The sequence below is a fragment of the Cupriavidus sp. FW305-3-2-15-C-LB2 genome (assembly GCF_058787575.1).
The window spans coordinates 1-57,234 of record NZ_JBYSZW010000002.1; the positions used below are offsets into that span (position 1 = coordinate 1).

Genomic DNA, 57,234 nt, shown 5'->3' on the forward strand with positions numbered 1-57,234 from the left:
GGCTATCGCCGCTACGCGGCCAGCAAGCGCGATCCGGCATTGTTGAGCGCACGGGCGAAGCGTGATGCGGCGCTGGTGCCCCACATCGAACGCGTTTGGCAAGCCAACATGCAGGTCTACGGCGCCGACAAGGTCTGGCGTCAGCTCCAGCGCGAGGAAGTCCCGGTGGCCCGCTGCACCGTGGAGCGCCTGATGCGCCGCCATGGCCTGCGAGGCGTGGTGCGTGGCAAAGTAGTGCGCACCACGGTCAGCGATGCCAAGGCGCTGTGTCCACTGGACCTCGTCAACAGGCAGTTCAGCGCGCAGCGGCCGAATCAACTCTGGGTCTCGGACTTTACGTATGTTTCGACCTGGCAGGGCTGGTTGTACGTAGCCTTCGTGATTGACGTGTTCGCCCGGCGCATCGTGGGCTGGCGGGTGAGCAGTTCGATGCGAACGGACTTCGTGCTCGATGCCCTGGAGCAGGCCCTGTACGCCAGGCAGCCCGGGCGTGAGGATGCCCTCGTGTGCCATTCGGACCGCGGCTCGCAGTACGTCAGCATTCGCTACACTGAACGCTTGGCCGAGGCCGGCATCGAGCCCTCGGTGGGCAGCAAGGGCGACTCCTACGACAATGCCCTGGCCGAGACGATCAACGGGCTATACAAGGCTGAGTTGATCCATCGCCGCGCACCTTGGAAGACCAAGGAGTCCGTGGAACTGGCAACGCTCGAATGGGTGTCCTGGTTCAACCATCATCGATTGATGGCACCGCTGGGATACGTGCCGCCGGCCGAGCACGAGGCCAACTACTATTGCCAACTTGAGCAGCAGGCCATGTCGGCCTGACTCAAGCCAAGGGGCCTCCACGAAAACCGGGGCGGTTCAGTTGTCCGTGAAGCGCTGCTGATTTCGGAGTCAAGTTACTCCATTAAGTACGTTGAGAAGTTCTATTTGGAGCAGCGGACCGGCGACGTCACGAACGCCGGTGCTAGCATCATCTACTACGAACAATGGAAGAAGACAGGCGACGAGCAACTACTTGCAGACATTGCTGCGTATAACCGTGATGACGTCATCTCTACCTTCAGGCTTCACAAGTGGCTATGTGAATTGCGACCGGAAGGAATGCAGTGGGCTCCGAAAGAGTCTCCCAAAGAAGGGCAAGAGCAGATCAAGGTTGGTGAGAAGAATGCGGTGGAGTTGCGCCTTGAACCATTCGAGGCGATCCTGCTCGCCGGTCTTGACGAGAATGAGGCAAATTGGACTGAGGGGCAACGGCACCAAGTCCTGACGTACCAGTTGCTCGATTTTCATAGGCGTAAAATGAAGCCTAGCTGGTGGGCCTACTATGAGCGAAAGGAAATGACAGACGCCGAGCTCATCGAGGACGTTGAGTGCATTGGTGGAGTGACACTGGACCCACAGGTGCAACGGGAGAAGGTGAAGTTATCCTACAGATATACATACAGGTTTCCTGCGCAGGAAACGAAGCTGCGTGGACCAAAGGCCTCAGATATCTTTGGCGACAGGCAGCTGTCAAACTTGTCGGTGGATGTTGAGCAGGGAAGGCTCTCCTTTACGTTAGGCCAAAAATTAGATGCACCCAGCACCCTCGCACTGGGCCCAATCTTCCCGGTGAAGCAAGACGTTATCGTTGAGGCAGTGTTTCGTTACGCGGAGTCCGTCTGCGAGACAGTGGAAGGAAAGCCTACACGCTTCAAAGCGATCGAGGACCTACTCATGCGCCGGCTGCCTAGTATCACCGGTGTTGTCACTGGTGAGCCGCTGGTTGACGAAGCTGCTGACTTGCTGCCACAAGTCATCGCGACAGTTGCAGGCATGCAAGCAACCACGCTTTTCCTTCAAGGTCCCCCAGGTGCAGGTAAAACCTATACGGGATCTCGCGTCATCGTCGCTTTGCTGAAGGCAGGAAAGCGAGTCGGAGTGTCGTCCAACAGCCATCATGCAATTAATAACCTCTTGCGGGGTGTCGAGCTGGCGGCCAAGAAGGAAGGTATTCAGTTCTCCGGAGTAAAGAAGTCTGACGCCGAAAAGGAAGAGACTTTGATCAATGGCGACTTCATCACCGATGTGTTCAAGAATGAGCAAGTGTCGGGAAGTGGATGCCAATTGCTCGCGGGTACCGCCTGGGTCTTCTCGCGTGAAGAGCTCGAGCAGGAGCTGGATTACCTGTTTGTAGATGAGGCTGGGCAGGTTTCGTTGGCTAACGTTGTTGGGATGGGGACTGCTGCGAAGAATATCGTGCTACTAGGAGATCAGATGCAACTTGGCCAGCCGACACAGGGAGTACATCCTGGTAGCTCGGGCGAGTCTGTCTTGAACTATCTCTTGGATGGACTTTCAACGATCCCCCCTTCGCAAGGCATCTTCCTTAATAAGACATTTCGCATGCATCCGGACATCTGTTCGTTCATTTCCGATGCGATCTATGACGGACGCTTGAAGTCGCACGAGACGACTGTGAATCAAGGATTGTTCTTCCACGGTGCAATCCCTAAGCTTCTCGCACATTCAGGCCTTCGATTTGTGCCAGTGCAGCACGATGGGAACGCGCAAGATTCAGTTGAAGAGGCGGATGTCGTTCGCGAACTGTATGCCAGTCTGCTGGGTCAGCATTTTCACGCAGGGCCTGGCCGTCTTGAGCCCCTTACGCCGGCCGATATCCTGGTGGTCGCACCGTACAACATGCAGGTCAATCTGCTGCGCCAGTATCTTCCGGCTGAGGCGCGGGTAGGCACCGTTGATAAGTTCCAGGGTCAGGAAGCACAGGTGGTCATTATTTCAATGGCGACATCAAACGGGGACTATCTGCCACGGAACATCGAATTCTTATTTAGCAAGAATCGCCTCAATGTTGCAATCTCCAGAGCGAAGTCACTCGCATTGCTGGTGGCGTCCCCGGGCCTGATGTCCATCCGCTGCAAGGCCCCAGAACAGATGGCGCTGGTCAATACGCTTTGCTGGGTGGAGGACGTTTCGCGTAGGCAAGTCACCGTTACCGCTTAAGGTCTCTTTGGAATCTGAAGCTTGCTGCAATGTTGGCGCAGAAAGGGTACGCCAGCTCCATTTCGAACTGATAACGCTTCAGACTGACCGGGGACGCGGAAGGTGTTCGTAAATATAGGCAAGCTCGCAGCAGCGCACATGTGCATCAAATGCTGATGCCAGTTCTGGCGTTGAAGTGAAGCCCTGGAAATGGGGAGATTCATTCGTTGCGCTCTTCGGGATAATGTACCATGCTGAAATTCTAACGAGACGGAGAAGCAGGATGGCCACATACAAGCAACTGCTCGCAGAAAAGGAAAAGCTCGAAGCTCAATTGGCGGAAGTGCGAGCGACTGAAGTTGCCGGAGTCATTGAGCAGATTCAGACGCTGATGGCCCAGTATGGCCTTAGTGCTGAGGATATTGCTGCGAAGCGCCGTCGCGGGCGCCCTGCTGGCCGTGGTGCCGGCACCAAGCGTGAACCGCTGCCTCCGAAGTATCAAAACCCGAAGACTGGTGAGACCTGGTCTGGCCGGGGTCGGGCGCCGGCCTGGCTGGGCAAGAATCGGGATAAGTTCCTGATTCCGGAAGCTTGATGTCCTCGCCCGCCCTAAAGGGCGGGGATTCTTTCTGCAAGATGGCGTGGCATGCGGCGCCGATCTACAAATGGGAGACCCCGTGTGCCGGAAGCCCGCATAGCGCTGAGACGATGGGAAGCCATCATAACGCGCCCGCCTTTGCATTGCCTGTCACCGAGCCGGCGGCATCGCTCGCCGTTTGAACCGGTCCCGCGCGCGCTGGTGCTCGGCCGCCCTGCCCAGCTCTTCTATTTTTCGAGGGCGCTAGAAAGCCCGCCACCAGGAAAACAGTCATTCGGCGGATACATCCCTCGGGCGTGACGTCGTCTGGATTGCATGGTGAGTTGCTGAAAACCATCGGCCGTCGGGTCATGCGCTGGGGCCCGTTCATCGCATAGATGCTGGGGCCCGTTCATCGCATAGATCAGTGCACCAACCATCATGTTGTAACGCCAAAGCAGATCATCCAATGGAAGGCCAGGTAGGCAAAGTTGGAGCGCAAGTACGAACCGCCTCCGCACCGGCTCCTAGTAGGCCTTCAAAAACTCCTCCTCGCCCGGCATGGAGTACACCCGAGCTAGAAACTGTGACGTGACACGCCGTCGGAACATTTCTTCCAGCAATTTTTGCTTGTCTCCGAAGTGGTAGTTAATGGCCGCGATATTGGCACCAGCCTGCTCGCAAACGGCGCGCACGGACAGCGCCTCGATGCCCAAAGTATCGCGACCCGAAGACTGGCAAGACCTGGTCGGGCCGGGGAAGGGCGCCGGCATGGCTGGGCAAGAACCCGAACCGGTTTTGGATTGTGGAAGAGTAAGGCCAAAGGCTAGCTAGTGTGCGCAGAGGTTGTTCATTCGGCTTTCCAGGAGGCCATTGTCGTGACAACGTCATCTTCGCAGTTTCCCGACGGGCAATCGGTTGAATCAACAGGCAGCGAGCGGTCACCCATGCCTAGACGATACACGGCGCAGATCACTACATTGTTTGCACTCTCCCGGGGGGCATTTGCCGGCAAGGCATTCACAGAACCCCCAATTCCCGTGCGCGTGCCACCGCCTGCATCCGATTGCCGGTGCCTAGTTTGCCGTTGATTCGGCGAAGGTGAGTTTCGATCGTGTTTTCTGAAACAAACAGCAAGCGCGCCAGGGCCTTGTTGGAGTGTCCGTCGGCGACACGCCGGATGATCTGGAGTTCACGAGGGCTGAGAAGGTCTTCCTGTTCGCCGCGCACGGGTGTACCGCGCTGCGATGGGACCTGCATGGCCTGCACCAGTCGCTCCAGATACCGCGGATCGAAGACATGTTGCCGCGACGCCAGCGATGCCAGCAGCGGCTCCAGGTGCCACGGCTCATCGGCGAGGAGCCGATGTGCCTGCCACGCTTGCCCCTGTGCCAGGGCGCGCTCAAGCCAGATCAGCGCTTGCGCTGACCGGCCCGCGGCATGGTGCGCCTGGGCCAGCAGCCAGGCAAGGCGCAAGGCACGGCGCGCACGGCCGCTGTTCTCGGCACGGCGTAGTGTTGCTTCGATGCGCTTCACATCAGGCTCCTCATCGGCCGCAACCAGCGCAATGCGAATGCCGGCGATCTCGAGATCGTCGAGGTCGTCCGAGTAGCGCATTAGGGTGCCGGAAGGAGGTGCCAATGACGCGGCCAGGGCCAAGGCATGCCTCGCGCTGGAGACATCGCCCGCCAGCAAGGCAAGCCGGCTCCTGTCGATGGCGGCCGCCATGCCCAGGCGCCTAATGCCGCGTGCGTCGCCAAGTTGCTGCAGCGTGTTGAGCTGCTCTAGGGCCTTGCCGGAATCGCCGCCCAGCCACGCGATGCGCGAAGCAAGCCGATGGGCTACGATCAGGTGGTCAGGCAGGCAGGTGTCGCGAATCAGGGGCAGGTATTCGCCCAGCAGGGCGTCGGCGGCCGCGCTGTCACCAAGCTCGTAGAGCGCTTCGGCCAGCATCGTGCACGCGACGGGGCCCGAACTCGTGTAGCGTTGCCCGGCGGCAATGATGCGATTCAGCATGGCGCTGAAGCGGGCGAGGCCGTCGCGGACATTGCCTTGCAGCATGTCGATCATGCCTTCGATGCAGGCACTATAGGTCAGTCCGTAGATGGCATTGACGGATTCGAGCTCGCGCTTTGCCTGCAGCAGAGCATGCCGGGCCGGGACAAATCGGCCCTGCAGCATATCGCCGTACGCCATCGCGTTGTGAAGCAGGCCGCTGACAAAGGGGGATGCCGGCTCCGCGCCAGCCAGGGCCGTGCGCGCCGCCTGGAGGGCATCGTCCATTCGGTCGAGCCAGGCCGACAGCATGACCCGCAAGACGGTGACGTCCTCCTCATGGCCGGCGCCGGCATGCTTTTCCAGCGCGCCCAGCAAGCGTTCCGCAGGTGCATACCGGTGGAGAAATACCATGGCGTAGGCAGCCGCCGTCAGTACTGCAGGGCGCCGCTCAAGTTCGGCCTGCGGCAGCGTGTCCGCCCACTGCACCACCAAGGTCATCTGCCCGCCACGCACATAATCCATACCGCAGCGTTCGAGCAGGTCTGCGGTCAACGTGGTATCGCCGGCCGCCGAAGCATGCGCGATGGCCTGGGCGTAACGGGCGGTCGAGGCCAACCAGTGCGCCGCGCGCACATGCAGCCCGGCCAGTTCGTGGGCTGCGGTGCGCGACAGTTGGGCGCGAAGAAACTGCCGGAACAGCGGATGGTATCGATACCAGTCGCCTTCCGCCTCGATCGGCAGCAGAAAGAGGTTGTCACTGACGCTCTGCGCGATCCAGTCCGCGCTGTCCACGCTCCCGAACGCCGCATCGCAGAGCTGCGGGCAGAACGCCTCGAAGATTGACGAGCGCAGCACAAAGCGGCGATGGGGCTCGGACAGCCTCGCAAGCACGTCTTCGGCCAGGTACTCCGCAAGGTTGCCGGTTGTGCCGGAAAGCTGCTGCAGCCACGCTCGCGAGTCTGCGCGCCCGGCCAGTGCCGATGCCGCAAGCTGCAGTGCCGCCGGCCACCCCTCGGTGCGGGCCTGCAGTTCGCTCAGGTCCGCATCCGCCATGCCGATGCCACGGCAGCCCGTGATGTAGTCGCGGACTTCGACGGCACTGAAGCGCAGCATCGACGCGTCGATTTCCAGCAGGCGCTGCTGCACGCGCAGGCGCCCGAGCGGCAGGCCAGGCTTGTGGCGTGAGCAGAGCACCAGACGCTGGCCCGGGGCCAGGTTGAAGGCAAGCTCGCTGAAGAGGGACAGCACGCTGCTGTCTCTGACCAGCTCGAATTCATCCACGAACAGTACGAAGGGGGTCTCTACCCGCGACAGCACGTCGAGCAGCTGCCGCGCGGATCCTCCCGCCAGGCCCCGGGAGCCATCGATCCACGGGCCGGTTGATGGTGCTTCTCCCAGCGAAGGCAGTGCTGTGTGCAGGGCCGCCCAGAGATAAGGCGTGATCCGGCCCAGGTCGTTGTCAGCGCTGTCGAGGTTCAGCCAGGCAGCCGGTACGCCGTGCTGCCGCGCCGCAGCCAGGAGTTGTCGCATCGCGGTGGTCTTGCCAAAGCCGGCGGGCGCGCAGACCAGCGTCACGGCGGCACGACTGTCTGCCCAAGTGGCAGCAATGGCACTTCGCTCGACGCCTGGCCCGATCTCACCGGGCGGCGCCAGCTTGAGCGGATTGAGCGAAGGGCCGGAGAAAGGATCGTTGCCAGGGAGCATGGGCACGGTTCGACGTTGGCGGCACGAGGGTCGGGCGGTCACGCGGCCACCAGCGTACCGCGTCCCGGGTCCAGCCGCCAGTGGCATCCCAGGCACAGCACCGGCAATCACGGATTTCCGTGACACCGCGCCAGCCTCCGATTCACGGTTCAGCGTGATGCAGGCGGAAGTCACGGCGCCCTAAGCTTCAGGCACAGAGATCGGACGCACCCTCAGACGTACCGACCGGATACCTGAAAACAAGGAGACACGCTATGAATGCCACGGCCATCCCTAACGTCGAAGCGGCAGCCATGCCGGCATCCCCAAAACCCAAGCTTGGTCCCCTCGGCGCGCAGCCGGCGCTGTCCGAGACGGCGGCCATGGTCCAGGAGACGGTGCACCGCCTGGCCGTTGAGGTGCTTCGGCCGGTTGGCATCCGGCTCGACAAGATGACGCCCGACGCCGTGATCGCGCCGGATTCGCCGTTCTGGAAGGCACGCAGGCAGTACCTGGACTTGGGCTTCACCATCCAATCCATCTTCGAACTCGAGCCCGCCGAGCGCGCCCAGGTCCTCTGCGTATTGTTCGAGGAGCTGGGCTGGGGCGACGCGGGCCTGGCCATCTCCATCGGCGCCGGCCTGCTGCCCGCTTTCATGGCGGCCGCATTCGGCAATCGCTTCCTGATGGAGCGCTTCCCGGACACGATGCTTGGCTGCTGGGGCATTACCGAGCCAGACCACGGCTCGGACTCGCTGGATGCGAACCGCATGATCTTCCATCCCCAGGGCAACTACGGACGGCCCAACTGCGTGGCAACGCTGGACGGCAATTCCGTCGTGATCAACGGCCAGAAGTCCGCGTGGGTGTCCAACGGCACCATTGCAGAAGTCTGCATCCTCTACTGCGCCGCCGATTCAGGCAATGGCCCCGACCCACGGCGCGGCTGCGTGGTCTATGTACCGATGGACGCACCCGGCGTCTCGCGCGGCAAGCCGCTGGACAAGATGGGCCAGCGTGCGCTCAACCAGGGCGAAATCTACTTCGACAACGTGCGCCTGTCGAAGGAATACCTGCTCGCCGGCCCCGATGACTACCTGGCGGCGGTCTACGCCATCCACACCTTCGCCAATTCGATCATGGCCACCGTGTTCACCGGCACGGCCAGGTCCGCGTATGAGCTCGCGCTCGGCTACGCCCATGAGCGCAAGCAGGGCGGTGTGCCCATCATCCGTCACCAGTCGGTGGCCCACCGCCTGTTCCATCTGGCACGCAAGGTCGAATGCTCCCGGGCACTGGCGCAACGTGTCGTGCACTACAACCTGACCAACGATCCGCCCGCGCTGCACGCCGGGATGATGGCCAAGGTCACCTCGACGCAGCATGCGTTCGAAGTGGCCAGCGACGCGCTGCAGATCTTCGGCGGCAATGGCCTGACGCGCGAGTACCCGATCGAGAAGATCCTGCGCGACGCGCGGGCGTCGCTGATCGAGGATGGCTGCAACGAGGTCCTGGCTATCAAGGGCGGGGCCTACCTGGTCGACGAGGAGCGTGTGTAATGGGCGCGACCACGGCTGGCGTGGCACCCGGCACTGCGGCCACGCGTGATGAACTGATCCTGGCCAACCTGATTGCCAACCGCGCGGAATCGGAGCCGGACCGCGACGTGCTGACCTTCGACCACGAGGGCGGCCCGGCCGAGGTCCGGACCTACCGCCAGCTCTGGGAGAATGGCTGCCGCATCGCGGGCGCCTTGAAACAGGCTGGCATGGCGCCAGGCGACCGGTTTGCGCTGCTGATGCAGAACCACCCAGAGTTCGTCGACGCCATGGTCGGCGCGTCGATCAGCGGTACAGTGTTCGTGCCGATTGATCCCCGCACCCGCGGCGACAAGCTTGCTTATATGCTGCGCCATTCGGGCTGCAAGGGCGTCATCTGCGCCGATTATGCGCTGCAGACGCTGATAGCGGTCAGGCAGGACGTCCCAGACCTGCAATGGGTATGGCTGCTGGAGTCCGAATCGTCGAAGGTACTGCCGCTGCTGGGTGACTACCCGCGAATGGCGGATATCTTGGGCGCGGCGGTTACCCCGCAGGCCGTCCGCAGCGTGGACCCGCTGGCCCCGATGCAGATCATGTACACCTCGGGCACCACCGGCGATCCCAAGGGCGTGGTCATGCGGCACGCGCGCTACGGCGCCGCTGCGGGGTGGGCGACGCTGTTTGGCTATGTTCGGGACGACCGGCCCTATACAGGCCTCTCGCTGACGCACGGCAATGCGCAGATCGTGACGCTGGCCGCGACGCTCAAGCTTGGCATGCGGGCGGTGTTCAGCCGGCGCTTTACCAAGTCGCGTCTGTGGGACGTGGCCCGCAAGTATGGGTGCACGACCTTCACACTGCTTGGCGGCATGACCACTGCTGTCTACAGCGAGCCGCCCAAGGCCAACGATGCGGACAACCCGGTGCGCTTTGTCATCAGCGCAGGCATGCCCGCAGCCATCTGGGAAGCGTTCGCGAAGCGATTCGACGTGCGCATCGTCGAATTCTACGGTGCGGTGGAGGGGGGGCTTTCCGTCAACCTGGGCGACGGGCCGGTTGGCAGCATCGGCAAGCCGCCGCCTTTCCTCAATGTCCGGATCGTCGACGAGCAGGACGGAGACCTGCCGGCACACCAGCCAGGAGAACTGATCTTCCAGCTTGCCAACGGCACGCCGGCGGACGTGGTCTACCTGCACAACCCCGACGCATCGGCGAAGAAGACCCGCGACGGCTGGCTGCGCATGGGCGATATCGGGCACCGCGACGAGCAGGGCTGGCTCTACTTCGACTACCGCATCGGCGGGGGCATCCGGCACAACGGCGATTTCATCCAGCCCGGAGAGATTGAGAAGGTCATCGCCGAATGTGAAGACGTGGCTGACGTCTACGTCTACGGCGTGCCGGCGGCATCCGGCGCGCCCGGCGAGAAAGACGTGGTCGCAGCCATTGTGCCGGCAAGCGGCAAGGAGCTTGATCCGCAGACCCTGTTCGCCATCTGCCGGAAGCGGTTGAGTGCCGGCATGGTTCCGTCCTACCTCCAGGTCATTGCGGAGATACCCAAGACAGCCTCGGAGAAACCGCAGGACCGCTTCCTGCTGGAAGCCTTCCAGGCCCGGCGCGACAACCTTTTCCGGGAAGTACCGGCTTAAGCCACAAAACCAACAGGGCACGCCATGCCCGTCATGAATCTCAGGAGACAAAAAATGACTACCGATCAATATGAAGTCGTCGTCTATGGCGCAAGCGGCTACACCGGCAAGCTGATAGCCTGGAAACTGGCCACCGCCGGCATTCCCTTCATTGCGGCCGGGCGCGACCAGGCACGCCTGGAGGCGCAGATGGCGCTGGTTCCGGAACTGGAAGGGCACGACTATCGTTGCGTGGGCGTGCGGCACGAGCATGCCGACCTGCTGTCCCTGTTCACCGGGCGCAAGGTCGTCATCAATGTGGTGGGGCCGTTCATGCAACTGGGGCTGCCGGTAGTCCAGGCGGCGCTGGAGGCCGGTGCGCACTATCTCGACACGACCGGTGAGCAGGACTGGATGCTGCTGCTGAAGCGGGAGTTCGGCGAGAAGTTCCGCAAGCGCGACCTGCTGCTCTGTCCCGCGAACTCCTATATGTGGGCCGAAGGCGTGCTGGCCACGGAACTGGCGCTGGAAACGCCGGGCATCGACACGCTGGAAACCGTATATCTGGCCGACTCGCAGGTCAGCGTGGCATCGACCATGTCGTTCCTGCGCATGTGCACCAATCCGCAGTACCGCATCCAGGATCGCGCGCTGGTCGAATGGCCCTATGCCACGGCCTACACCGTCCATGTGCCTGGCGAACACGTCGCCGTCATGGCCTTGCCGTGGAGCGGCGGTGGCGAGCCGGTCTGGTATGAGGGCGACGAGCGTGTGCGCCATGCGCGCACGCTGGTGTCGTTCAAGAACCAGGACGCGTTCCAGGCAGTGTTCGGCATGCTGCAGAAGTTCGAAGCCGAATGCCGGCAACTTCCACATGAGGAGCGGGAGAGGATCACCAATGACTGGGGCAAGGGCATGACCACGGTGGAGCCCCCGCGCGAGGACCCCAACGTCAATCGCTGCGTGCTGTCGTGCTACGGGCGCGGCAACACGGCATCGGTGTCGGTCGTGCTGCGTGGCAATTCACCCTATGCGCAGACCGGTGTCTTCAACGCAGAGGCAGCCCGGCGCTTGCTGGCCGGGAAGCAGAAGACCACCGGCTTTGCCTCGCCGGCTGCGGCCTTCGGCGCGCGGGAACTGATCGGTGCACAGGCGGAGCAAGGCTACCTGGCCTGTAACGTGACGCCACTCTGAAGCGGCAATGACGCGATGGCACCGGTGCGACATGGTTGCACAGTGCCATCGCCTCGGGGAAAGATAATGAGCGAGACGGTTTATATCGCCGGCGTCGGCATGACGCCATTTGGCAAGCAGATCGACAAGAGCATCAAGGACCTGACGCGCGAAGCCGTGTCGTCGGCCCTGAAGGATGCGGGCTGTGAGGCCCGTGCGCTGCAGGGCGCCTTCTTTGCCAACTGCACGCAGGGGCATATGGAGGGCCAGGACATGATCCGTGGCCAGATTGCGCTGCGCAGCATGGGCATCCAGGGCATCCCGGTGATCAATGTGGAGAACGCCTGCGCCAGCGCCAGCTCGGCGCTGCACCTGGCTGTTCAGTACGTCAAGGCGGGCGCCGCCGATATCGTGCTGGCGGTGGGCGCAGAGAAGATGTTCTCGGCCGACAAGGCGCGCACACTGAGCGTGTTCGATGGGGCGTGGGACGTCCACGACAAGGAAGCTGGCACCGCCCGGCTGCTTGCGATGGGCGAAGGCGTGGAAGTCCCGGATGGCTCTACCTCGCCCAGGCCCTATAGCGTGTTCATGGACATTTACGCGGCCATGGGAAGGATGCACATGCGGGAACACGGGTCGACGCAGCGCCATTTTGCCGCCGTCTCCGCCAAGAACCATCGGCATTCGGTTCATAACCCGCTGTCGCAATACCGCGAGGCCTACACCATCGAGGAAATCCTGGCCGCGCCGCCGATCACGTTCCCGCTGACACTGCCGATGTGCTCGCCCATCAGCGATGGGGCTGCCGCCGCCATCGTCTGCAGCGAGGCGGGTCTTGCCCGGCTAAACGGCAGTCGTAGCCGCGCTGTCCGGGTGCTGGCCTCTGTGGTCGTGACCGGCAGCGACCGCGCGCCAGCACAGCTTGCCGACCACCTTGTGCGCAAGGGATCGGTCGATGCGTACCGGATCGCCGGGGTGGGCCCGCGCGATATCTCGGTTGCGGAAGTGCATGACGCCAGCGCCATCGGCGAAGTGATCCAGGTGGAGGCACTCGGTCTCTGCGAACCTGGCGAAGGCGGCGTGGCTGCGGAGCGCGGCGATACGAGTATTGGCGGGCGCATTCCTGTCAACACTTCCGGCGGCCTGGAGTCCAAGGGACATCCGATTGGTGCCACCGGCCTTGGGCAGATATACGAGCTGGTATCGCAGTTGCGGGGCGAGGCGGGCGCGCGCCAGGTCGGCGGCGCGCGTATCGCAATCGCCGAGAACGGCGGTGGCCTGCATGGCGTGGAAGAGGCGGTGGCCTGCCTGACTATTCTGGGCCGGTAGGCGGGCAACGGACAGGGAGGTGACATGGCATCCGCGCAAGCACATGCCGAAAGCATCGCGCGGAATGCCGGGGTGCATACCGCTTCAGTGCCGCGCCGGCTCAGCACCGAGCTTTCCGAGTTGCTGCGTGAGGTGCGCGACGTTACCGCGTACGCCCGCCGGACGGCGCTGGAAGCGGTGCAAAGTGGTGGCACCGGCTACGAGGAAGCGCTCGGCCTGCTGTTCGATGGCTGGATGCAGAGCACCTCGCGCCGTCGGCAGATCGTAAGCTTTGCCTCGGCTGCGGAACTGGGCGTCCCCTTGTGGCATCATCGCGAGCGATGCAAGGAGTTCGTCGACGAGGCCGGCTTGCTGTGTTAGCGTGCTCTGTTCTGGGTCGCGTCAAGGCGGATGAGCCAGGCCGAGCGCCCCAGAGTTACGGTACCGGCTGCACGGCCGGCCGCCGTCAAGGCGATCGTGGCTCGCACGCCTTGCGCGGCCTGCCGGCAACTCCTGCTGGACCCGTGCCGTTGGCGACCGCACGCGGGCATGCAGGCACTGGAAGGAGACGTCCACAAGCATGTATCGGCGCATCTGTCCATTTCCTGCGCCAAGTTTCGGTGTGTCGGCTGCGGTGAAACCTGGCTCAGGCGCAGCGGTGGTCAGCCGTTTTCGAGCTGGACGCGGATCGTCGGCAGCGGCCATGGCAGCAATGCGTGCGCTATCTAGTGCGCCCTGATAGTGGGTCGAGGTCCTCCGCGTGGCGTCCACAGCCCGATATACACGTCTGACCGCTCGCAGCCATTCAGCAGACATTCGAGGGACTGAGGCAGGACGGGCCGCTTGCCGTGCCAGATCTGTCATCGACGCTCTTGGATCGGGCAGGCGTTGAATAAACCTCAAGGGAGTAAACAACGACGTCGGACGAGGCAGTGATGCGAGCTATGGCGATTGATGGGTTCGCCCCCTCAGTAGCGCCTTGGCTTTATGGCGGTAGCTGGGTGCCAACCTGCTTTCGTCATGGACGGTCCTAGGTAGGCGCCCCAGTCCCAACTATCGTTGTCCGACTATATGACCACGTATGAGCCGACCCCGAGTAGAACTGAACTGGCGCTGGTCCAAAAATCCAGTCCAAGGTTGAATCAGGCCTTTTAAGAAGAACGGGGTGCAGAATGATTGCTCTTATTCCGGCAAACGAAAAATGCTTGTAGCTGCGCCCGAATAAATTGCTGCTCGCGCCATACGTTCCAGTTCGTTCGACCCTTGAAGGAGAGCGAGGAACTGGACACATCCATCCATGTACCGACGCCGCATCAAATGCAGCGAATTCTTCTTTGTCCCATTACACATTCGACCCTATTATGATCAAAGCTATCCGTTACTCCACAGCGCCGTACCGTGATTGGTAGGGTAATTGCCCGGCACGACACCACGCTATCGTGTCCGGGCTTCTGGTGTTTGGAGGCAGCGGTACGGCGTGGGCGTCCCGCTAGTCTTGACGGATCTGGTTACTGTTTCTTTGCCCCATCGGTGTAAGGGTCGGGCTTGCCAGTCTTCGCGCCGTCCGTATACGGATCGAACTTGCCGGCCTTTGCGCCGTCCGTGTAGGGATCAGCCTTTTTCGGCGCCAGATTATTGCGCGTGGAAGTCTTGGCGCCATCAGTATAGGTATCGAACTTACCGGCCTTTGCGCCCTCCGTGTACGGATCAGGCTTCCCGCTCTTGCCGCCTTGGGTATATGGGTCAGCCGGCTTTTGCTGTGCATACGCGGCCGGCGCCGTCCCTAAAGCTGCGGCGGCGACAATCAGACTGAAAAGTAGGGTCTTGCTCATAAGTTCCTCGCGAGATGGGCGCGATTCGGATGCCTGCTCCGATTGCGCCCTCTCAAAGAATCGGGCAGGCCGTTCGTTAATAGTATGCTCCTATTTGTGACTATGTCACCGAAGATAGGAGGAGGGGGACCATTTCAATGTAGCTTGAGCCTGGGCGACGTTCTGCGACTGATAAAGTCTCCCGCGATGAGCAGAGCCGTTCCTGCCGAACCGTATAGTGAGACCTGATGCAGTCGATAAAGCGAAACGTAGAACATCCTTGCAAGCCAGCCGCTGAGATGCATCCTGCCAAGCTTGCCCACAAGTTCACCGATGGCATCGAAGCGCGACAGCGAAACGAGTGAGCCGAAGTCCTGGTAGTGGAACGGGATTGGAGGCTGGCCGTTGAGCCGCCGCGCGAGTGAAGCTGCCAGCAGGGCCGCTTGCTGATGCGCTGCTTGTGCGCGAGGTGGGACAAACGAGCCGCTCAGGTCTCCGTGCGGACACGCCGCGCAATCGCCAAACGCGAAGATGTTCTCGTCGACTGTTGTCTGCAAGGTTGCATCGACCTGTAACTGATTCAGACGGTTTACTTCAAGACCATCCATGTCTCGCAGGAAAGAAGGTGCGCAGATACCTGCTGCCCAGACCTTTAGGCTCGCCGGTATCAGCCGACCGTCGCCGGTCACCAGGCCATCGGCACGGACTTGCCGGATTCTCGTCGACGTGACGACCTCGACGCCGATGGCGCGCAAGCGCTCGATGACGCCGCGGCTTACCCGTTCCGAGAGCGCAGGCACAACCCTGGGACCAGCTTCGACCAGAGTGACGCGCATGTTTGTCGGTCGAATCCCGTTGAGTCCATATCTTGCAAGTTCCGTTGCGGTCCGACGTAACTCCGCAGCCAGCTCGACGCCAGTAGCACCCGCCCCGACGATGGCGATATTCACTTGGGATTCGCTGTCGCCCTGCGCGTGCGCACTCAAGTAGTGCTGGAGCAGTTGACGGTGAAACCGTTGGGCCTGCTGAGTTGTGTCGAGGAACACGCAATGCTCGGCGGCACCAGCCGTACCGAAGTCATTTGTCTTGCTACCGACTGCGATGACCAGCGTGTCGTAGCCGATTGTGCGAGAGGGGATAATTTCCGCACCTTCGTCATCGATGACCGTGGCCAGATGGATTTCCCGTCGTGCACGATCAATCCCACAAAGACGGCCAAGCTGGAAATTGAAGTAGTTCCACTGCGCCTGCGCGAGGAAGTTCAATTCGTTATCTGGCACGCTCAGCGACCCCGCCGCGACCTCGTGCAGCAAAGGTTTCCACATGTGGGTCATCTGCGCGTCGACCAGCGTGATCTCAGCCTTTCCACGTCTTCCCAACTTTCGGCCAAGACGCGTAGCCAACTCCAGGCCGCCCGCACCTCCGCCTACTACAACAATTCGATGAATCATCATTTCCGCAATTTTGTTGACGCTGACCGAATTTGATGGCCGGTCGGCATGCCGCCGAAGATGTTGGCACCTGTCGGGCAGCTTCTCGCCGATCCTCGGCTTTAGGCAGAAGTCGCTTGTAACAATACGTACCGCGCGGCTTGCATCAAGATGCGCGGACGGGTTGCGTTCAGTCGAGTTGATCCACTAGCTCCGGCACGACCGTGAAAAGGTCGCCAATCAGACCGTAATCGGCCACGCCGAAGATTGGGGCTTCGGGATCCTTGTTGATGGCTACGATGATCTTGGAGTCCTTCATCCCGGCCAAATGCTGGATCGCACCGGAGATGCCGATGGCAAAGTACAGTTGCGGCGCGACGATCTTGCCGGTCTGGCCAACCTGATAGTCGTTCGGCACGAAGCCCGCATCGACGGCGGCGCGCGAGGCTCCCATCGCTGCTCGAAGCTTGTCCGCCAACGGTTCGAGTACTTTCATGTAGTTGTCAGCACTGCCGAGACCGCGCCCGCCCGACACGATGATGTTCGCGCTCGTCAGCTCGGGACGGTCCAGCTTCGTCACTTCGCGGCTCACGAATTGCGAGAGGCCGCTGTCGGGTGCTGCGTCAATCCTCTCGACTGCCGCGCTGCCACCCTCCGCAGCGACTTGGTCGAAGCCGGTAGAGCGAACTGTAATGACCTTCACAGAGTCGAAGGATTTCACTGTCGCGATCGCATTGCCCGCGTAGATCGGGCGCTCAAACGTATCGGCCGTCACTACTGCCGTGATGTCGCTCAATTGCGCAACGTCGAGCTTCGCAGCGATGCGTGGCGCGACATTCTTGCCGGCGGCGGTCGACGGAGCCAGGATGTGCGTGTAGCTTTTGGCGATGCACATCACTGTGGCCTCGACGTTTTCCGCAAGACTTGCCTCAAGCTGCGGCGCGTCGGCCAACAGTACTTTCGAGACGCCTGCGATCTTTGCCGCCGCCTCTGCGGCGCCCTGTGCGTTGTGCCCGGCGATCAGTACATGGATATCGCCGCCAATCTTCTGTGCTGCAGCAACCGTATTCAGTGTCGTTGCTTTGATTGATGCGTTGTCGTGTTCCGCAATTACCAGATTCGTCATTTTCCTGTTCCCTTCAGAGGACTTTCGCTTCCGTCTTCAGCTTGTCCACCAGCGTCTTTACGTCCGGGACCTTGATGCCGGCGTTGCGCTTCGGCGGCTCGGTCACTTTCAGTGTCTTGAGTCGGGGCGTGACATCGACGCCGAGGTCTTCCGGTCTGATGGTTTCGAGCGGCTTCTTCTTCGCCTTGATGATGTTGGGAAGCGTCACATAGCGCGGCTCATTGAGGCGGAGGTCGGTCGTGACGACTGCTGGAAGCCTGAGTGAAAGGGTCTCAGCGCCGCCGTCGATTTCGCGCGACACTGTCACACGCTTCTGCCCGCCTTCGTCAGTCAGGACTACCTTCGATGCGAACGTCGCCTGCGGCATATTTGCGAGCGCGGCGAGCATCTGCCCTGTCTGATTCGAATCGTCATCGATCGCCTGCTTGCCCAACATCACCAGTTGAGCCTGCTCGTTGTCAACCACCGCCTTCAGCACCTTGGCAACAGCCAGCGGTTGCAGCTCGGCGGAGGATTCAACCAGAATCGCGCGGTCCGCGCCGATCGCCAGCGCCGTCCGCAGTGTTTCCTGAGCTAGTGTCACGCCCGCCGACACAACGATAACTTCGGTCGCCAAGCCCGCTTCCTTCAGCCGCACGGCTTCTTCCACGGCGATTTCGTCGAACGGATTCATTGACATCTTCGCGTTCGCGACATCGACACCGGTGCCGTCCGATTTCACACTAACCTTCACGTTAGCATCGACAACACGTTTCACTGCTACAAGTACTTTCACAGGATTCTCCTGACGTTTTCATGGGTTGATTGGCTGCCCGCCCGCTGGAAGGTTCAGCCATTCATCACCGTCACGGCCTAGGCCTCGCCGGCCGTTTTGTTTCTAATCATGAAACCGATGCGGGCGCCTCATGGGCATAAAGGGCAAACCGTATCGGGGAAACGGCACTACATGTTTGGGTAATTCGGGCCGCCGCCACCCTCGGGCGTGACCCACACGATATTTTGTGTCGGATCCTTGATATCGCAGGTCTTGCAATGCACACAGTTCTGGGCGTTGATTACGAGGCGAGCGCCGCTGCTCTCGTCTTCGACGAATTCATACACGCCGGCCGGGCAAAACCTGCTCTCCGGTCCTGCGTAGGTCCGCAGGTTGAGGTTCACCGGGATGGTGGGGTCCTTCAGCGTCAGGTGAGCCGGTTGGTTTTCTTCGTGATTGGTGTTCGAGATGAATACCGATGACAGCCGGTCGAACGTCAGCTTGCCGTCAGGCTTCGGATACGCTATTGGCTTGCACTGGGACGCCGGCTTCAGCGTCTCATGATCCGAATGCTGATGGTGCAGAGTCCACGGAACGTTGCCGCGTAACAGCTTCTGCTCGACGCTGACCATCAGCGTTCCCAGGTACAAGCCCTTGCTCATCCACTGCTTGAAATTGCGTGCGCGATGCAGTTCCTCGTGTAACCAGGATTCTTCGAAAGACTTCGGATAAGCGCTCAGCTCATCTGCCTGGCGCCCGGCTCGGACAGCGTCGAACGCTGCCTCTGCTGCCAGCATGCCGGTTTTGATTGCGGCGTGGCTACCCTTGATTCGCGACGCGTTCAGGAAGCCCGCGTCGTCGCCTACCAACGCGCCACCGGGGAACACCAGCTTCGAGAGCGACATAAGACCGCCCGCAGTGATTGCACGAGCGCCATACGATACGCGCTTGCCGCCCTCGAGGAAGGTACGAATCGCCGGGTGCGTCTTGTAGCGCTGGAACTCCTCGAACGGCGACAGGTATGGATTCGTGTAGCCGAGGCCAACGACGAAGCCCACTACGACTTGGTTGTTGTCCATGTGATAGAGAAAAGAGCCGCCGTACGTGTTGCTGTCCATCGGCCAACCTGCCGTGTGCATGACAAGCCCCGGCTTGTGTTTCGACGGATCGATCTCCCACAATTCCTTGATACCGATCCCATACACTTGCGGATCCACGCCTTCGCGTAGCTGGAACCTGTCGGAAAGCTGGCGGCCGAGATGCCCCCGCGCACCCTCGCAAAAAAGGGTGTACTTCGAGTGAAGTTCCATGCCGAGCTGGAAATTCTCGGTGGGCTCACCGTCTTTTCCGACGCCCAGATTGCCGGTAGCCACGCCTTTGACCGAACCGTCACCGTTAAAGAGCACTTCGGCGGCCGCGAAGCCTGCAAAGATTTCAACGCCTAGGGCTTCAGCTTGCTGGCCAAGCCAACGCGAGACGTTTGCCAGACTGATGACATAGTTACCGTGGTTCTTGAAGTTGTCCGGTAGCGCCCAGTTCGGCACGCTTAAGGATCCCGATTCGGTCAAGAACTTGAAGCGGTCTTCGCTCACAGGAACCTTGAGCGGTGCGCCCTTTTCCCGCCAGTCCGGAAACAGTTCGGTGATTGCACGCGGGTCCATGACCGCGCCAGAAAGGATGTGGGCACCGATCTCTGAGCCCTTTTCCAGTACGCAAACGCTGATCTCGTGACGTTGTGCCGCCGCAAGCTGCTTGAGGCGGATCGCCGCCGACAGCCCGGCAGGGCCGCCGCCGACGATGACGACGTCGTACTCCATCGATTCGCGGGGACCATACGCCTCAATGAGCTTTGCGTTTGGGCTCTGAATTCCGCATGCAATCGTCATGACCTGGCTCCTGTCAGAACTGCGCTTCTGAAAGCGCCATGACATCCTCCGAACCGGTCGCGCGCGTAATGGATGCCTCCAGCGCAATCGCCTGCGGCAGTACGAACTCAGCGAAGAAGCGTGCGGTTGCAATCTTCGCGCCGTAGAACGACGGATCCTCTGCCTGCTTTCTTGCAGCCGCCAGCATTGCACGGGCCATCTGCCAGCCACCGAGAACAATCCCGGCGAGCTTTAGATACGGCACGCTACCCATGAAGACAGCGTTCGGATCGCGCTTTGCATTGGCAACGACAAACTCGACTGCGTTTTTCAGCGATTGTTGTCCTTGCTGGAGATGGGTCAGCATTGAAGCAAATGCAGGGCCTTCCTGTGTACGCAGCGACTCGAGTGTGTTTTCGATGCTCACAAGAAGTGTCTTCACAACGCCACCGCCGTCCCGCAGGGTCTTGCGGCCAATCAGGTCATTCGCTTGGATCGCAGTTGTCCCTTCATAGATCGTCAGAATGCGTGCGTCGCGGTAGAACTGTGCGGCGCCAGTCTCCTCAATGAAGCCCATGCCGCCGTGCACCTGCACACCGAGGCTTGTTACTTCGAGGGACGATTCGGTGCTCCACCCCTTGATGATCGGCACGAGGAACTCGTAGATCGCCTGATTTTCGGCACGAATAGCCATACTGGGATGGTGATGCGCGATATCGCAATGCGCTGCGGCAACATATGCCAGGGCACGTGCAGCTTCGGTCAGGCTGCGCATCGTAAGCAGCATCCGGCGCACGTCTGGATGCTGGATGATCGAGACAGATCGCTTCGCGGAACCATCGACCGGCCGGCTTTGCACGCGATCCTTCGCGTACTCGACGGCTTTCTGGTACGCAGCTTCCGAGATTCCGATCCCCTGCATACCGACTGCGAAACGCGCGGCGTTCATCATGATGAACATGTACTCGAGACCGCGATTTTCCTCACCGACCAGGTGACCAATCGCGCCGCCGTTGTCGCCGAACTGCAGTACGGCGGTCGCACTCCCGCGAATGCCAAGCTTGTGTTCAATTGACACGCAGCGGACGTCATTGCGTTCGCCGAGCGAGCCGTCTTCATTCACATTGAACTTTGGTACGACAAAGAGGGAAATTCCCTTGACGCCCTCTGGTGCGCCCGGCGTGCGAGCCAGTACGAGATGGACGATGTTCTCTGCCATATCGTGCTCGCCCCACGTGATGAAGATCTTCGTGCCGAAGATGCGATACGTTCCGTCACCCTGTGGCTCGGCGCGTGTGCGGATCAATGCGAGGTCGGAGCCAGCCTGGGGTTCAGTCAGGTTCATCGTGCCGGTCCATTGACCGGAGATCAACTTCGGAACGAATGTCTGTTTTTGTGCGTCATTGCCAGCTGTCAATAGTGCTTCGATGGCGCCGTCCGTCAGTAGCGGGCACAGGGCAAACGCAAGATTGGATGCATTGAGCATTTCGATGCAAGGCGTTGCAATTAGCTTTGGCAGCCCTTGGCCGACGTATTCTGTTGGATGCTGTACGCCTTGCCAGCCTCCGTCGGCAAACTGACGGAACGCGTCGCCGAAGCCGGGCGCAGCCGTGACGACCCCATCTTTCCAGGTACTACCGTGCCGATCGCCCTGAACATTGAGCGGTGCCAGCAGCTCTCCGCACAGCTTCGCAGATTCCTCGATGACGGCTTGCGCGGTTTCCGCGGTGGCGTCCTCGAACCCGGGCAACGCAGTGATCTGGTCGATGCCCGCGAGCTCCGTCAGGGCAAACATAATGTCTTTTACAGGGGCGGTGTAACTCATTGCACTATTCCGATATTACGTGGCGAGTGAACTCAGCCGGTCAGTGTTTGGGTAGGTAATACGCGTCGTAACTAGCTTGCGCTGAACTTGGGCGACCGCTTCTCGATAAAGGCTGTCGTGCCCTCGCGCTTGTCGTTTGTCGATGCGCACACCGAAAACAGGGTGCTCTCGATCTCCAGCCCACCAGCAAGGTTCATGTCGAGACCGTGGTTCACGGCTTCCAGAGCGAGCCGCGTGGCGATGGGCGCATTCACGGAAATTCGGCTCAGGATGGCTTCTGCTCGTGCTATCAACTCGTCCGCTGGGACGATCTCGTTGACAAGGCCGATGCGGTGCGCTTCTGGCGCATCGATCGTGTCTGCCGTCAGGATCAGCTGCAACGCGCGGCCCTTGCCGACCAGTCGTGGCAAACGCTGTGTACCGCCAAATCCGGGGATGACGCCAAGTTTTACTTCTGGCTGGCCGAATCGGGCCTGTGGTGCGGCCAGGCGCAGCGTGCAGGCCAGTGCAAGTTCACATCCTCCGCCGAGCGCAAAGCCGTTGACTGCAGCGATAACGGGCTTACCAAGTTGTTCGATGAGGTCAAAAGTGGACTGGCCGATACGGGTAAATCGTTGGGCTTCAATGGCGGAGATCTCTGCGATTTCCGTGATATCGGCGCCAGCAACAAACGCCTTTCCGCCGGCGCCTGTTATGATCACGCCTTGTATGGCAGCATCGTCGCGGGAGTCCTCCATCACCGAGCGCAGTTCGTCCAGCGTCGCACGGCTCAATGCATTCAGTGCCTTCGGACGGTTGATGGTGACGTAGGCGATTCCGGCCTTCTTTTCATACAAGAGATGGTTCAACGTCGACATGGTCAAAGTGCCAAGTTGTATAGAACTGGGTCAATAGGGGGCGGCGCTCAGAACTTGGCACGCAGGGCGAGGAGGCCGAGCAGCGCCTCGTCGCGGCGCGACGCCAGCGCATCTGTCGACTGTTCGCCAACGGCCTCATGTACGCCGGCAACAACTGCGGCGCGCACCTCCGGAGTGATTGTCGGAGAGCCCAGCGCTTGCCACCACTCGGTCAATGGTCCGGTGAACTGATCTAAGAAGTGCTCGACGCCGCCCGGCCCTCCGCCGAGGTGCATCAGCATGTTCGGACCCATGAGGCCCCAGCGCAGTCCAGGGCCCCAGCTAACTGCGGTATCGGCGTCTGCGGCACTAACTACGCCTTCCGAGACGAGATACATGACCTCGCGGAGCAACGCTCCTTGCAGACGATTGGCGACGTGGCCCGTCACTTCTTTATTGAGGCGGATCGTACGCTTGCCGAGCGTCGTGTAGAACTCGGCAACCCGCTGAATCGTTTCCTCGGACGTTTTCGAACCCCCGACAATCTCCACCAGGGGAATCAGGTGTGGAGGGGTGAATGGGTGCGCGATAACACAACGATCCGGATGGCGCGTGCAGCTCGATTGAATGTCGCTCATCCGAAGTCCCGATGAACTCGACGCGATCAGCGTGTCGGACGGCAAAAGTTCGTCGAGTTGCTTGTAGAGTTGCCTCTTGAACTCAAGTCGCTCCGGGCCATTCTCCTGGATTAGGTCGACCCCGGTAATCGCCTCGGCCAGGGCGCTCGTAAAGGCCAGACGTGAGCGCGATGCCCCCGCTGCCAGACCGAGCTGTTCCAGTGCGGGCCAAGCCCGATCTACGTAAGCACGAAGCCGCGCTTCGGCGTCGGGAGCGATGTCTGTCGCGACGACATCGAGGCCCTTTGCGAGAAAGAACGCCGTCCAGCTGGCTCCGATAACACCGGTTCCAATAACGGCGACTCGTTTGATTTGCTTCGACATTTCCAATCTTCCTGTAACGCTCGGGTCGAGCCCATTGACTTAACGCGTGCGGTGAGGCTGTAGGTAGTCGTGCACGACTTCGGCGTCACCAAGCGTGAGATCCGTGATCATGTGAGTTGCCGACAGAACCTCAAGGACCGGCAGGTCCGTCAGCGGCGCGAGGCAGTGCGGATGCAATTCGAGGGAAGCGGGCCCGGACCACGCACCCTTTACAACAACGTCGGTTGCCTTGTAGCGAACGAGTTCACAGGTGCGCAGCGATCCGTCGATGTGAGGTGTCATCTTCAGGAGGAAGCCCGGGCTTTCCGTGGAGCGGCGCACTTCCTCGAGATCCAGCGCGTTGTATTTGTAGGCCATCGTTCCGGTTGCGATCCGCAGGCCGTTGTAATCGAGAGTACCAACGAGCGCGTCGCTGCGTACCTCCAGTCGCGGCTGCGCGAAGGTCTTGGGAAATCCGAACAACTCGCGGCCCGCAGCGATTGCAGGGAAGTTGTCCAGATACATCGCGTGTGTATAGGAACCTGCCTCGCCGTCGAGTGTTACGGGGATCACCTGACCCGATTCTGTGTAGGAGCCGAATCCCGACGAGTCAGGCATGTGGATGAACTCGTACTTGACGATCGACTTAGCGGCCTTCAGGGGTGCCGGCAGGATGCGCTCGATTGCCGCGGGATCGGTTCGATAGGTGATGATGAGAAATTCTCGATTCACGAAGCGGTAGGGTGGCTTCGGATAAGCCGGTCGTGCGAGTGGCATCGCATAAGCGTTGTCCAGCAATTGTTGCTCAGTCATGGCAATGTCAAGTTAGGGTTCTTGGCAGGTCGATGGTGCTTAGACTGCCACGTCCGGCTTGGAAACCACCCCGCTTGAGAACAGGTTGGTGATCTCGTCAATAGCGAATCCAAGTTCGTGTAATACCTCGAAACTGTGTTCGCCCAAGTGGGGCGCGCGTCCCGGCGCAACCTTCGGCACGCCAGCGATCTGGATCGGGCTATTCACGGTGTGCGTGGCGCTGGGGCCCGGGTCGGCGAGTGGCACGAAGATCTCGTTCTCGTACATTTGCCGGTCGTTGATGATTTCCTCGGCGACCTGAACCACGCCGTGAATGACACGCGCCGCGTCGAAGACAGTCTTCCAGTGTGCGAGCGGTTGCGTGGAGAATTGCTTGTCCAGAATCTCGACGAGTGCCTCGGCGTTTGCGGCGCGGCCGGGAGCGTCGGTAAAGCGAGGGTCTTCGGACAACCCGGGGATCTGCATGGCGTGCAGGAACGCTGGCCAGTCCTTGCTCTGCGGGAGAACCAGCAGCAGCCAGCGATCATCGGCAGTTTGATAAGAATTCATCAAGGCGTTCGGCGGCGCTTTGCGGTCGTGTAGCCCGTAGAACTTTGCACCGTTGAGGCCGCCCTCAATCCAGGTTGCGGCCGCCCAGGCGCCTTCGGCGATGAGGGACGTGCTAACGTGGCTGCCCTGACCAGTTTTCTCACGTCGGTACAGGCCCGTCACGATCGCGGAATAGAGGGTGCTGGCGGTAGCGTGATCACCGACGCCGGGGATCGGGAGCGACGGCGGGCTTCCCGCATTGCGCGTCACCTGCATAAGGCCGGAACGAGCCCAGTACGCCGTGATGTCGAATCCGGGCTTGTCAGCCTCCGGTCCTTTTGCGCCATAACCAGTGATGTCCGCATAGATGAGGCGCGGGTTGAGCGGGGCCACGGCCTCGTAGCTTAGTCCCAGGCGATCCCTGACTTTCGGTGGAAAGTTGATTACGACGACATCAGCCCATTGCACTAGCTTCGCTAGGACGTCCTTCGCATCTGGGGCCTTCAGGTCTAGGGCGATGCTTCGCTTGTTTCGATTGGTCAACTGCCACGTGTAGTTGTGCTCACTCGTGGGGTTAGGCGGCAGCAGATAGAGCTGGCGGTACGGGTCACCAATGCCTGGCGGCTCAACCTTGATGACCGTGGCGCCGAAATCTGAAAGAATGGTTGCTGCTGCTGGTCCCGCGATGTAGCTGGCAAAGTCGACCACCTTCAGGCCGGAAAACACACTTTCAAAATTCTTCATAGGAACTCGGCGATCGAAGTGAGTGGAATTACGTCGACCGTGCGAGTCTTGTTGGTGGCCGACACCTCTAAGGTAGCCGTCGACACCAAGCAAAGAAATCGTGAAAGCTATGGCAGGGGTTGTGAGTTTTCACAAGGCCTGGGTCAGTTGCTCCCTGGCGTGCCTATGGGAACCAGGGGCAAGCAATTTGGAGCAGCATGGCAGTGTTGGAGAAGTGCGTTAAGTTGCACGTCAATGCTATTTGCCGCGAGGCGGTAGTGCGTAAGTCAGCCAGGTGAGATAGTGAGCGCGATAACAATTGAAGTGCCGGACTTTTCGCCATTGATACGCGAGAAGCTCAGGGAAGTTGCGACGGATTCGTCCACGAGGATTGCGCGGACTTATAAGGCGCTGACGCGGATCGACGGGTATGAGAACCTGACTGCCGCGGTCAAGAAGGACATCATGGACTCGATCGCGTTATCGGAGAGGTTGTGGTTCGATTCCATAACAAATGAATCCGCCCCTTCACCGGGCGACCTACAGGCTCTCCACGAGTTCGGCCGCAGGCGCGTGCATCAGGGCATCGCGCTACCCTCGCTGTTGCGCGCCTTTCGTGTCGGGCTGCGTGAAGTTTGGAACGAATGCGCACAAACTGGCAGTGCCAACCCCGAGTTACGCGATGAACTGCTGTTCGTTGTGTCGCCTTACTTGATGGACTACTTCGACCAGTTGGCACAGTTGATCTCTCAGGCGTATCTTGACGAACAGTATCAGCAGGCGCGTTGGCGGCAGTCCTTACGTTATCAGTTGCACGAGATCATCTTCAATTACTCTGGCCCGGATGAAGACTTTAGCGCAATTGCGAAGGCACTTGGCCTCGATCCTGTCGCGTCACGCATTGCAGTGGCCGTCGAGTTGGGAAAATTCGACCGTAATTCGACAGCATCCGAAGGTCATCTCGATCGGCTCGTGATTTCGGCTGCGCGGCATCTTGCGATGCCCTCTGATGATCTCGTCAGCGTATGGCATCGCGACCGCATGATTGTCTGGGTCCCTTGCGAACACGGTGACCCGATGCACCTGAGCGATACAAAGATTGCGGAACGCGTTGCCGCCTTCGCACAATCGACGGACGAGATCAAGGCAGTCGGACTCGGCTTGGCGGGTACAAGCGCGAAGGGATGGGCGGAGTCGGCCAACGAAGCGATACGGGCGTTGGACTTCGCACGCGGCAGCGATTCGGTGCTACGCTCCGTGCATCGGTATTCTGAAATCGTGATTGAGGAAAGCGTGCGTAGCGTAGATAGTGCATCTCGCTATCTGCTTTCTCTGGTCGATCATCTGTCGAGCGAGCCTGATATCCTGCTTACGCTCGAAACGTTCTTCGCGCACAAGCAGCGTCGCAAGGTTGCCGCTGGTGCACTAGGCATCCACCCCAACACGCTCGACTATCGTCTTGAGCGGATCGAGAATGCGCTAGGCGCTGCGCTCGACGACGTCGGCTGGATTGCGAAACTCAAAGTCGCACTGACCATGCATCGACATCGCCGGGGCATTTGACGCTACGTACGGGCGGACCATGAAGCTAGCCGCCGGTACGATGGCGTAATACGGCTTGCATCGGGCACTCCCCGAGTCGCGGGGGCGGAGAGATTGACTTTCCACGGCGACCTGGCTCTCGCCTTACTGGTGGGACTCCTGCACCCCCTGGCCAACTGGCCTGGCGTCATACCCGCCGCCAAGCGCTGTGGCCAGTGCGATGTCCTTGTGGATCTGCTTGCTGCGAATCTCAATTGCCTGACCCTGTTCTGCGAGGACCGGGAGCCTGGCGTCCAGTGCCGATGCTTTGTCGAGTAGTCCTTGCCGGTAGTGCGCGTCGGCACTCTTCGAGGCGAAGCGGACCGACTTCAGCGTTCCTTCCTGCATAGCAGCCTGACGCCGCAAACCGTCCAACTCGATAGCAGCTTGTGCAACCTCCCGCACGGCACTGAGGATTGACTCGTTGTACTGCGCAATCAGGACGTTGCTCTGTGAGCGGGTCGCAGCAAGGTTGGCATTCAGGCGTCCACTGTCGAAGATCGGCAAGCTCAGCCCCGGAACCACGTTAATCTGCCGGCTCGATTTTCGCAACAGGTCGGCCAGGTGCAGAGAATCCAGCCCCAAGAAAGCGCGGATATCAAAGCTCGGATAGAACGCCGCCTTTGCTGCGTCAATCTGGTCCATCGATGCCTGCACATACCAGCGCATTGCCTGTAAGTCCGGACGCCGCGCTAGTAGCTCATAGCCGAGTGAAGATGGCACACCGCCGGCACTGTCTGGGAGCGGGCGGGCTGCGAGCGGCGGAAAATCCTGCGGTTGGGCGCCGATGACTAGGCGGAGCCCTTCGTGCAGTACGCGCGCCCGCGTTTGCGCAGCCTCGATCTGTTGATCCAGTCGCAGCAACTGCGCTTGCGTAATCTCCACCTGTGTCCGCGGCTCCAGACCGCGTGCGGTGCGAGACTCGTGGGCTTCGACGGTATCGTGCTGGATCTCGCGCGCCTGTTCGAGCAGTTCCTGTAACGCGTAGGTCGCCTGGATCTCGTAGTAGGTCTTGACGACTTGCGACGACAGCACGAGCGCAGCCTGCGCGGCTTCGGCCTGGCGGGCCTTGGCCACGCCCATCGCAGCATTGACGCGGGCTCGATCCTTGCCCCAGAGATCGAAGGAGTATTCGGCACCGATGCCGATGGTGCCCTGCGTATACCATGGACCGGTGGTTCCCATTTCAGGATTGGTGTGGGAGAACGGGCCGAGGAAACCGTTCTCCGACAGCCGCTGGCGGTTGACCGATGCATTGAGACCCACCAGCAATCCGCTTGACGCATCGACGAGCTTGGTCTGCGCCTGACTCGCCTCGACGCGCATGCGCGCCACCGTCATCGTCGGGGATTCCTTCAGGGCGCGCGCGACCAACGCGTCTAGTTGGTCATCGCCATAGCGTTGCCACCAAGCTTCCGACGGCCACGGGCCCTCTGGGAGTGCAGCGTCTGGTGCCACGCGCACCTGCTCGACGGGAACCTGTGCCAGCGGGGCAGTATCCTTGCGCATCAATGCACAGCCACTGGCGGCAAGCAGCAGTAAGGTGCCAGACGCAATGGCAAGCAAGCGGAGCAGGGAGCGGCGATGTGGAATGGAACGGTTCATGATTTGCTCCTGTGTCATGCGGCCGGCGTGGCCACGCGGCGGTCCAGCTGAGAAATGCATTCATCGAGCGTGCGGGCGGCACTCACAACGTCGTCGAGCCAGTCGGATGCGGCCGGGGGTATGTCTGCCTTGTAGCGATCCAAATCAGCCAACGGGTCGGCGCTGTGCGTTGTCGGGACGGCAGGCGGCACGTGCCCGTCGAACCTCTGCGCTATGGTATTGAGCCGAGCTGCCGCTTGAACGCGAAACGTCTCGAGTGAGTCGCCCATTGGTTTAGGCACCGTGCGCCCGGCCGGTTTCAGCATAAGCTGCAGCCAGTTTGCTGCGAACAATGTCTCCTGCGCCTGCGCCAATGACGTCGTAATGTCTGCAGTCACTGAGTCGTGCGCATACTGCCAACCCGGTTCCAGCGCCACACGAGCCTGCATTTCGCGATTCTGCATCAGCAGCGACCAACCTTGCACGCGCGCTTTGTCGAGGGAGGCAGAGTCGGCCGTCTCGCTTCCCGCTCGCACGAGACCCGCAACGCTGCGCAGCAGGCGTGCCAGCATTTGCTTCAGCGCGTCGCCCTCACGCTCGGGCCAGAGCCAGGCGAAGATGGCGATCGAGACCGCAGCACCAATCAGAATGCCGATCATGCGGTCACGCAGTGCTGTCAGGTCCGTTACCGGACTGAAGTGCCCCAGTTGCGACAGGGCATAAGAGAAAACAAACTGCATGCCAATGTAGTTGGTACGTGGAGAGCCCGCAGCGATCCACGCGCTGGCCGCAACAATTGGTAAAGTGAACAACAGCAAGCCGGCGATGGTATCGACATGCGGCGTGATGAAAACGGCTGCGAACAGTGCGACGATACTCCCCAGCGCACAGCCAACGATACGCGTCAGCCCCTTATGCGATGTTGCGCCTAGACTCGGCAGGGCCAGGATGAAGCACGTGAGCATGGCCGTATGAATGCCTGGCCATTGCATGCCGATGTAGAAAACGTAGCAAATGAAGGCGGCCAAGACGGTCTTCAGCGCGAACTGGCCATAAGCCGGATTGTGGAAGGCGTCACCCGCGATGATTCCTTCTGTCGCCGAAATGGGCGTTGACGGTATCGATTCCGCCTCGCCGATTGCCTGTAGCGCATGTTCCATGTCGCGCAACACGAGGTCAAGCTGCCCATCTGCCACGCGCGTGCTGACAATGTTGTTGGGGTGAAACGTGGCAACGTTCTCCACAATCGAATCGCGTAGCGCCTGGCAATGCTTGAGCAGCGCAACCACCTCGACGTCCTGTGAGGCCGACAGTGCCGTCACGGGCAGGCGCGAAAGGTGTGCGGCAGCCGTATGCAATCGGTCTACAGCCGCGATGCGCGTCAGGTGCCGTGCGCGATCTCGGTGGTATGCGTCGTCGCCCTGGGTGGCGAAGGCAAGGTGCCGATGCAATACGAGCACGCCTTTGGCCACAGCGTCGGTACTCAACTGCTTCGGTGTGGTTTGCGTGCGGCGCGCTTCCAGTTGACCGGCGACCACGTCGAGCTGGCGGCACATCTCATCGTTGAGCAGTCGTGCGGGCCGGCGCGGCCAAAACAGGAAGTTGACCGTGATCGTGAGCAGGATGGGATAGAGCGTTGCTATCCATAGCCACAGCAGGCTTCGCACGAGTCCCTCCGAACTCACACCAAGGTCGACGAAGCTCTGCGCATAGAACACGATCAGGGCCACGAGGTAGCCGATGGCTCCCAGTTTGCTGACGCGCATGAAATACATTCCGCAGAAGGCAATGGCGCCTGCAGCCAGAATTCGGAACATCGGATAATTGATGGTGACCTTTACAACCAGCAGGCTAAGAGCTACCGCAAAGGTCGTGCCGATCAGGAGCACGATGCCGGACAATCGTGTGAGGACCGTGTTTTCCTGCGCAGTGAAGAACACCATCAGCAGCGACAGCGGTAGTAACGGCACCTCGAGCGTCATCGAGATTACGATCACCAGCGCGGTACTGATTACAAATCGCCATACCGCCTCTTTGCGCCCCTCAAACGGTGCCAGTTCGGTGCGCAGAAACGTCCGTATGCTCCGGAAATCCATGATTGCAGTCTCTCAATGCGACATTGGTGCAGCGTCGGTTGTCACGATGGCCACCGCCGACGCGCCGATTCGGAACACGGCCGGATCAGCCTTCTCCACCAAAATGCGCACCGGAAAGCGCTGAGCCACGCGCACCCAGTTGATGGAACGCGGCACATGGGGCAGGCCACCGGTTTCGGCGCCGCCGTCATCGGGAAACACGCCGGCGCCCACGGATTCGACCGCGCCCCAAAACCGCTTTTCCGACTGGCCCAGCACGTAGACTTGCGTTGGTTGCCCTGGCTTGATGTGTTCAAGCTCTGTTTCGCGAAAATTCGCCACAACGTACCAACGTGTGGTGTTGGCCAGCGTGAAGACCGGATGACCTGCCGCCGCGAATTGACCTGCAGATGTCTTGAGGTTGATGACGATGCCATCGAACGGCGCACGCACCGTAGCGAATTCGAGATTGAGCTCGGCAAGGGCGATTTCGGCCCTGGCCACTTCGCGCTTGGCGACCAGCGCATCCACGCCGCTGATGCCGGCGGTAGCGCGTTGCGCTTCGAGAATGGCCGCACTCAGTTGTGCCTGCGTCGAGCGCTTGGCTGTTCGTGCCTGGTCCACCTGTTCCGCCGACACGTATTCCGATCCGAGCAATGGCTCCATGCGGCGCAGGGTATCGGCGGCCTGCTCGGCGGCGGCACGTGAGCGATCCACGCTGGCCGTTGCAGCGGCGGCGCCCAACTTCTGCGCGTTTACTGAGCGCTGGGTCAACTCGATCTCCCGATCGAGCGCTGTTAGCGTGGCCTGTGCCTTAGCTAGAGTGGCCTCGAACGGACGCGGGTCAATCCGGAACAGCACATCGCCGCGCTTGACGGTCTGGTTGTCGCGCACCGCCAGTTCCACGATCCGGCCGCTGACTTCGGGCGTCACGCTGATGGTGTCGGCATAGGCATAAGCGTCGTCGGTGCGGGGTGCCGTGTCGACGCGCCAGATCACATAAATTCCCAGGCCAAGGGCCATCACGATCAGCAGCAGCGCAATAGCTTTGCCCGCGCGGCCCCGGTTTTCAGTCTTTTCGGACATCGCCGTACTCTCGAATCAGTTTTGGAAGAAGATGAGCCAGCCGGTCAACGCCAGCGTTACCGTGAGGGCCAGGTAGGCCAGCGGTAGAGTAAGCCCGCCGGGGCGCACCAAACGCCCCGTGGCGCGCAGTCCCGCGTGGACCATCGTCGTCGCGACGATGGCGCCGACGATGCAGAACAGCCAGTCGGGAAAAAAGGCGCCCAGCACGCCGATTGATGGCGATGTCGCACAACCGCTCAACAGAGCGAAGGTAAAGAAGAGGGGTACCCGGGATCTCATTGCACGTTTCTCCGTAGAGCCATGTCTGTCGGTAGTCTTTAAAGTTGCCTAGGCAACAAGATGGCCAAAAAAATTTACTCGTGCGCGACCATGCGTTCGAGCAATGTCTCGAGGCGTCGTAACTCTACGCTGTTGAATTCGCCGAAGAAGCGGTTGATGATTGCCGATGATTTGGCGAGCAGTTCCGGGAAGATCCGGCGGCCGTCGTCTGTCAGTTCGAGCATGTTGGCGCGCCGGCTGTCAGGGTGGGGCAGCCGGCGGATTAGGTGTTTCTGCTCGAGGCGGTCCAGCATCCGCGTCATGGCGCCTGGGCTATATGAGATCTCTTTGCAAAGCTGCGCGGCGGTATCACCGCGTCCCGCGCGGATAGCGGACAGAATTCCGTATTGCGCAGCAGTGACGCCAAAGGGCTCCAGGTCCTTGTCCAGCGCCTGTATCAGTTTGCTCTGGCCTCGGTTGACGAGGCGGGCGACTCTTGCGCGGCGTTCATAGTGAAGAGCATCGGCGTCTGGCTTCATGGCGAGGGTGTTTCCGAGTTCGATGGCTGCATAGTACATTGCCTAGGCAATATATGTGAACGCGAAAGTTGCAAAGGCCTTTTGCAGTTTTCGGAATACGTTGCCGCGAGCGTTAGCGCTTTGCTGTGGCCTCCATGTCGGCCAAGTAGGCCGACATCAGGCGCGGGATGCCTTGCAGGTAGATGTCGAGCCGGTTTGGATTGGTGCGAAACCCCATCCAGAGTGTTCCCACCGCGACTGCGTGGAGCAGCGTCGCGCCGATCTCCCTTTCGCCGGACGAAAGCCCGGGTAGGCGGGCATCCAGGACCTGTCGAATTGAATGGATGAACGCCGACACCTCATGGGCAGGGGTGCGGTCATGCAGCAGTGGCAAGTAGTCCACGTGCGCCTGAAGATAGGCGAGATAGGGCATCACTAATTGCTCGGTCGCCTCGTCCGGCGACAACTGCTGCCAGACAGCGGCGGGCGTTTCCATCTGTTGCCGAGCGATCACTTGCATCGCTGAGCGATGTCGCTCCGAGAGCGCATCGAGCACGCTGTCCAGATCCGGAAAGAAGTGATAGAGCGATCCAATCGAGGTCTGCGCCCGCCGGGCCAGCGCGTGCATGCTGACTGCCGCCAATCCTTCCTCCGCAATCATTTCCGCGACGGTGTTGAGCACCACATCTACCCTGGCTTGCCCACGCTTCTGGCGGGCCGGGCGCGCCGCTGCCGTCTCGTCGGCCGTCTCATGCTTCGCTTTGATCACGTCACCACGATCCATCGTTCCCCACAACTTCCGAAATGGCATACAGCTAACAGTGTAAATCAATTATAGACACAATCGTCTAGTTTGCTTAATAATAGACGCAGGCGTCTAGTTGTGATCTGGGTTCCTACACCGTCGACTGTGCGGGCCTCCGCTCTCTCTATGTCCACCTTTCCCAATCTGGTGATCTGCGAACATTGCGACACCGTCTACCGCCGTCGCGTACCGGCGGCCGGCGAACAGGCGCGCTGCGAACGCTGCGCCGCTGTGCTGTACGGTTCCGGCTGCCTCGACATCGAACAGTGGCTTGCCCTGACAATTGGCGCCGCCATTGTCTTTGTGATGGCCAACGTCTGCCCCGTGGTCGGCATCAGCCTGAAAGGGCTGTACAGCGAGGCTACGCTGTGGCAGGCCGCCGCTGCACTGGCGCATGGCACGATCGGACTCATCGCCATACCGACCGCGCTGTCGATCATCCTGATTCCTTTCATCCAGATTGCGCTGCTCGTCTGGCTCCTGTCGTTCGCCAGGGTAAGGCGGCGCGCGCCCGGCTTCGCGCCGGCAATGCGATTGCTCGTCTTGCTGCGCCCCTGGAGCATGGTGGAAGTTGCGGTGCTCGGCATTCTGGTCGCGATCGTCAAGCTGACCAGCTTCGTTCAGGTGGCGCCGGGCGTCGGTATCTGGGCAAACGCGGTGCTGATGGTGCTTATTCCGTTAATCGCTAGCCGCGATGTCCACTCGCTGTGGGACCTGACTGCACCGCCCGCCATTGGCGGAGTTGTCGCGTGAACCGCTTTCCGCGCGCTGATGATCTTGGCGTCATTGGCTGCCACACCTGCGGGCGCGTGAGCCAGTCTACGCACTCGAAGTGTCCCTGCTGCGGCGCGGCCCTGCATCGCCGGCGGCCAGACAGTATTGCGCGCGCTTCGGCTCTGCTAATTGCCGGCATGATCCTCTACATCCCGGCCAACTTGCTGCCGATGATGTTCACCAGCCTGCTTGGCCATGGCAGCGAGAGCACCATCCTAGAGGGCGTGATTGCTTTCTGGAGCGCGGGCTCTTATGGCATCGCACTGGTGATCTTCGTTGCCAGCGTGCTCGTCCCATGCAGCAAGTTCCTGATTCTTGGCTTGCTACTTGTCAGCGCGCGACGACGAAGCACGTGGGCCATGCAGGAACGCGCAAGGCTCTATCGGCTAGTCGAGATGATCGGCTATTGGTCGATGCTCGATGTGCTCGTTGTGGCCATGGTCGCCGCGCTTGTCAAATTCGGAGCGCTGGCGGACGCAGAACCGCGCATCGGCATCCTCTTCTTCGGCGGCGTCGTGATCCTCACCATGCTCTCCGCCATGCAATTCGATCCCCGTCTGACGTGGGATGGTGAACAGATATGAGCGATCCCTTCCCAAAACATTCTGCCCCCGCGCCGAGCGATCCCGCGATGAGCCGACGCCGCGTGCCCATTTCCTTAGTCTGGCTTGTGCCAGGCATTGCTGCGCTGATAGGAGTGACGATGCTGGTCCACACGTGGAGGTCGGCCGGGCCAGAAATCGATATCGCGTTCCGGACGGCGGCAGGGTTGGAAGCCGGCAAGACGGCCGTGAAGTACAAGGACGTCACGGTTGGGGCAGTGTCGGCGATCACACTCAGCGACGATGGCTCTCATATCGTGGCGCATGTGGCGCTGGCCAAGAGTGCGTCACGGCTAACCCGCCAGGACACGCGCTTTTGGGTGGTCCGGCCGCGCGTCGGCGTGGGCGGCGTATCCGGTATCGACACCCTGCTGTCGGGCGCCTACATCGCCGTCGACGCCGGCAAGGCCGAGGCATCGGCCAAAACCTTCACGGGACTTGAAACACCTCCTACCGTGATTGGCGACACACCGGGCCGAACGTTCATCCTACACACGTCCGACATGGGATCCCTGGACATTGGCTCGCCCGTTTACTACCGCCGTGTGCAGGTGGGCCGCGTGGCCTCTTATCGGCTCGATGACGACGGCGAGGGCGTCAGCGTTCGGATATTCGTCGACGCGCCATACGATCGCTTCGTTACGGCCGATACTCGCTTTTGGAATGCCAGTGGCGTTGATGTTTCACTCGGTGCAGACGGATTCAAACTGAAGACGCAGTCGATCGCGACGATTGTCGCGGGCGGCATAGCTTTCGCCGCACCGACCGCCGGCGGGAAGATGGTGCCGGAAGATGCGCACTACCCGCTCGCAAAAGACCAGGTGACCGCGATGGCGTCTCCCGACGGGCCGTCGCAATCGCTGCAACTGCGCTTCTCACAGTCGCTGCGCGGCCTGGCTGTGGGCGCGCCGGTCCAGTTCTACGGCCTGGAGATTGGCCGGGTGGTTTCGATGGAGCTTGATTATGCACCGGCCACGCATACCTTCACGTCGGTAGTGAACCTGTCGATCTATCCGCAGCGACTCGGGCGCACGCTGGACAAGCTGCCCAAGGACATCGCAGAGGCCGAGCGACAACAGGCTCGGTTTCTGCGAGAGATGGTGGCACGTGGCCTGCGTGCCCAGGCCCGCCCCGCGAACTTGCTGACCGGGCAGCTTTATATTTCGTTCGATTTCATTCCCAACGCACCGCGCGTGGCGTTCGATGAGTCCGTCCGGCCACTCGTTCTGCCCACCGTGAAGGGCAGCCTCGACCAGTTGCAAGACCAGCTTGGCAGGATCCTCGGCAAGATCGAAGAAGTTCCTTTTGATTCAATCGGCCGCCATCTCGACCGCTCGCTAGGTAATCTCGACAAAACGCTGGAGCAGGTCAACGGCCAGGTGCTTCCGCAAACGACGCAGACCTTAAAGCGAGCCGAACAGACCTTCGTCGCTGCACAGGGCCTGCTGGCGGAGGACGCCCCGCTGCAACAGAACCTCGGACAGACCTTGCAGGAAGTCCAGCAAGCGGCGCGCTCTGTGCGCGTACTGACCGACCTGCTAGGCCGTCATCCGCAGGCCTTGGTCCGTGGCCTGCCGGACGACCCGACGCCCGTTGCGCCTCAGTTCAGCATCCCTAACGCTACCCCGACGCAGGAGTCCCGACGATGAACCGTCTCGTTCGTCTCATATCGCCCGGGTTGTTGGTCGCGGCCCTTGGACTGACGGCCTGCGTGTCGGCGCCGATTCACTACCATACGCTGGCTGCAGCATCCGACCATGCACCGGCAGTCAGCCGACCGGCGCCGTTCGTGATCGAAGTATTGCCGGTCGGCGTGCCGCCCCAGATCGACCAGCCCCAATTGGTCGTGCGGCAAGGGGAGGGAGGTCTCGCGTTGCTCGAGAATCAGCGTTGGAGTGCGCCATTGGCTGACGAACTGCGCGGCGCGCTCTCGGCAGAACTAACCCGCTGCCTCGGCGCACAGGATGTCGCTGGGCTAATCCGGCCCGCCGGCATTCCGGTGCTCCGGGTTAAGGTCCAGGTTCGCCGGCTCGATGCGTGGCCTGGCCAGTTGGTCCGGCTCGTGGCCGACTGGAGCCTTAGCATGGACGACAAGGGGGCCATTCGCAGGCTGGCGTCCCATGGGCAGTTCGAGGAACCCGCGGTGGCTGGCATTCCCGCCCTGGTGCAGGCGCAACAGCGCGCCGTGGCGGATCTGGCCGGGCAGATCGTCGACGAGGCCGGGCAATGGGCGCATGCTTCGTCGAGGCGTCCATGAACGCGGTCCGTAAGCTCGCGTCGAGCATGGCCCTTGTCACGCTGTTCCACATCTTGCCAGCGGCATTGTCGAATGCGGCGGCGGCTGAGGCTGTGCCCCGTGCTTCTTATCCCATCGCCGCGGAAGGCCCTGCGTCGACCCCAGAGGCGGCGGCATTGGTTGACCTGCAGGCAGAGCAGGACCGCATCAAGGAAACCGCATCGAATATCACCCGCGACACGCGGCTCGAGGACCTCGATCACGACCTACTGCGACTTGTCGGCAGGCTCGCGGGACTAAAGGACGTCCTTACCCACCAGCGTACCCAGTTGCAGGCGCAACTGGATGTCCTCGGTCCGCCGCCCGCCGCGACGGCGACGCCGGAGGCGCGCGCCGTCGCGCATCAGCGTGCGGACCTTAACGCACGCACGGCACAGATCGACACGCAGCTGAAGCAGGTTGCCGAAAGCCAGCGGAACATTTCGTACCTGAACGAGCAACTCGGCAAGCTCAGGCGTAGCTGGATCAAGGACCAACTCGCCCTGCACTCGGACAGCATTGCGAATCCCCGGTTCTGGGAGCCACTGTTCGACCCATCTGCAGAAGACCGCATGCGCCTCCAGCGCTTTCAGAAGCAGGTCACGGAAATGGTCTACAGGGTATGGCAACCCGACAGCGCGGCAATGACCGGCTTCCTGCTCGTGTTGGCTCTGGTTGTGTGGCGCCTGGGCCGGCCACTCGCCGAACGGTGCGTGGCTTGGCTGGCCCTTACACGGCTGCCGCCCGCCCGCCTGCGGCGCAGCGTGTTCGCCTTTGGCACGACGCTGGCCACGGTGCTGACGACAGCGCTCGCCGCGAACATCGTGGTGGTGGCTTTCACACGACACTACACGCTGCCGACCGAGCTGCAGAACCTTCTCGGCGAGCTGACCCGGCTGATGATGACAAGTGCGCTGATCGCCGGCCTTGGCCGCGCCTTGTTGTGTACGCGCCAGCCTTCATGGCGGTTGCCAGCGTTGGCCGATCCAGTTGCGCTAGCGCTCAGGCCGTTTCCCGCTGTGTTGGCCGGACTGCTACTGCTGGCTGGTACGCTCGAACAATTGAACCGCACCGCTGATACTAGTGTGCAAGTAACCGTGCTGGGTCGAGGGATGGTGTCGCTGGTGGTGGCGTCGACCATCGGCGTCGCACTGCTACGAGCGAACCGCGTAAGAGCGCGGCTGGCGGCTGCCGGCGAGCCGCCTGAGGCGCGCAGTACCCTGGCGGGCGTGATCTACGCCGGAGTTACCGTTACCGTTATCGCCTCGCTCGTTGCCTTGCTGGTCGGCTATACCAGCTTTGGACGATTCCTGACGTACGAGTTGGTCTGGTTCGCCATCGTCTTGTCGGGCGCGTACCTATTGACGCAACTGACACGCGACCTTTGCGCAAGCCTGTTTGCGCCACATCATGCAAGTGGCCGCGTGATCAAGCAATTGTTCGGGGTCACTGACGAGCACCTAGAGCAAGTTTCCATCGTCATATCGGGAATCTGCACGAGCTTTTTGCTGTTGGTGACCGTGCTAGCGCTACTGACCGGCGGTTTCGGCAGCACCCCAGCAGACCTGCTGAACGGCATAGTTAGACTGCTGGGTGGTGACAAGCTACGGAGCATCGACATCATGCCCGAGAGCGTCCTTGATACCGTCATTGTCCTTGGCGTCGGAATCTGGCTGCTACGGTCCGTACGGCACTGGCTGGATGGGGAACTTCTGCCGAAGTTCTGTTCGGAACCCGGCATGCGGGCGTCATTGGTCACACTATTCAGCAACGTTGGCTATGTGTTGCTGGCCCTGGTCAGCCTGTCTTTCCTTGGCGTGCGGTGGGAGAAACTGGCGTGGATTGTCAGTGCGCTGTCCGTAGGGATCGGTTTTGGCTTGCAAGAGATCGTCAAGAATTTCATCTCCGGCCTGATCTTGCTCACCGAGCGACCCATCAAGGTGGGCGACATGGTCAGCATCGCCGGCGTGGAGGGCGATATTCAGCGAATCAACGTGCGTGCAACTGAAATCCTGCTCGGGGACCGCTCCACTGTAATCGTCCCGAACTCCCAGTTGATTTCGCAGAATGTGCGCAATGTCACCATGAGCCAGGGAACCCTCGGCGTGGCGCCGCTGCAGCTAATGTTTCCGCTGGATGTGGATCCCGAACATGTGCGCGACCTGCTTCTATGCGCTTACCAGGAGAACGAAACGATCCTCGATTTCCCGGCGCCTTCGGTCACGTTCACCCAACTGACGCCAGATGGCATCACGCTCAGCGTAACCGGTTATGTGCGAAGCCCTCGCATTGCGGGCAATGTGAAGAGCGATCTTCTTTTCGACATCCTCAAGCGGTTGCGTGCGGCAGGGGTCTCGCTTTCGACCCCACGTGCTCTTCGGATGGAAAATGCGACAGTCTTGCGAGACTCGAACATGCCCTCCGATTCAGCAACAAACCGGGTCGGACGATGACTATATCCCGACCGCTATGCCGGCCACGATTTCATCGGCGACGCATTCGATCCCCATGTGGTTTCGTATGGTGTACTGCTGTCCCCACGCCCCGCGGCGGGACAGCTCGATTGATATCTCGAAATCCACCGGATTACTGAAGTATTTCAAATCCCCAGCCCGACAGTCGCGTGGGATTGATCCGATAGGCGGCAGCTGCGCGTGCGACACCTTTGTCGGGGGCAGGTCTGCCTTCCCTCCGTGCTTCTCTCCCCTTGCGCCCATTGTGGGCGGCGGCTTACATCTGCAGCGGGAGAAGATTCCAGAGTCGCGCGTATCGAGAAGCCAGCCGCCGGCAGCTGATCCGGGCGCTTTTTTGTTGCCGCGTGGCGCTGCGCAGGCCTGTGGCTTATGCGTGAGGCGTGGATTGTTGCGCCTGCCAGGACAGTGTTTTCGACGCGCGCTGGCTGCATAAGAAGAGGAGCGCTGCTAGTCTTGGGCCTCCGTCGAGCACGTCCGCGCAAGCATTAATAGAAGACCCAGCATGACAGCCAGAATTACGATTCACGCCAATACTACGTCAACGCCTTACACGGTTACCATTTCAGACGCCCAAGGGCATCAGTGGCTTGCTGACGAGGCGGCCGAAGCCGGCGGCGCGGATGCCGGTCCTTCGCCGGGCCAGCTGATCCTCTCCAGCCTGGGTGCCTGTACGCTTATTACTCTGCAGATGTTTGCCACCCGCAAGGAGTGGCCACTTACCGGTGCCGCGGTTGAAATCGAGCTCAATCCGGATGGTAAGCCCGCGGCAGGAAGGACTGTCATCCGGCGGAACATTTCCCTGGCTGGGGCGCTGAGCGCGGAGCAGCGAGAGCGCCTGCTTCAGGTTGCCAATGCATGTCCAATGCACAAGCTGCTGACGGGCGAGGTCCACATCGATACGCTCTTGATCCCGTGAGGCGAATATCGCGATTGTTGGCGACTGCCGCCGCGGCCGTTCTTGCCGGCTGCGCCACCGGCCCGACTGCCAATCCGAAGGATCCGCTGGAGCCGTTCAACCGCGAGGTTTCTCGCATTAACGAGGACTTTGACAAGGGCGTACTGCGCCCGGTTTCCCAGTTCTACGCCGATTACACGCCGACGCCAGTGCAGCGCGCGGTGGAGAACTTCTTCTCCAATGTCAGCGACGTCTATTCTGCGGTGAACAACCTGCTGCAGGGCAAGCCTGGCCACGCCGCCGAAGATACCATGCGCGTGGCCATCAACAGCGTCCTCGGCATAGGCGGTCTGATCGACATCGCAACGCCGGCAGGGCTGCCCAAGTACAAGGAAGACTTTGGCCAGACCATGGGTGTGTGGGGCGTGCCGGCCGGCCCTTACCTCGTGCTGCCGCTGTTTGGACCAAGCTCCGTGCGCGATGCCGGTGGCATGCTGGTCGACCGCCAGCTTGATCCGTCGGCCTATATCTATCCGGTCTCGTTGCGCAATTCCTTAGCGGGCGTTCGCATCGTTGCCGGCCGCGCCCAGTTGCTCGGGGCGACTGGCCTGATAGAACAGGCCGCACTGGACAAGTACGCGTTCATGCGCGATGCCTACCTGCAGCGGCGCGAATATCAAGTCTATGACGGCGATCCGCCGTCCAGGCCGGACGAATTGGAATCCGAGGACTCCCCGGTTGCGCCGGCCGATGGTAGGCAAGGGGAGGCAAAGCCGGCGGCCGGCAAACCTGCCGACGCCGAGCAGGAGAGTCCCAACCTTCCGGTCCCGTCGAAGGTTGTTCCGCCCGCCATCCGGTTTGGCCGCTGAGGCCCGGCCGGAGAAGCGATGAGCGCGTGGCACCGATTGGGGCGCGCCCCCGGGCGGCGGCCCTATTCGATTTCCACCATATCCACCACCTGCTGCTGATTCTTGTAGCGCACCTCCTGGCCGCATGACGAAGCGCCGTGCGGCACAACACCAGTCGAACATGTCGAGCACCGTCGGCTCCAGTTCGATGTCCGTGTCGATTAGCCGGAAGCTGCCTGAAATGGAATGCGCACCGCGCCAACTGGCTGATCGGGGGAGCGGCCACTGCGTGGCCGCAAAGCATTGGATTGCATGGCCTCACTGAGAGATGTCCTCACCGACTTGCCTGGTACGCGCGAATGGGTGGCTAGCTGGCGCCAATGGAGGGCAGGCGGAGGCACAGTGGAGTGGAACTACCGGAGGTGGTCATCCGGTGACCAGGAACTGCCATCGCGCCTCGTGCTGAAGATGCAGAAGAAATGGCGACTCTCTTGGGTGTTGGAAGTATCTGGGGCCAGAGCGAAGGAGCGCTATGCGGCTTCCCTTGGACAAGTAGCAGCGCTACCGGCGAGCGCTTTGGGTTTCGAGACTGGTTTGGCCATTGCAAATCGCGTAGAGAAGGCGCCACCATAGTATGACTCATGACGGGCCTATCTCTACATCATGCATATTCGTCTACGACATAGACGGGGGAGGACCGCCGTCACGGCGCCGAGAACTTCTGGGGGGGATGTCAGTTCTTTCACGCGAGGTGAGAGGAAGTGCCGCTAGGGCTGCGATCTCATTGCCAGCTTCGTCAAGAGCGGTCCGCCATGTCTCTGCAGACTGTCGGAATATTGAATTTTCGCGCCGTTCCGTCTATAGGGCATCCGATGTGCCGCTCAGCCTTTCAGTCAATGAGGCGATTTCGACCTGCATCGAAGCTTTGGCCTCCGCGGCAGCGAGTTGGGCCATTGCAGCCGCTCGGCCTCTTGTAGCGAAAATGCCAAGGAGATTTCGAGGTGGCAGCGTGAGCGGGCACTTTCACCATTCCGAGCGCCGCTCCTGCTGGTAAGCGAGACCGTCGATCTGCTTGTCCTTCCACAGCCCGAATACATCAGCCTCAAGAGTCAGCTTTCGCTGCGAGATGTACGTCTTGATGGCATCGCGGACGACAGCCGCCCGTGTACGGTGCTCAGCCTCCGCTATTGCCGCTAAGTCCTCTATTTGCGTATCAGGCAAGTTGACAAGGATTCGGCCCACATCTGTCTCCAATTGCGCAATGTGCACCATATGCCACGCTCCAAGTATACTCAAACTTGGATCTCATATCGCCGCCGGACGGTACCAGAGTGCCCCTCTTGGGTTGTTAATACAATGCCATAGGTGCCCGGAAAACCGCCTTTCACCGGGCGCGATCGCTGGTCTCAGTTACTCGAGGCTCTGATGGCAAGCCACCCCGCTCGATGGGCGTGGGCATCGTGCAGTGCGTGATGCCATGGATGTCCCGCCTCGGCATGATATCCCACGACCGCCCGCTGGAATTGCGGCAGCGCGGCCAAGGGTCCAAGATCGTAACGCCCGATGAGGTTAGGGGGGAGATCATCGCCTAATGCGTCCAATAGCAGTTCCCAGTCTATGAAGCGGTCGCAGGCCACGACAGCGCTGGACGATAGACCTGCAAACCAAGCGCGAATTCGCTCAGGAAGGTCCGCACGCAAAACACGAGAATTGGCGGTTTGGCCGAGAACTTCACATACGCTGCTGCGTACGAATTGGTTGCACTTAGCGATGTCATAGTCCTGCACTTCCGCGTAGAAGTCTCGACCGTCCACTGTCACCATGCCGATGCTGATAAGCTCGCAGTCGATGAAATCTGTGAACTCGGTATCAAGGAAGACAAGCATGACGCGATCCAGGGTGTAGGGGTGTCACGAACGGCTGTGCCAGCAATTCCAGAGTGCGATCGTCTTTTTGGGCTATCGGCATCGGGCCCGCCCCCGGTTATGACGCACGATCATGCATTGAGCCACCATTCAGAACGCGGCCGTGAGAATCAGGCTTGTAATAGGGATGCCAAATGGTGTGGGCCTGAGGTACCATCGCAGGGAACACCGAGATGGAGCGCTGCGATGAGCATCCAACAGAAGGGCCGCCTTCTTGAAGCTTGGCTGCTCGCCGGCTTGCCGTATTTTGATCTGGCTGGCAAACGCTACTTAAACCTGCGAGATGTTCCACTTGAGTTCGAGAGCGCAATCTTACGTTGGCTGGATCTCCATCCTGAATTGGTTGAGCATGACTCGCCGGATTGCGTGCTGCTCGAGGGTCCCAAAGGGCTGGCCATCAGTGCGTGTGGCTGGTCTGCTTTCTTGGCCTGGGTCAAGGAGACGCTGAACGAAAAGCTGCTTCAGCTGGAAGCAGATCAGCCTAACTGAGCAAAGGGGTGCGCGATACACGTCTCCGAAACGAGCGCGCCTCACCACATCAGCGTGGATCACCATACGGCTCTTCGGGAATGACTATTCCTGCAGCATAATAGTATTGAGCCAGCCTTCATCATCATTGACCAAGCAGGGTGCCCTCAGGGAAATTCGCCTCAAAATTTTCGAGGCCATTGGTATTGGTGGCCTCTGCCAAACGGAAGCAAACAGCGATGCTAAGAGTCAGAGTTGAGCTTATCCCAAACGGAGGCGAAGCGGGCGCCCGTTTGCTGGGAGAGTTGGAGATTGTTAACGAGGGCACCGGAACGGAGGTCACTGGAAGCTATGTCGCTGTCATGAAAGAGTATGCTGAGTCCGCCTCCGGTCGAAGCACCGCATGGCAAACGACTGCGTTGATCGAGGATGTCGAGCGTGATATCGCCCGGCCAATGCAACTTGTTGGCGTGGCGATGAGTTTGATGGCGCCGATGAAAAGAACGCTGAGCAACAACTTCACTCCGTGCGGGCGCATCGTGTCCCAGCAGGCACTGGAAGACTAGTCGCGCCGCAGTTTCAGCGTCTGGGCGTCAGCGATCTCCATCGCTAGTGCATCCCCGGCTCGCCAACCGAGCTGCGTCGCCAACGTAGCCGGCAGCGGAATCAGCAGCATGTCGTCGCTGTGGGCCGCTTTGCGCGCCGTGACGCGCCATACACCGGATGAGCCGCGATCGCCTAAATACTTGAGTAGGGTTTCCCGCAGCGTCGCATCGTCGTCGGGGAGGGCTAGCCGGGACAGTAATCGTCCCAGTATTCGGCCCAAGCGCGAACCGTCCGCATCTGCGGTTGCTGTCACACCGACTGCCGCTAGGCATGGCGCATCCGTTCCACCTCGTTCGGATACTCCTTCCACAAGTCCTGGCGTTCGCGAAAGCTCGGCTTCATGGCAGTCAGTCTGGGGCTGGCAATGGCGCTATGGCTGGCCTTTGAGGTAGGGTGTATCGGTGAAACTTCCGGCACGCAGCAACTCAAGCGCTTCGTCGTGCGTATGCGTGAAACCTCGAAACGGGCGCATCTGCCGAGTGTCGATCATCGCTTTGCCGCCGACGATCGCAACGGGTCGGCGGCCTCGCGCCGCTCTACACTCACGGAGAATCGACAACCGTTCCGATGCGGTCAGAATGCCCGGAAACGGCGACGCCTTGCGTAGCCGGATGCCGCGCGCAGTTGGTTCGATCATCGCCTCGAGGATGGCTTGGAGCGGGCCATTGAGAATGGGCCGCCATGCTGAGCGATCGGGCGATTCGTTGCCGTGCGCCGCTTTCCAGCGATTGAGATTCGCCACCGCCAACTCGACGAGAGCGGGATGGCGCCTGAGCTTCTCTGCCACGGCCCGATGCAAACAAAGGCTTTGCCATTCTGAAGGCGTCAGCGTATCGAGATCTGATGAAGGTGCGTTCATGGGCCTTGCACTGATTGCCGCGTCGAGAGGCCGATTCAAGATTGGGCGGGTGACTCGCCACGGTGCCGGTGAGGCTAGCGGGCCGTGACCACCAGCTTGCTGCCCCGCATAGCCACGTTTAGCCCCTTGTTGAACTTAGCGCGGGCGCCAAGTCAGCGCAAATCGTCCCAGGCACAGAAGCGATCTCCATTCTTGGCGTGGAACCAGAAGCAGTTGTCCCGTTCCTCAGGCAACAATTGGACGGCAAGGTCGTGCGCGCCATCCAAGGTGCAGCGTAGCACCACCTTGCTGCCCGCCTTCAAGTTGATCTCCAGCTTGTCCGAGGCCTCGAAGAATACCAAGTGATCCACGTCGGCCTGCTCGATCAGGACATGAAAGCCGAACTTCAACACATCGACGGCCACCTGGGTTCGACCCGGCTCGACCCGCAATTCAGCCTTGACGCACCGGTGCCCTTCGGCCAGTGCTTGTTTGCGTGCGCTGCGTGAACTCATAGAAGGCTCGGTATCGGCAAGGGATAGATTCCAAATTATCCTATTTTGGGATTTTTTGGAATAGATGGTCGCATCATGTGATGAAGACCATTCACTCCGCGCGTTATGCCGCCGTCATTACCGAACTTCGCAGGGAACGGCAAGCCCTGCAAATCACCCAGCAAGCCTTGGCACAACGGCTAAAACGGCCGCAATCCTATGTCGCCAAGGTCGAATTGCTGGAGCGGCGCATTGACGTGGTGGAGGTCGGCGAGTGGTTGCTGGCGCTGGAGTTGCGGCCCACGGCCTTTTTTCAGCGCTTTGATTGGTGGACCTGAGGGGCGCTGGGGCTGAGCCGCTGCCGATGCGATAGCAGGGCCGATCGTCGGACCGGAGCGCCCCAGTCCCAGCCTAAGCATTTACCTGCCGTTTCCCCTCCGTGACCTGAAAGGAGCGGCCGGCCCGGGCGGCATGCGACGGGCCGCGGCAGCGAATGCCGGGCGCCGCGGTGCCGGCCTGTGGCCCTAGGCTTGGCGAGCAAAATCGCCTATGAAGATATTGCTACTTATCTGCACACGCGTTTCTGCGTCTCGCCATCCAAGCGCCGCTTGCGTCGCCCGCAGCAGCGCTGTCGCAGGAGGGCCCGTATGGCTTCCGATCCTGCCACCCCGCACCGTCCGGCGCCGCCCGGGGCGCCTCGGGACCCGAATAACCCAGCCACTCCTGGCCGTCGCCGGCGGGGCGCCGGGCAGCCCATGGCGCCGGCGCGCTACCTCGGCGCACACCATTTCGCGTTCTACCGCGGCGTGCTCGAAGGGCTGAATTTGGCCGAGTTGGGGGCACGGTATCTGGAGACCGGCCGCGACCGCCGTCAGGCCAAGTGGACCCTGCAGGCAATCGAAGCGGAACTGCTACGGGGCGTACGCCGGCTGCAACCGGCCGACGGCCCGTCGGCGCGTGAGGGCATCGGCGCGCTCCCCGACGAGGCCACTTGGCGCGCGCTGTTTCGACATACCGGTGCAGCGGTGCCAGCGTGGCGTCGGCGGCGTCAGCTTGCTGCGCTCGCGGCGGTGCGGCCGCACCTCGCGCGTACGCCGACGCTGACGGACCCGGTCGCGGGCTGGTTCGCGCCGACGGTGGCGGCGCGGCTGGCGGCGGTGGGGCTGTCGACGCTCGATGACCTGCGCGCCTGCGTGACTGCGCGCGGCGTACGCTGGTACCGGGCGGTACCGCGAGTCGGCGCGGTGACGGGCCAACGCGTGATCGCATGGCTGGCGAGAGAAGGGGAGGCGCTAGGCCCCCTCACGCCGGCGATGCTTCTGCCGCGCCGTCGCGTCTCGGCGGCGGCGCGCGCCGCGCTACGCCCGCCCGCGGTCATGATTGCACCGCTTGAGGCGCTGGCGTTGCCGGCCGAGCGCGATGGCCGCATCGGCCACAACCGGCCGGGGCCTGGCGCGACCCCGCGCACCACGGCGCAGACCGACCTGGCCGCGATCCAGGCCTGGCTCGCCACGCACGGGCCGGAGAGGGGAGCGACTGCCCGCACTTACCGCTGCCATGGCGAGCGGCTCCTGCTGTGGGCAGTGTTCGTGCGCGCCAAGGCGCTGTCGGATCTGACGGTCGAGGATTGCACGGCCTATCTGGCGTTTCTGGCTGATCCGCAGCCGGCCGCGCAGTGGGTGGGGGCACGGGGCGTGCCGCGCTTTAGCTATGACTGGCGCCCGTTCGCGGGACCGCTGTCACCGGCCAGCATCCAGCAGAGTTATACGGTGCTGAGCGGAATGTTTAACTGGCTAGTTGCAGCACAATACCTTCGCTATAACCCCTTCGCGTTAGTGCCCAAGCCCAAGACCCCTCGCAGCCGCATCCAGGTGTCGCGCAGCTTTACCAAGGCGCAGTGGGCCTTCCTGCAGCGCTGTGCGGCCGAACTGCCGGCCGACGATCCGAGGAGCGTGCGGCTGCAATTCCTGTTGCGCTTTGCCTATGCGACCGCGCTGCGCATCTCCGAGCTGACCCGCGCCACGGTCGGAGACCTGCGCCACCATGACCTGCCGGACGATGCGCGTGGAAGCTGGGAATTGGTCTTCACGGGCAAGGGGACGGTCGAGCGCGAGGTTCACGTTTCGCACGCGGTAATCGCGGCGCTGCGCCGTTACCTGATCGCACGCGGGCTAGGTGAGGCGTTCGAGCGGCTGCATCCGGCGACCCCTTTGATTGGCCGGGTCAAGGCCGACGGACGTGCGGGCGCGCTGTCGGAAGAACAACTGCATGCGATTTTCAAGCGCTTCTTTGCGAGGGCCGCCGTCGCGTTAGCAGCGGACGAGCCCGCAGGTGCCGCACGGCTCAAGAGTGCGTCCGCACACTGGCTGCGCCACTCCTTCGGCAATCACGCCGTGGCCTACGGCGTGGCGCTGGATGTCGTGCAGAGCCAGCTCGGGCATGCCTCACTGGCGACCACCTCGGTCTATGTGCGTGCCGACGCCGAGCGTCGCGCGCAGGAACTCGAGCGCGTGGGGATCTTCTAGCTCGCTTGAAGAAGCTCACCGAAAGCACTAACGCTCCACTGACGTGCGGGGGCGGTATTGTTCGCGCGTCAGCGGTCGCTTGATGCTTGTGCGCCGAAAAGAAAAAGAATGTTTTTTTCTTAAGCTGGTGCGGGCGGTTTGTCGAAAATTTCTTAGTCCATTCAGAATTTAATGGATTGTCCTTGCTACACAAGAGTTTCGTCCGTGTTTCAGCCCCGCAATAGTGCCTCAAGTAACGGAAAACTTCCACGGCACAGTCGGGAAACCCAAATCGGGTTTACGAAATCTGACCAACGGACTAGAACTAAGTTGCTGCGATTGGTCTACCGGGCGACCGTGACACGCGAGCGAGGCACCGGAGGCATCCCGCAGCCAGTGTGGCAGTGCAGTGCGAACCCAGCGTGCGCCGCGATACGACCCGGCGAGCTTCTCACCGCGATGTGTCCACCTCTGACCATCTTCGGCATCGCGGTCAATTGACTGACGGTAGTTTCGCTGTTGCGGTAGGCAAGGTAAGGAGTCCATATGCTCAAGGATGATGCACTTGCGATCTTGCTGTCCCGTTGGGCGGTGACTGCTCATGGTCGCACCTTGATCGAGGCCGTTCGCACCCGAGACAATTCCGAGTTAGCGCGTTCGATTTCGGGCTGCGTCGAGTACGTTATAAGTGAAAAAATGCAGGGAACGGTAGCTGCTCCCGGTCGAAACCTGTGTGCGGCTCTCGCGATGCTTTACGAGCACGATGCCAATGTCCTCGAATACTACTTCCAGCCATGGGCGCTTGATATCAAGACGCCAACGGCGGCGGGCAAGTCAGCAGTGCGTTGGCAGCATCGGCCCGAAGTGATGCTGATTCAGCAGCAGGGGGTTGTTGTTCAGGACTGGAAAGGGGAGGGGTTCCTCTTTCGACAAAGTCGCGCCTCGGGAAACTACTATAAGGATGCTGGTGAGCCTTTCCATTGGCACTGGCGTCCCACCGAGGAAGCATACGCTGACGTGGGCTTCCACTATGAGATGCATAGTCTCGTAGAGATTCCAAACGTATTGATTATGAATATGAAGGATCTCGTTCGGTACAGGAGTTCGCCGCCCCTTCCATTGAATATTCAGCAAGACTTACGCAATTTGCTTGACCGCGAAGTAGTGCTGACATTTCGGCAACTAATGGAGATTCATCATATCGGCGCCGATACCATTAAGCACGCGATCACCACAGGAGTGCTGTGTTGCGACTTAGTGCACGAGCGGCTGGATGGAATCGGCTCGTTCCACCTCTATCGTGATCGGAGCGCGCTACAGACATGCAGCTTATCGTTGCACCGGCGCGATGCACTACCGCTACCACCCCAGGATGGGGTGATACCCGGGGCGTTGATCCAATTCAACGGGCAACCGTACTGGGTTGACTGCATCAGCGGGGATAGGGTTCGGCTACACGGCATCGGCGACGACATTAAGGAACTGCCTTGCGACGTGGTCGCACATGCCGCTGCATCGCCTTCAACCACGCTTCCGGACGGTTCCGTGAAGCCCGAAATTCGCCGGGCGCTGGCACCTTTGAGTTCGGCTCGACTGGACGAAGGCATCGAGAAGCTGAACGCTGTGCGTAACGGGGTCAACATTCGCTCGGCGCGGCAAATGGCTCGCTATCGGACTGTGGTGGAGTCATCCCTCACGGACACGGAAGCTGCAATCCGTCTGGCTGGTCGTGCCAACCAGCGCGGCAATCGTACACCGCGCCTGCCGGCGGACGTCGAAGCGTTTGCAGAGGATGTGACTCGGCATGTCTTTAAGCGCGCGCCCGGTATAACGAAGATTGGCTGCTTTCAGCGCTATCAGGGCATCTGTCGCCGAGTGCATCGGGTGCCAATGAGCTATCCCACATTTTGCAATCGCGTTAAGCGATATCAAGATTTGGATAGCAAACATGGGCGCCGCGCCGCCTTGGCAATGAAACCCATCGCCGGTAGTCTGGACCCGGGCCAACTGCCCCATGGCTGGCTTCCTCATCAGTGCGTCCACATTGATCATACCCCCGCCGATGTAGTCGTAAATGCGCCAATCGGAAACAATCTTGGGCGCGCCGTTGTCACGTTTGCATTTGACGCGTGCGTTCCTTGTGCTAGGGCGCTTTACATGTCATTTCGCCCAGCCTCGGCCCAATCGGTGTTAATGGTGCTGCGCGACTATGTGAGACGCTGGAAGAGGCTTCCGCAAACGGTGATCGTCGATGGTGGCATGGACCTGCACGCAGCACCGATCCAGCGGTTCGCCGCCTTGCATGGCATCACCTTCCGACGGCGTGCTAAAGATAGCCCGCGACAAGGTGCACCCATCGAGACGCAGAACCGGGCGAGGGAGTGGCAGGTGGACCGACTCGTGACTGGCAATACGTCGCACCTGAAAAATGCGCGCGCGTATGCTGGCTACACGGACCCCAAAGATGTCGCGGAAGAAACGCTGGTTAGCCTATATCGTCGGTACGAGGAGTACTTCTTCGTGCGCAAGTATGCGTGCGATGTCCATCCAGCGCTTGGCGTCACTCCGCAAGAATACGAGGCGAGATTGATTAGAGAGCGCGGGAGTCAACCGTTTCGCCCCGTCGGATTTGATGAGCATCTGCTTATTCAAACCGCCCCGCCGACACCGCACGCGGTCCATCGCGTGGATCCATTGCATGGCGTTTGGACTGGGTTCCGATGGTATTGGCACGATGCTTTTCGAACAGCAAAGCGAGGCGAGAAAGCCGTTCTTCGAATCGAGCCGTTCCACGCAGATATCGTCTACGCAGAATATAGGAACCAACTGCTGGTGGCGGTCGCTCGTAACCTGACGCCATTCCCGGGGAGGAGCTCCTATCAATTGGAGCAAGCGCTGCGTCAGATGTATGAGGAGAACGGGCTACGAGCGCAGCGGTCGAGACTCATGTACGCGAAAGAGCGCGACGTCCTTTCGTTAGAGGCGAGACATTTCGACCCGCTCATTGGCTTGCAAGAAGCAGAAATGCTGCGCTTGTACTTGCAATTGGGGATGGTGGCTTGCGTCAACTTGACAGATCGAACCATTTGTTGTGCGGATCCAGATGTGGTCGCTGAGCTCGAGAACACCTTCCTTCAATCAAAGGGCCAACCAGAGAAACAGCATTCCGCCGATCCACCCCGTGGCGCCGGAAAACCGCCTTTCGATTCCGTACCTGACTTGATCATCGGCGAGGAAGCTCCGGCAGAAAGCGAGCATTTGGCGCTCCGAGACATCAATTGGAAGTCCGTGAAGGGATTGATCTAAAGAGGAGGTGCGCATGGATGATGGCGTCTCTTTGGCTGATTTTTCGCCCGATGAAAGATTTTCTCTATCGGATTACGACAAAATCGAATTATTTGAAAGGTTTAATGTTACTCACCATATTTTGGAGGGGGTAATTAATAGTATGGTGCATTTATTGTGCCCCCATAATGGAATTCCTATTCTGGTGCTGGCTGGCGCTTCCGGAGTTGGAAAGTCTTGCCTATTAAAAAGCATTTTGCCGGAAGTTGTACGGCAAAAGGATTTTCGCAGGCCTGGTGGAATTGTCTATGTTGAGGCGCCGGCAATTGGCGAGCAAAAAGTGAGGTTAAAAGCGTTTTATGCTTTGATCTTGCAAGCAGGCAAGGACGCAATGATAGATAAGAAGGTTGCGTTCATAGTAGAAGATGGAAAACTTAATGTGAAGCACTGCCATGGTCAGCCTGCTGTCGATGACCTTCGTAATTGGGTAATCGCCATGTTGAAGTACCGGCAACATCTTGCATTGGCCATTGACGAGGTAATGCATTTGCTCAAGTTTAGAGAGTCGGAATCAATCCTTGATATGATCAAGGCTCTCGCGCACGATGACTGTCCTAAAATTGTAGTGGTCGGTGATTTCAATTTTACCGAGCGAGCTAGAACCTACGAGCAATATGTGAGGCGAGGGCGAACCGTTTTCCTGTCGCGCTACGATTCTACTCTTGCCAAGCCAGCGCGCACTGCGGCGGGCCGGAGGAGGCAAGATGCTGTGCTCGCTCAATTTTTGTCAATCCTAACGAAATTCAGGGCCTATTGGCCATGGAAGGATTGTCTAAATGTGGATGACCACTGTCCACAGCTTCTGTGGCAGAGTCTGGGGAACATCGGGTTGCTGAAGCAAATTCTGTCGAGTTGTCTGGAACTGCAGAATGATAGTAAGGGTCACTGGAGCGATAAATTTCTTCAACAAAGCTATTTGCCAGAAGCGCAGCGTTCGGAGCTGGAGGCGTCTTTTGAGAAAGGGGAGGCGGAAATGAGAAAGTTTGATTGTTTGCAATCGCCAGCAAATTTTTTTGCGCAGGAGAAATAGCTATTGAGGTGACATGATGCCTTCGCACTGCACTGAACCAATCTCTGTCCTTTATACGTTACCGTGGATCGAGGCTGGTACGCTTCGAAGTGAATCATTGTGTAGCTACTTCTATCGTCTGGCTTTCGTGCATAGTGTTACGCCGAGTATCCTGTATAAAGAATATGTGTCGCCGCGCTTAAAAGCGCTTGGATTTGGAGTGCATGTATGTTATCAGGTGCAGGAGGGCATAGCCCTTTCAGCGGACAGTGTGGCATTGAGATGTCTTGCCGACACCTTAATAGAGCTTACAGGCGTTCACGAAATTAAAGCGGCAAGTCTGCAAGCGCTCGCGGCATTGGTGGGTCGCTATGGCCTGGGCAGTAAAGTGCGGCGCTACTGCCCCGAGTGCCTTGGGGCGCAGGAGTCTGGCTTGTATGGGCGCGCGGTGTGGGATTTTCGGGTCGTGAACGCTTGCCCAATTCACGGCGTCCGACTTGTCCAGGACCTGTGTGGCGATTCTGGAGCAGGATTGAGGCCGACGCGGAAAGTGCTATTGTCAGGCATCTGCAGACGTTGCGGAAGCATCGGTATGCGCTGCAGTAGCGCTCTACCAAGTGCTGCCGAACCCTCGGAGATTTGGGTTGCCCAGCAAGTTGGGGACCTCGTTGCCTATGCCTCAGCCGGAGGAGCGTTGTCGCGAGAAGCGTTGCAGAAGGGAATGATTAGTTGTAGTGATGGGTTCAGATCCAAAGCTGCTTTGGCGAAGAGCATCGGGATCTCACCCAATGCTCTTCGAGCGGCGGCTCTCGACGTCCGGCAAAAGCCCGCCTTAGAGGTCCTGTTAGCAATTGCATCCCGATGTGGCGTGAGTCTTCTTAGTATCTTCCTAGGTCAGCCCGCCCTTGCCGCTGCGCCGGCGCAGACGTACATGCCGCCTACGCCGGTTCAGCCCACGTGGAAACTGGATCGTGCAGGGTTGGATGAAGAAATCGGTCGCCTGACTGCCAGCTATCGGACCATCACGTCGTCTTCCAATTCCGGCGCTTCAGTGTCGAAGGCGCTGGGTGTCAATCGCCGCTATCTGGCTTTACATCACCCCAAACTGTGGGCAGCGATCGTTGCTGCGCATGAGAACTACCGTGCGGGAGTGGTGGAGGCTAGCTATGCTCCCACGCGGGAGATCGTGGCAATGGCGATCGATAAAGCGATAGAGTCGCATGTCCCACTTAATGAACAGTCCATTACCCGCCTCGTTCGGATGGAAGGGTGGACAGGAGCGCTCGAGGCCCGCTTCAAACTTAGGAAAGTGATTAGAGAGGCTCTTTCATCTCTTAAAGCATAACGTGGCGAAATTCTCTCATAAGCATAACGAGGCAAAATCGCCACTTTATGGTTGCTTTCTCACTCTCGCCCTTGCTCGATCGCGTAGAGCCCTCTTGGAAGCGCGACGACATGCTGGAGGCAAAAATTGAACGCCTTGCAGAAAAATATCGCTCTATCAACATATGCGCCGACTCGGGTGCTACGGTTTGTCGGCAGCTGGGCGTGAACCGACGCTTCCTGGCAACGCATTATCCGCCACTGTGGGCACAAATCGTCACCGCACAAGTATATAGCTGTGTCGCTTGACCAAGCTCTCGAAGCAAAAACAAACCGGCTCCTCAGCGCGATTGAGACCGTGCTCGGAAGCGGGGAAGAATTTACTTACGCCGCGATTATGCGTGCAGCGAAGATCGAAGGCTGGGAGCGCTTGGGGATGATTCGGGTGCTTCAAAGCATACTTTGTATGATGCCGGAAGGTCGGCAAGCGTAATGTGGCTGTTCTTCCCTGCAAGCATAACGTGGCACTTAAGCCATGAATTGGCTAATTTCCCACTCATGGTTGCTCTTCCACATACGTACTTTCACCTAATGCTGCATTGCCACAATTCCTCTGCTACAATCAGGGAAAACCCCATAAGGGTAATCCCGAAAGGAAGGACGCCATGAACACTCAATCCGATATCAAGCTGACTGACCAACTCGAACGCGAACTGATCGACCGTGAACTCGGTACGCAAAGCCTGGGCTTCGCCCACGACGTGAAGCGCGCCATCGCCTTCGTCCAGAGCGCGATCGAGCGCCTGCAGACCCAGGCCCGCAAGGCCCACGTGGTCTACGCCAACGGCTAAAGAGTTGTTTGCAGCAGAGTAGTTGTGGCCCGTTGCGGGCTGCGTTGTAGAACCGGCCATACGTGCGCCCGCCCGGGCAGACGCGGCCGGTTTTGTTTTGCCCGCGGTTCTTGCGTGCTTTGTGAATAACTTTCGCAAGGCTTGCCAGACCTTTTCGTTTGGCCGGGACGTGGCAGGGGGCTATCGTGGATGCCTTCGCAATACGCCTTCCCGACCATGCCCCCGCTTGTCCTGCTGTGCCTGCTGATCACCTATGTGGTCTGGGGCACGACCTACCTGGCAATCCGCTTCACGCTGGAGAGCTTTCCGCCGCTGTTCATGATGGGCACGCGCTTCCTGTGCGCGGGCCTGCTGCTGGCCGCGTGGCTGGCGTGGCGGGGCACGCCGATGCCGTCGTGGCGGCTGTTGCGCAACTGCGCGGTGCCGGCGCTGTTCCTGCTGGTGGGCGGCATGGGTTTGACCGCGATTGCCGAGCAGACGATTTCTTCCGGTGCCACCACGGTGATGATCGGGTCGATGCCGATCTTCGCGCTGATCTGGAGTGCCTGCTTCGGCAACCGGCCGAAATGGTATGAGTACGTGGCGATCGCAATCGGCAGCCTGGGCATCCTGGTGCTGACCGCGGGCGCGGAATTCCGCGTCAGTACCGGGGGCGTGGTGGCGCTGATGCTGGCTGTGGCGAGCTGGTCGTTCGGCTCGCAGCTGGCGCGCCGGATGGAGCTACCCCAGGGTGCCGCGGCATTTGCCGCGGAGATGCTGATCGGCGGCGTGGTGCTGATGGTGCTGTCGGCGCTGCGGCAGGAGCCGTGGCCGGCATCGGTCAGCGCGCAGGCCGGCTGGGCCTGGGTCTACCTGGTGGTGGCGGGGTCGCTGGTGGCGTTCTCTGCCTACATGTACCTGGTGTCCACTGTCAGCCAGACGTTGTCGGCCAGCTATGTCTATGTAAACCCGCCGGTGGCGCTGGCGATGGGCGCATGGCTGGGCGGCGAGCAGATCGCGCCGCAGACGCTGGGTGCCGTGATGCTGATCCTGGTGGCGCTGGCCGTGCTTAGCCTGGGCACGCTGCGCACGGCGCGGGCCCAGGCGGCCTGATACGGCCGACTGCTGCCGGGCAGATCAACTGCCCGACTGTTCCTGGATCCAGAGCGACAGCCGCACCTTGTAGGCCTGCTGGATATGCCGGCGCGCGATCTGTTCGGCCAGTGCCGGGTCGCGCTTTTCCAGCGCCTCGACCAGCGAGATGTGTTCTTCGTAGGAGCTGCGCGCGCGCCCTGGTACCGCCAGCGTGGTGCGTCCCAGCAGTGCCATCGACTCATGCAGCGAGCGCAGCGTCTTCAGCAGGTAGCGGTTGTGGGCGCAGCGGTGCAGGGTTTCGTGGAACAGCCGGTTGTTCAGCGCGAGCCGGTCGGGGTCGTCGGCGATGGCCAGGTCGCGCTCGACGATATCGCGCAGAAGCGAGATCTCCACGTCGGTGGCATGGCGCGCGGCCAGCGCGGCGGCGGTGCCTTCCAGCACTTCGCGCATGACGTACAGCTCGCTGACCATGCTGGCGTCGAGCTGGGTGACCATCATGCCGCGGTTGGGCTCGTTGACGACCAGCCCTTCGGACTCCAGCCGCGACAGCGCTTCACGCACCGGCGTGCGCGACAGGCCCAGGGATTCGGCCAGTTCCACCTCGCGCAGCCGCGTGCCGGGGGGCAGCTGGCCGGCCTGGATGGCGGCGCGCAGTTGCTGGTAGGCGCGCTCCGAGCGCGGGAGCGATGCGGCCTGGCCACTCTCGGCGGCGCCGGCGAACTCTTGAGAAATCATGTGAGGCTGGCTGATGCAGTTGGACTGTCGTAGCCAGTCATCATACCCGCTCGTGCGCGCCTGACATCACGGCGACGCAATATGGTGTAAAGGGCCAGGCGCGCGGCCGTGGGCACCTCAGCCCGCCGGCGACTGGAACGGATGGTATTGATAGAGCCAGGTCTCCGACAGCGGCTTGCCGTTGAGCCTCAGGAACAGGCGGATATCGACCGGCTGGTTGCCGTCGGCGGTCAGGTCAAATTGTGCACGCCAGTGGCCCGGCACATTGTTGGGCACGGCTTCTGTGAAGACGTAGGAGAAGCTGCCGCGAGATGCGGTCAGTACGGCTTCAGGTTTGACGCCGAAGGGCAGTTTCTCCAGCGGCGCGCCCTTGAACTCGACCATGAACTTGCGCACGCCCTTGGGCCGCGGCTGGCCCGGCTGACCGCCATTGCCCAGGCGCGTGGCCACGCAGCGCGCCAGCGGCGAGGGGAAGGGCTCGTCGGCCTGCCAGTGCAGCCGGTAGCGCAGGCGGTAGGTGCTGCCGGCCCTGGCCGGGGCCTTGGGCACCCACATGGCGACAATGTTGTCGTGGATCTCGTCATCGGTGCGCAGCTCAACCAGCTGCACCGAACCGGCGCCCCAGCCGTCGCGCGGCTCGACCCACAGGCTCGGGCGGCGTTCATAGTTGACGCCGTCCTGGTAGTGGTCGAACAGGCGG

Annotated in this window: 52 protein-coding genes and 2 pseudogenes (1 of these 54 only partly in view); 28 read left to right on the forward strand and 26 right to left on the reverse strand. The window is 60.7% G+C overall.

Translation table 11 applies throughout. The features are described 5' to 3' along the window. From AC3WRR_RS02010 to AC3WRR_RS02020, 3 genes are all read left to right on the forward strand, one after another. Positions 1-828, forward strand: an 828-nt coding sequence (locus AC3WRR_RS02010; RefSeq protein WP_492296053.1) for an IS3 family transposase, incomplete at its 5' end; no start/stop codon positions are given. Between the two features lie 60 nt (positions 829-888). Continuing rightward, positions 889-3,009, forward strand: coding sequence for a DEAD/DEAH box helicase (locus AC3WRR_RS02015; RefSeq protein ID WP_492296255.1), 2,121 nt, complete (start codon positions 889-891; stop codon positions 3,007-3,009). 262 nt (positions 3,010-3,271) lie between these two features. After that, positions 3,272-3,583: an H-NS histone family protein gene (locus AC3WRR_RS02020; RefSeq protein ID WP_492296055.1), complete on the forward strand. Its 312-nt coding sequence runs from the start codon at positions 3,272-3,274 to the stop codon at positions 3,581-3,583. 230 nt (positions 3,584-3,813) lie between these two features. Here AC3WRR_RS02020 and AC3WRR_RS02025 read toward each other — a convergent pair whose 3' ends face one another. After that, a complete protein-coding gene (locus tag AC3WRR_RS02025) occupies positions 3,814-4,086 on the reverse strand; it encodes a hypothetical protein (RefSeq protein ID WP_492296056.1) in 273 nt (90 codons plus the stop codon). A gap of 6 nt (positions 4,087-4,092) precedes the next feature. Continuing rightward, entirely contained in the window at positions 4,093-4,260 is a 168-nt protein-coding gene (locus tag AC3WRR_RS02030) for a TetR family transcriptional regulator (protein ID WP_492296256.1), read from the reverse strand. A gap of 5 nt (positions 4,261-4,265) precedes the next feature. Here AC3WRR_RS02030 and AC3WRR_RS02035 point away from each other — a divergent pair. Next, positions 4,266-4,382: pseudogene (locus tag AC3WRR_RS02035) on the forward strand (H-NS family nucleoid-associated regulatory protein); the annotation flags it as partial. A 203-nt stretch (positions 4,383-4,585) separates the two neighbouring features. On the opposite strand, the gene AC3WRR_RS02040 reads toward AC3WRR_RS02035, so the two are convergent. Further along, positions 4,586-7,267 (reverse strand): winged helix-turn-helix domain-containing protein, encoded by a 2,682-nt coding sequence (locus AC3WRR_RS02040; protein WP_492296057.1) that lies wholly within the window; start codon positions 7,265-7,267, stop codon positions 4,586-4,588. Positions 7,268-7,521: 254 nt separating this feature from the next. On the opposite strand from AC3WRR_RS02040, the gene AC3WRR_RS02045 reads away from it, so the two are divergent. From AC3WRR_RS02045 to AC3WRR_RS02065, 5 genes are all read left to right on the forward strand, one after another. Then, positions 7,522-8,805 (forward strand): acyl-CoA dehydrogenase family protein, encoded by a 1,284-nt coding sequence (locus tag AC3WRR_RS02045; RefSeq protein ID WP_492296059.1) that lies wholly within the window; start codon positions 7,522-7,524, stop codon positions 8,803-8,805. Continuing rightward, positions 8,805-10,436 carry a class I adenylate-forming enzyme family protein gene (locus AC3WRR_RS02050; protein ID WP_492296062.1) on the forward strand — a complete coding sequence of 544 codons (1,632 nt, stop codon included), beginning with the start codon at positions 8,805-8,807 and terminating at the stop codon, positions 10,434-10,436. Before AC3WRR_RS02045 ends, AC3WRR_RS02050 begins: the two co-directional genes overlap by 1 nt. Positions 10,437-10,490: 54 nt before the next feature. Next, positions 10,491-11,609, forward strand: a complete 1,119-nt coding sequence (locus tag AC3WRR_RS02055; protein WP_492296063.1) for a saccharopine dehydrogenase family protein — start codon at positions 10,491-10,493, stop codon at positions 11,607-11,609. Positions 11,610-11,675: 66 nt separating this feature from the next. After that, on the forward strand, positions 11,676-12,917 hold the full coding sequence (locus AC3WRR_RS02060; RefSeq protein ID WP_492296064.1) for a thiolase family protein: 1,242 nt from the start codon (positions 11,676-11,678) through the stop codon (positions 12,915-12,917). Between the two features lie 24 nt (positions 12,918-12,941). Next, positions 12,942-13,277, forward strand: a complete 336-nt coding sequence (locus AC3WRR_RS02065; protein ID WP_492296066.1) for a hypothetical protein — start codon at positions 12,942-12,944, stop codon at positions 13,275-13,277. A gap of 1,127 nt (positions 13,278-14,404) precedes the next feature. Here the strand turns inward: AC3WRR_RS02065 and AC3WRR_RS02070 are convergent. The 10 genes from AC3WRR_RS02070 to AC3WRR_RS02115 form a co-directional block, all read right to left on the reverse strand. Next, on the reverse strand, positions 14,405-14,728 hold the full coding sequence (locus AC3WRR_RS02070) for a hypothetical protein (protein ID WP_492296068.1): 324 nt from the start codon (positions 14,726-14,728) through the stop codon (positions 14,405-14,407). Between the two features lie 134 nt (positions 14,729-14,862). Next, a complete protein-coding gene (locus tag AC3WRR_RS02075) occupies positions 14,863-16,161 on the reverse strand; it encodes an NAD(P)/FAD-dependent oxidoreductase (RefSeq protein WP_492296070.1) in 1,299 nt (432 codons plus the stop codon). A gap of 166 nt (positions 16,162-16,327) precedes the next feature. Continuing rightward, complete coding sequence (locus tag AC3WRR_RS02080; protein WP_492296072.1) at positions 16,328-17,263, reverse strand: electron transfer flavoprotein subunit alpha/FixB family protein; 936 nt, start codon at positions 17,261-17,263, stop codon at positions 16,328-16,330. Positions 17,264-17,276: 13 nt separating this feature from the next. Beyond that, positions 17,277-18,038: an electron transfer flavoprotein subunit beta/FixA family protein gene (locus tag AC3WRR_RS02085; protein WP_492296073.1), complete on the reverse strand. Its 762-nt coding sequence runs from the start codon at positions 18,036-18,038 to the stop codon at positions 17,277-17,279. Between the two features lie 167 nt (positions 18,039-18,205). Continuing rightward, positions 18,206-19,903, reverse strand: coding sequence for an electron transfer flavoprotein-ubiquinone oxidoreductase (locus tag AC3WRR_RS02090; protein ID WP_492296075.1), 1,698 nt, complete (start codon positions 19,901-19,903; stop codon positions 18,206-18,208). Positions 19,904-19,916: 13 nt separating this feature from the next. Then, entirely contained in the window at positions 19,917-21,707 is a 1,791-nt protein-coding gene (locus AC3WRR_RS02095) for an acyl-CoA dehydrogenase (RefSeq protein WP_492296076.1), read from the reverse strand. Positions 21,708-21,778: 71 nt separating this feature from the next. Further along, entirely contained in the window at positions 21,779-22,564 is a 786-nt protein-coding gene (locus AC3WRR_RS02100; RefSeq protein ID WP_492296078.1) for an enoyl-CoA hydratase-related protein, read from the reverse strand. A gap of 47 nt (positions 22,565-22,611) precedes the next feature. Continuing rightward, entirely contained in the window at positions 22,612-23,544 is a 933-nt protein-coding gene (locus tag AC3WRR_RS02105; protein WP_492296080.1) for a 3-hydroxyacyl-CoA dehydrogenase NAD-binding domain-containing protein, read from the reverse strand. A 39-nt stretch (positions 23,545-23,583) separates the two neighbouring features. Continuing rightward, a complete protein-coding gene (locus AC3WRR_RS02110; protein WP_492296082.1) occupies positions 23,584-24,336 on the reverse strand; it encodes an acetoacetate decarboxylase in 753 nt (250 codons plus the stop codon). A gap of 39 nt (positions 24,337-24,375) precedes the next feature. After that, complete coding sequence (locus AC3WRR_RS02115) at positions 24,376-25,608, reverse strand: CaiB/BaiF CoA transferase family protein (RefSeq protein ID WP_492296084.1); 1,233 nt, start codon at positions 25,606-25,608, stop codon at positions 24,376-24,378. A gap of 282 nt (positions 25,609-25,890) precedes the next feature. On the opposite strand from AC3WRR_RS02115, the gene AC3WRR_RS02120 reads away from it, so the two are divergent. After that, a complete protein-coding gene (locus tag AC3WRR_RS02120) occupies positions 25,891-27,150 on the forward strand; it encodes a PucR family transcriptional regulator (RefSeq protein WP_492296086.1) in 1,260 nt (419 codons plus the stop codon). A 123-nt stretch (positions 27,151-27,273) separates the two neighbouring features. On the opposite strand, the gene AC3WRR_RS02125 is transcribed toward AC3WRR_RS02120, so the two are convergent. From AC3WRR_RS02125 to AC3WRR_RS02150, 6 genes are all read right to left on the reverse strand, one after another. Then, positions 27,274-28,773 (reverse strand): efflux transporter outer membrane subunit, encoded by a 1,500-nt coding sequence (locus AC3WRR_RS02125; protein WP_492296088.1) that lies wholly within the window; start codon positions 28,771-28,773, stop codon positions 27,274-27,276. Positions 28,774-28,787: 14 nt separating this feature from the next. Continuing rightward, positions 28,788-30,848 (reverse strand): FUSC family protein, encoded by a 2,061-nt coding sequence (locus tag AC3WRR_RS02130; protein ID WP_492296089.1) that lies wholly within the window; start codon positions 30,846-30,848, stop codon positions 28,788-28,790. Between the two features lie 12 nt (positions 30,849-30,860). Beyond that, entirely contained in the window at positions 30,861-31,913 is a 1,053-nt protein-coding gene (gene mdtN, locus AC3WRR_RS02135; protein ID WP_492296091.1) for a multidrug transporter subunit MdtN, read from the reverse strand. Positions 31,914-31,928: 15 nt separating this feature from the next. After that, positions 31,929-32,192 (reverse strand): YtcA family lipoprotein, encoded by a 264-nt coding sequence (locus AC3WRR_RS02140; protein ID WP_492296093.1) that lies wholly within the window; start codon positions 32,190-32,192, stop codon positions 31,929-31,931. Positions 32,193-32,266: 74 nt separating this feature from the next. Beyond that, the gene (locus AC3WRR_RS02145) at positions 32,267-32,710 is read right to left on the reverse strand and encodes a MarR family winged helix-turn-helix transcriptional regulator (RefSeq protein ID WP_492296095.1); all 444 of its coding nucleotides are present in this window, start codon (positions 32,708-32,710) and stop codon (positions 32,267-32,269) included. A gap of 112 nt (positions 32,711-32,822) precedes the next feature. Continuing rightward, entirely contained in the window at positions 32,823-33,458 is a 636-nt protein-coding gene (locus AC3WRR_RS02150; protein WP_492296097.1) for a TetR/AcrR family transcriptional regulator, read from the reverse strand. Between the two features lie 162 nt (positions 33,459-33,620). Between AC3WRR_RS02150 and AC3WRR_RS02155 the strand changes: the two genes are divergently transcribed. The 8 genes from AC3WRR_RS02155 to AC3WRR_RS02190 all read left to right on the forward strand — a co-directional run bounded on the left by AC3WRR_RS02155 (position 33,621) and on the right by AC3WRR_RS02190 (position 41,995). Continuing rightward, positions 33,621-34,247: a paraquat-inducible protein A gene (locus tag AC3WRR_RS02155; RefSeq protein WP_492296098.1), complete on the forward strand. Its 627-nt coding sequence runs from the start codon at positions 33,621-33,623 to the stop codon at positions 34,245-34,247. Beyond that, positions 34,244-34,852: a paraquat-inducible protein A gene (locus tag AC3WRR_RS02160; protein WP_492296100.1), complete on the forward strand. Its 609-nt coding sequence runs from the start codon at positions 34,244-34,246 to the stop codon at positions 34,850-34,852. Before AC3WRR_RS02155 ends, AC3WRR_RS02160 begins: the two co-directional genes overlap by 4 nt. Continuing rightward, complete coding sequence (locus AC3WRR_RS02165; RefSeq protein WP_492296102.1) at positions 34,849-36,519, forward strand: PqiB family protein; 1,671 nt, start codon at positions 34,849-34,851, stop codon at positions 36,517-36,519. Before AC3WRR_RS02160 ends, AC3WRR_RS02165 begins: the two co-directional genes overlap by 4 nt. Further along, positions 36,516-37,127 carry a PqiC family protein gene (locus AC3WRR_RS02170; protein ID WP_492296104.1) on the forward strand — a complete coding sequence of 204 codons (612 nt, stop codon included), beginning with the start codon at positions 36,516-36,518 and terminating at the stop codon, positions 37,125-37,127. The genes AC3WRR_RS02165 and AC3WRR_RS02170 overlap by 4 nt, the downstream gene beginning before the upstream one ends. Next, the gene (locus tag AC3WRR_RS02175) at positions 37,124-39,598 is read left to right on the forward strand and encodes a DUF3772 domain-containing protein (RefSeq protein ID WP_492296105.1); all 2,475 of its coding nucleotides are present in this window, start codon (positions 37,124-37,126) and stop codon (positions 39,596-39,598) included. Before AC3WRR_RS02170 ends, AC3WRR_RS02175 begins: the two co-directional genes overlap by 4 nt. Positions 39,599-40,121: 523 nt before the next feature. After that, on the forward strand, positions 40,122-40,535 hold the full coding sequence (locus tag AC3WRR_RS02180) for an OsmC family protein (RefSeq protein WP_492296107.1): 414 nt from the start codon (positions 40,122-40,124) through the stop codon (positions 40,533-40,535). Between the two features lie 17 nt (positions 40,536-40,552). Next, the gene (locus AC3WRR_RS02185) at positions 40,553-41,383 is read left to right on the forward strand and encodes an MlaA family lipoprotein (RefSeq protein WP_492296109.1); all 831 of its coding nucleotides are present in this window, start codon (positions 40,553-40,555) and stop codon (positions 41,381-41,383) included. 291 nt (positions 41,384-41,674) lie between these two features. Then, positions 41,675-41,995 carry a DUF3322 domain-containing protein gene (locus AC3WRR_RS02190; protein WP_492296111.1) on the forward strand — a complete coding sequence of 107 codons (321 nt, stop codon included), beginning with the start codon at positions 41,675-41,677 and terminating at the stop codon, positions 41,993-41,995. 390 nt (positions 41,996-42,385) lie between these two features. On the opposite strand, the gene AC3WRR_RS02195 is transcribed toward AC3WRR_RS02190, so the two are convergent. Further along, complete coding sequence (locus AC3WRR_RS02195) at positions 42,386-42,604, reverse strand: CopG family transcriptional regulator (protein WP_492296258.1); 219 nt, start codon at positions 42,602-42,604, stop codon at positions 42,386-42,388. 164 nt (positions 42,605-42,768) lie between these two features. Next, entirely contained in the window at positions 42,769-43,248 is a 480-nt protein-coding gene (locus AC3WRR_RS02200) for a hypothetical protein (protein ID WP_492296113.1), read from the reverse strand. Between the two features lie 225 nt (positions 43,249-43,473). On the opposite strand from AC3WRR_RS02200, the gene AC3WRR_RS02205 reads away from it, so the two are divergent. After that, on the forward strand, positions 43,474-43,776 hold the full coding sequence (locus AC3WRR_RS02205) for a hypothetical protein (protein WP_492296115.1): 303 nt from the start codon (positions 43,474-43,476) through the stop codon (positions 43,774-43,776). 218 nt (positions 43,777-43,994) lie between these two features. Beyond that, positions 43,995-44,321, forward strand: a complete 327-nt coding sequence (locus AC3WRR_RS02210) for a hypothetical protein (protein WP_492296116.1) — start codon at positions 43,995-43,997, stop codon at positions 44,319-44,321. On the opposite strand, the gene AC3WRR_RS02215 is transcribed toward AC3WRR_RS02210, so the two are convergent. The 3 genes from AC3WRR_RS02215 to AC3WRR_RS02225 form a co-directional block, all read right to left on the reverse strand. Continuing rightward, on the reverse strand, positions 44,318-44,614 hold the full coding sequence (locus AC3WRR_RS02215; protein WP_492296118.1) for a hypothetical protein: 297 nt from the start codon (positions 44,612-44,614) through the stop codon (positions 44,318-44,320). The genes AC3WRR_RS02210 and AC3WRR_RS02215 overlap by 4 nt on opposite strands. A gap of 117 nt (positions 44,615-44,731) precedes the next feature. Continuing rightward, positions 44,732-45,220, reverse strand: a complete 489-nt coding sequence (locus tag AC3WRR_RS02220) for a hypothetical protein (RefSeq protein WP_492296119.1) — start codon at positions 45,218-45,220, stop codon at positions 44,732-44,734. 152 nt (positions 45,221-45,372) lie between these two features. Beyond that, complete coding sequence (locus AC3WRR_RS02225; protein ID WP_492296121.1) at positions 45,373-45,714, reverse strand: hypothetical protein; 342 nt, start codon at positions 45,712-45,714, stop codon at positions 45,373-45,375. An 80-nt stretch (positions 45,715-45,794) separates the two neighbouring features. Between AC3WRR_RS02225 and AC3WRR_RS02230 the strand changes: the two genes are divergently transcribed. The 8 genes and pseudogenes from AC3WRR_RS02230 (at position 45,795) to yedA (ending at position 55,817) form a co-directional block, all read left to right on the forward strand. Further along, entirely contained in the window at positions 45,795-46,031 is a 237-nt protein-coding gene (locus tag AC3WRR_RS02230; protein WP_492296123.1) for a helix-turn-helix domain-containing protein, read from the forward strand. A 417-nt stretch (positions 46,032-46,448) separates the two neighbouring features. After that, entirely contained in the window at positions 46,449-48,218 is a 1,770-nt protein-coding gene (locus AC3WRR_RS02235) for a site-specific integrase (RefSeq protein WP_492296125.1), read from the forward strand. Between the two features lie 525 nt (positions 48,219-48,743). Further along, entirely contained in the window at positions 48,744-51,503 is a 2,760-nt protein-coding gene (locus tag AC3WRR_RS02240) for a TnsB C-terminal domain-containing protein (protein ID WP_492296126.1), read from the forward strand. A 13-nt stretch (positions 51,504-51,516) separates the two neighbouring features. Continuing rightward, positions 51,517-52,572, forward strand: a complete 1,056-nt coding sequence (locus tag AC3WRR_RS02245; RefSeq protein ID WP_492296128.1) for a TniB family NTP-binding protein — start codon at positions 51,517-51,519, stop codon at positions 52,570-52,572. Positions 52,573-52,588: 16 nt separating this feature from the next. Continuing rightward, positions 52,589-53,038, forward strand: a pseudogene (locus tag AC3WRR_RS02250) (TniQ family protein); the annotation flags it as partial. A gap of 444 nt (positions 53,039-53,482) precedes the next feature. Further along, a complete protein-coding gene (locus AC3WRR_RS02255) occupies positions 53,483-53,896 on the forward strand; it encodes a hypothetical protein (RefSeq protein WP_492296267.1) in 414 nt (137 codons plus the stop codon). A gap of 643 nt (positions 53,897-54,539) precedes the next feature. Further along, a complete protein-coding gene (locus AC3WRR_RS02260; RefSeq protein ID WP_010810228.1) occupies positions 54,540-54,725 on the forward strand; it encodes a hypothetical protein in 186 nt (61 codons plus the stop codon). A 216-nt stretch (positions 54,726-54,941) separates the two neighbouring features. Further along, on the forward strand, positions 54,942-55,817 hold the full coding sequence (gene yedA / locus AC3WRR_RS02265) for a drug/metabolite exporter YedA (RefSeq protein WP_037023418.1): 876 nt from the start codon (positions 54,942-54,944) through the stop codon (positions 55,815-55,817). Positions 55,818-55,841: 24 nt separating this feature from the next. Here yedA and AC3WRR_RS02270 read toward each other — a convergent pair whose 3' ends face one another. Both AC3WRR_RS02270 and AC3WRR_RS02275 read right to left on the reverse strand, forming a co-directional pair. Next, positions 55,842-56,534: a GntR family transcriptional regulator gene (locus tag AC3WRR_RS02270; RefSeq protein ID WP_010810226.1), complete on the reverse strand. Its 693-nt coding sequence runs from the start codon at positions 56,532-56,534 to the stop codon at positions 55,842-55,844. Positions 56,535-56,651: 117 nt separating this feature from the next. After that, on the reverse strand, positions 56,652-57,234 hold the final stretch of the coding sequence (locus tag AC3WRR_RS02275) for an OpgD/OpgG family glucan biosynthesis protein (protein WP_439669191.1). Its footprint extends 1,031 nt past the window's final position; the window shows 583 of its 1,614 coding nt (coding positions 1,032-1,614); its start codon lies beyond the right edge, outside the window; the stop codon is at positions 56,652-56,654.

What these genes read in the sequence shown, in the direction of transcription:
- AC3WRR_RS02260 (WP_010810228.1), top strand. Translation starts at nt 54,540, where the DNA reads ATGAACACTCAATCCGATATCAAGCTGACTGACCAACTCGAACGCGAA.
- AC3WRR_RS02130 (WP_492296089.1), bottom strand. Translation starts at nt 30,848, where the DNA reads ATGGATTTCCGGAGCATACGGACGTTTCTGCGCACCGAACTGGCACCG.
- AC3WRR_RS02125 (WP_492296088.1), bottom strand. Translation starts at nt 28,773, where the DNA reads ATGAACCGTTCCATTCCACATCGCCGCTCCCTGCTCCGCTTGCTTGCC.
- AC3WRR_RS02245 (WP_492296128.1), top strand. Translation starts at nt 51,517, where the DNA reads ATGGATGATGGCGTCTCTTTGGCTGATTTTTCGCCCGATGAAAGATTT.
- AC3WRR_RS02155 (WP_492296098.1), top strand. Translation starts at nt 33,621, where the DNA reads ATGTCCACCTTTCCCAATCTGGTGATCTGCGAACATTGCGACACCGTC.
- AC3WRR_RS02105 (WP_492296080.1), bottom strand. Translation starts at nt 23,544, where the DNA reads ATGTCGAAGCAAATCAAACGAGTCGCCGTTATTGGAACCGGTGTTATC.
- AC3WRR_RS02270 (WP_010810226.1), bottom strand. Translation starts at nt 56,534, where the DNA reads ATGATTTCTCAAGAGTTCGCCGGCGCCGCCGAGAGTGGCCAGGCCGCA.
- AC3WRR_RS02230 (WP_492296123.1), top strand. Translation starts at nt 45,795, where the DNA reads ATGAAGACCATTCACTCCGCGCGTTATGCCGCCGTCATTACCGAACTT.
- AC3WRR_RS02175 (WP_492296105.1), top strand. Translation starts at nt 37,124, where the DNA reads ATGAACGCGGTCCGTAAGCTCGCGTCGAGCATGGCCCTTGTCACGCTG.
- AC3WRR_RS02145 (WP_492296095.1), bottom strand. Translation starts at nt 32,710, where the DNA reads ATGAAGCCAGACGCCGATGCTCTTCACTATGAACGCCGCGCAAGAGTC.
- AC3WRR_RS02220 (WP_492296119.1), bottom strand. Translation starts at nt 45,220, where the DNA reads ATGAACGCACCTTCATCAGATCTCGATACGCTGACGCCTTCAGAATGG.
- yedA (WP_037023418.1), top strand. Translation starts at nt 54,942, where the DNA reads ATGCCCCCGCTTGTCCTGCTGTGCCTGCTGATCACCTATGTGGTCTGG.
- AC3WRR_RS02045 (WP_492296059.1), top strand. Translation starts at nt 7,522, where the DNA reads ATGAATGCCACGGCCATCCCTAACGTCGAAGCGGCAGCCATGCCGGCA.
- AC3WRR_RS02205 (WP_492296115.1), top strand. Translation starts at nt 43,474, where the DNA reads ATGAGCATCCAACAGAAGGGCCGCCTTCTTGAAGCTTGGCTGCTCGCC.
- AC3WRR_RS02080 (WP_492296072.1), bottom strand. Translation starts at nt 17,263, where the DNA reads ATGACGAATCTGGTAATTGCGGAACACGACAACGCATCAATCAAAGCA.
- AC3WRR_RS02020 (WP_492296055.1), top strand. Translation starts at nt 3,272, where the DNA reads ATGGCCACATACAAGCAACTGCTCGCAGAAAAGGAAAAGCTCGAAGCT.
- AC3WRR_RS02115 (WP_492296084.1), bottom strand. Translation starts at nt 25,608, where the DNA reads ATGAAGAATTTTGAAAGTGTGTTTTCCGGCCTGAAGGTGGTCGACTTT.
- AC3WRR_RS02225 (WP_492296121.1), bottom strand. Translation starts at nt 45,714, where the DNA reads ATGAGTTCACGCAGCGCACGCAAACAAGCACTGGCCGAAGGGCACCGG.
- AC3WRR_RS02090 (WP_492296075.1), bottom strand. Translation starts at nt 19,903, where the DNA reads ATGACGATTGCATGCGGAATTCAGAGCCCAAACGCAAAGCTCATTGAG.
- AC3WRR_RS02110 (WP_492296082.1), bottom strand. Translation starts at nt 24,336, where the DNA reads ATGACTGAGCAACAATTGCTGGACAACGCTTATGCGATGCCACTCGCA.
- AC3WRR_RS02210 (WP_492296116.1), top strand. Translation starts at nt 43,995, where the DNA reads ATGCTAAGAGTCAGAGTTGAGCTTATCCCAAACGGAGGCGAAGCGGGC.
- AC3WRR_RS02170 (WP_492296104.1), top strand. Translation starts at nt 36,516, where the DNA reads ATGAACCGTCTCGTTCGTCTCATATCGCCCGGGTTGTTGGTCGCGGCC.
- AC3WRR_RS02065 (WP_492296066.1), top strand. Translation starts at nt 12,942, where the DNA reads ATGGCATCCGCGCAAGCACATGCCGAAAGCATCGCGCGGAATGCCGGG.
- AC3WRR_RS02100 (WP_492296078.1), bottom strand. Translation starts at nt 22,564, where the DNA reads ATGTCGACGTTGAACCATCTCTTGTATGAAAAGAAGGCCGGAATCGCC.
- AC3WRR_RS02050 (WP_492296062.1), top strand. Translation starts at nt 8,805, where the DNA reads ATGGGCGCGACCACGGCTGGCGTGGCACCCGGCACTGCGGCCACGCGT.
- AC3WRR_RS02190 (WP_492296111.1), top strand. Translation starts at nt 41,675, where the DNA reads ATGGCCTCACTGAGAGATGTCCTCACCGACTTGCCTGGTACGCGCGAA.
- AC3WRR_RS02095 (WP_492296076.1), bottom strand. Translation starts at nt 21,707, where the DNA reads ATGAGTTACACCGCCCCTGTAAAAGACATTATGTTTGCCCTGACGGAG.
- AC3WRR_RS02040 (WP_492296057.1), bottom strand. Translation starts at nt 7,267, where the DNA reads ATGCTCCCTGGCAACGATCCTTTCTCCGGCCCTTCGCTCAATCCGCTC.
- AC3WRR_RS02255 (WP_492296267.1), top strand. Translation starts at nt 53,483, where the DNA reads ATGCCGCCTACGCCGGTTCAGCCCACGTGGAAACTGGATCGTGCAGGG.
- AC3WRR_RS02070 (WP_492296068.1), bottom strand. Translation starts at nt 14,728, where the DNA reads ATGAGCAAGACCCTACTTTTCAGTCTGATTGTCGCCGCCGCAGCTTTA.
- AC3WRR_RS02200 (WP_492296113.1), bottom strand. Translation starts at nt 43,248, where the DNA reads ATGCTTGTCTTCCTTGATACCGAGTTCACAGATTTCATCGACTGCGAG.
- AC3WRR_RS02165 (WP_492296102.1), top strand. Translation starts at nt 34,849, where the DNA reads ATGAGCGATCCCTTCCCAAAACATTCTGCCCCCGCGCCGAGCGATCCC.
- AC3WRR_RS02180 (WP_492296107.1), top strand. Translation starts at nt 40,122, where the DNA reads ATGACAGCCAGAATTACGATTCACGCCAATACTACGTCAACGCCTTAC.
- AC3WRR_RS02075 (WP_492296070.1), bottom strand. Translation starts at nt 16,161, where the DNA reads ATGATGATTCATCGAATTGTTGTAGTAGGCGGAGGTGCGGGCGGCCTG.
- AC3WRR_RS02235 (WP_492296125.1), top strand. Translation starts at nt 46,449, where the DNA reads ATGGCGCCGGCGCGCTACCTCGGCGCACACCATTTCGCGTTCTACCGC.
- AC3WRR_RS02060 (WP_492296064.1), top strand. Translation starts at nt 11,676, where the DNA reads ATGAGCGAGACGGTTTATATCGCCGGCGTCGGCATGACGCCATTTGGC.
- mdtN (WP_492296091.1), bottom strand. Translation starts at nt 31,913, where the DNA reads ATGTCCGAAAAGACTGAAAACCGGGGCCGCGCGGGCAAAGCTATTGCG.
- AC3WRR_RS02140 (WP_492296093.1), bottom strand. Translation starts at nt 32,192, where the DNA reads ATGAGATCCCGGGTACCCCTCTTCTTTACCTTCGCTCTGTTGAGCGGT.
- AC3WRR_RS02240 (WP_492296126.1), top strand. Translation starts at nt 48,744, where the DNA reads ATGCTCAAGGATGATGCACTTGCGATCTTGCTGTCCCGTTGGGCGGTG.
- AC3WRR_RS02055 (WP_492296063.1), top strand. Translation starts at nt 10,491, where the DNA reads ATGACTACCGATCAATATGAAGTCGTCGTCTATGGCGCAAGCGGCTAC.